The 56,432-nt window shown below is 72.4% G+C and carries 53 protein-coding genes and 1 pseudogene (1 of these 54 running past the window's edge); 29 read left to right on the plus strand and 25 right to left on the minus strand.

From position 1 onward, the window contains the following. Positions 1–180 precede the first annotated feature (180 nt). Positions 181–1,470, minus strand: coding sequence for a YncE family protein (locus SNR22_RS22695; protein ID WP_320068661.1), 1,290 nt, complete (start codon positions 1,468–1,470; stop codon positions 181–183). Positions 1,471–1,648: 178 nt separating this feature from the next. Here SNR22_RS22695 and SNR22_RS22700 point away from each other — a divergent pair, with 178 nt between their 5' ends. After that, positions 1,649–2,806 (plus strand): helix-turn-helix domain-containing protein, encoded by a 1,158-nt coding sequence (locus tag SNR22_RS22700; RefSeq protein WP_320068662.1) that lies wholly within the window; start codon positions 1,649–1,651, stop codon positions 2,804–2,806. Between the two features lie 45 nt (positions 2,807–2,851). Here the strand turns inward: SNR22_RS22700 and SNR22_RS22705 are convergent, their stop codons facing one another. The 3 genes from SNR22_RS22705 to SNR22_RS22715 form a co-directional block, all read right to left on the minus strand. Next, on the minus strand, positions 2,852–3,820 hold the full coding sequence (locus SNR22_RS22705; protein WP_320068663.1) for an N-acetylmuramoyl-L-alanine amidase: 969 nt from the start codon (positions 3,818–3,820) through the stop codon (positions 2,852–2,854). Next, positions 3,820–3,984 carry a hypothetical protein gene (locus SNR22_RS22710; RefSeq protein ID WP_320068664.1) on the minus strand — a complete coding sequence of 55 codons (165 nt, stop codon included), beginning with the start codon at positions 3,982–3,984 and terminating at the stop codon, positions 3,820–3,822. Before SNR22_RS22710 ends, SNR22_RS22705 begins: the two co-directional genes overlap by 1 nt. Positions 3,985–4,144: 160 nt before the next feature. Beyond that, positions 4,145–6,277 carry a penicillin acylase family protein gene (locus tag SNR22_RS22715; RefSeq protein ID WP_320068665.1) on the minus strand — a complete coding sequence of 711 codons (2,133 nt, stop codon included), beginning with the start codon at positions 6,275–6,277 and terminating at the stop codon, positions 4,145–4,147. A 103-nt stretch (positions 6,278–6,380) separates the two neighbouring features. Between SNR22_RS22715 and SNR22_RS22720 the strand changes: the two genes are divergently transcribed. From SNR22_RS22720 to SNR22_RS22745, 6 genes are all read left to right on the plus strand, one after another. After that, entirely contained in the window at positions 6,381–7,883 is a 1,503-nt protein-coding gene (locus SNR22_RS22720) for an MFS transporter (protein WP_320068666.1), read from the plus strand. A gap of 372 nt (positions 7,884–8,255) precedes the next feature. After that, complete coding sequence (locus SNR22_RS22725; RefSeq protein ID WP_320068667.1) at positions 8,256–10,463, plus strand: carbohydrate-binding module family 20 domain-containing protein; 2,208 nt, start codon at positions 8,256–8,258, stop codon at positions 10,461–10,463. Positions 10,464–10,585: 122 nt separating this feature from the next. Continuing rightward, on the plus strand, positions 10,586–11,548 hold the full coding sequence (locus SNR22_RS22730) for a superoxide dismutase (RefSeq protein WP_320068668.1): 963 nt from the start codon (positions 10,586–10,588) through the stop codon (positions 11,546–11,548). Positions 11,549–11,793: 245 nt separating this feature from the next. Continuing rightward, complete coding sequence (locus tag SNR22_RS22735) at positions 11,794–12,354, plus strand: GNAT family N-acetyltransferase (protein WP_320068669.1); 561 nt, start codon at positions 11,794–11,796, stop codon at positions 12,352–12,354. 109 nt (positions 12,355–12,463) lie between these two features. After that, positions 12,464–13,426 carry a siderophore-interacting protein gene (locus SNR22_RS22740; protein ID WP_320068771.1) on the plus strand — a complete coding sequence of 321 codons (963 nt, stop codon included), beginning with the start codon at positions 12,464–12,466 and terminating at the stop codon, positions 13,424–13,426. A gap of 341 nt (positions 13,427–13,767) precedes the next feature. Continuing rightward, positions 13,768–14,091 (plus strand): TraR/DksA family transcriptional regulator, encoded by a 324-nt coding sequence (locus SNR22_RS22745; RefSeq protein WP_320068670.1) that lies wholly within the window; start codon positions 13,768–13,770, stop codon positions 14,089–14,091. A 204-nt stretch (positions 14,092–14,295) separates the two neighbouring features. On the opposite strand, the gene SNR22_RS22750 is transcribed toward SNR22_RS22745, so the two are convergent. Next, on the minus strand, positions 14,296–14,760 hold the full coding sequence (locus SNR22_RS22750; protein ID WP_320068671.1) for a septum formation initiator: 465 nt from the start codon (positions 14,758–14,760) through the stop codon (positions 14,296–14,298). 102 nt (positions 14,761–14,862) lie between these two features. On the opposite strand from SNR22_RS22750, the gene SNR22_RS22755 reads away from it, so the two are divergent. The 3 genes from SNR22_RS22755 (at position 14,863) to SNR22_RS22765 (ending at position 17,439) form a co-directional block, all read left to right on the plus strand. Next, positions 14,863–15,555: a response regulator transcription factor gene (locus tag SNR22_RS22755; protein ID WP_320068672.1), complete on the plus strand. Its 693-nt coding sequence runs from the start codon at positions 14,863–14,865 to the stop codon at positions 15,553–15,555. Further along, positions 15,552–16,835 (plus strand): HAMP domain-containing sensor histidine kinase, encoded by a 1,284-nt coding sequence (locus SNR22_RS22760; protein WP_320068673.1) that lies wholly within the window; start codon positions 15,552–15,554, stop codon positions 16,833–16,835. The genes SNR22_RS22755 and SNR22_RS22760 overlap by 4 nt, the downstream gene beginning before the upstream one ends. 73 nt (positions 16,836–16,908) lie before the next feature. After that, entirely contained in the window at positions 16,909–17,439 is a 531-nt protein-coding gene (locus SNR22_RS22765; RefSeq protein ID WP_320068674.1) for a PepSY domain-containing protein, read from the plus strand. A 214-nt stretch (positions 17,440–17,653) separates the two neighbouring features. Here SNR22_RS22765 and SNR22_RS22770 read toward each other — a convergent pair whose 3' ends face one another. Next, positions 17,654–18,406 carry a zf-HC2 domain-containing protein gene (locus SNR22_RS22770; protein WP_320068675.1) on the minus strand — a complete coding sequence of 251 codons (753 nt, stop codon included), beginning with the start codon at positions 18,404–18,406 and terminating at the stop codon, positions 17,654–17,656. Positions 18,407–18,685: 279 nt separating this feature from the next. Between SNR22_RS22770 and SNR22_RS22775 the strand changes: the two genes are divergently transcribed. After that, positions 18,686–19,702 carry a methyltransferase gene (locus SNR22_RS22775; RefSeq protein ID WP_320068676.1) on the plus strand — a complete coding sequence of 339 codons (1,017 nt, stop codon included), beginning with the start codon at positions 18,686–18,688 and terminating at the stop codon, positions 19,700–19,702. Positions 19,703–19,864: 162 nt separating this feature from the next. Here SNR22_RS22775 and SNR22_RS22780 read toward each other — a convergent pair whose 3' ends face one another. The 4 genes from SNR22_RS22780 to SNR22_RS22795 all read right to left on the minus strand — a co-directional run bounded on the left by SNR22_RS22780 (position 19,865) and on the right by SNR22_RS22795 (position 24,130). After that, positions 19,865–20,896, minus strand: coding sequence for a methyltransferase (locus tag SNR22_RS22780; RefSeq protein WP_320068677.1), 1,032 nt, complete (start codon positions 20,894–20,896; stop codon positions 19,865–19,867). After that, positions 20,893–22,071 carry an aminotransferase class V-fold PLP-dependent enzyme gene (locus SNR22_RS22785; RefSeq protein ID WP_320068678.1) on the minus strand — a complete coding sequence of 393 codons (1,179 nt, stop codon included), beginning with the start codon at positions 22,069–22,071 and terminating at the stop codon, positions 20,893–20,895. The genes SNR22_RS22780 and SNR22_RS22785 overlap by 4 nt, the downstream gene beginning before the upstream one ends. Further along, positions 22,068–23,339, minus strand: a complete 1,272-nt coding sequence (locus tag SNR22_RS22790; protein ID WP_320068679.1) for a hypothetical protein — start codon at positions 23,337–23,339, stop codon at positions 22,068–22,070. Before SNR22_RS22790 ends, SNR22_RS22785 begins: the two co-directional genes overlap by 4 nt. A gap of 77 nt (positions 23,340–23,416) precedes the next feature. Next, positions 23,417–24,130 (minus strand): tryptophan 2,3-dioxygenase family protein, encoded by a 714-nt coding sequence (locus SNR22_RS22795; RefSeq protein ID WP_320068680.1) that lies wholly within the window; start codon positions 24,128–24,130, stop codon positions 23,417–23,419. Positions 24,131–24,429: 299 nt separating this feature from the next. On the opposite strand from SNR22_RS22795, the gene SNR22_RS22800 reads away from it, so the two are divergent. Continuing rightward, a complete protein-coding gene (locus tag SNR22_RS22800) occupies positions 24,430–25,371 on the plus strand; it encodes a diacylglycerol kinase family protein (protein ID WP_320068681.1) in 942 nt (313 codons plus the stop codon). 34 nt (positions 25,372–25,405) lie between these two features. Here the strand turns inward: SNR22_RS22800 and SNR22_RS22805 are convergent, their stop codons facing one another. Continuing rightward, positions 25,406–26,146, minus strand: coding sequence for an HAD-IA family hydrolase (locus SNR22_RS22805; RefSeq protein WP_320068772.1), 741 nt, complete (start codon positions 26,144–26,146; stop codon positions 25,406–25,408). A gap of 116 nt (positions 26,147–26,262) precedes the next feature. Here SNR22_RS22805 and SNR22_RS22810 point away from each other — a divergent pair, with 116 nt between their 5' ends. Further along, a complete protein-coding gene (locus SNR22_RS22810) occupies positions 26,263–29,058 on the plus strand; it encodes a DEAD/DEAH box helicase (protein WP_320068682.1) in 2,796 nt (931 codons plus the stop codon). A 36-nt stretch (positions 29,059–29,094) separates the two neighbouring features. On the opposite strand, the gene SNR22_RS22815 is transcribed toward SNR22_RS22810, so the two are convergent. The 8 genes and pseudogenes from SNR22_RS22815 to SNR22_RS22850 form a co-directional block, all read right to left on the minus strand. Next, positions 29,095–29,997, minus strand: coding sequence for a 5'-3' exonuclease (locus SNR22_RS22815; RefSeq protein WP_320068773.1), 903 nt, complete (start codon positions 29,995–29,997; stop codon positions 29,095–29,097). Between the two features lie 70 nt (positions 29,998–30,067). Continuing rightward, positions 30,068–30,295: a hypothetical protein gene (locus SNR22_RS22820; RefSeq protein WP_320068683.1), complete on the minus strand. Its 228-nt coding sequence runs from the start codon at positions 30,293–30,295 to the stop codon at positions 30,068–30,070. A gap of 60 nt (positions 30,296–30,355) precedes the next feature. Further along, positions 30,356–30,514, minus strand: a pseudogene (locus SNR22_RS22825) (LuxR C-terminal-related transcriptional regulator); the annotation flags it as partial. Between the two features lie 82 nt (positions 30,515–30,596). Beyond that, on the minus strand, positions 30,597–31,160 hold the full coding sequence (locus tag SNR22_RS22830) for an NADPH-dependent FMN reductase (protein ID WP_413775690.1): 564 nt from the start codon (positions 31,158–31,160) through the stop codon (positions 30,597–30,599). A 122-nt stretch (positions 31,161–31,282) separates the two neighbouring features. Beyond that, the gene (locus tag SNR22_RS22835; RefSeq protein ID WP_320068685.1) at positions 31,283–31,780 is read right to left on the minus strand and encodes a hypothetical protein; all 498 of its coding nucleotides are present in this window, start codon (positions 31,778–31,780) and stop codon (positions 31,283–31,285) included. A 136-nt stretch (positions 31,781–31,916) separates the two neighbouring features. Continuing rightward, a complete protein-coding gene (locus SNR22_RS22840; RefSeq protein WP_320068686.1) occupies positions 31,917–32,663 on the minus strand; it encodes an alpha/beta hydrolase in 747 nt (248 codons plus the stop codon). A 16-nt stretch (positions 32,664–32,679) separates the two neighbouring features. Then, positions 32,680–33,834 carry an NAD(P)/FAD-dependent oxidoreductase gene (locus SNR22_RS22845; RefSeq protein ID WP_320068687.1) on the minus strand — a complete coding sequence of 385 codons (1,155 nt, stop codon included), beginning with the start codon at positions 33,832–33,834 and terminating at the stop codon, positions 32,680–32,682. Between the two features lie 169 nt (positions 33,835–34,003). After that, positions 34,004–34,681: a TetR/AcrR family transcriptional regulator gene (locus tag SNR22_RS22850; protein ID WP_320068688.1), complete on the minus strand. Its 678-nt coding sequence runs from the start codon at positions 34,679–34,681 to the stop codon at positions 34,004–34,006. A gap of 189 nt (positions 34,682–34,870) precedes the next feature. On the opposite strand from SNR22_RS22850, the gene SNR22_RS22855 reads away from it, so the two are divergent. Both SNR22_RS22855 and SNR22_RS22860 read left to right on the plus strand, forming a co-directional pair. Beyond that, positions 34,871–35,986 (plus strand): Xaa-Pro peptidase family protein, encoded by a 1,116-nt coding sequence (locus tag SNR22_RS22855; protein WP_320068689.1) that lies wholly within the window; start codon positions 34,871–34,873, stop codon positions 35,984–35,986. Beyond that, complete coding sequence (locus SNR22_RS22860) at positions 35,983–37,125, plus strand: acyl-CoA dehydrogenase family protein (protein ID WP_320068690.1); 1,143 nt, start codon at positions 35,983–35,985, stop codon at positions 37,123–37,125. Before SNR22_RS22855 ends, SNR22_RS22860 begins: the two co-directional genes overlap by 4 nt. Before the next feature lie 234 nt (positions 37,126–37,359). Here the strand turns inward: SNR22_RS22860 and SNR22_RS22865 are convergent, their stop codons facing one another. After that, positions 37,360–38,247 (minus strand): peptidoglycan DD-metalloendopeptidase family protein, encoded by an 888-nt coding sequence (locus tag SNR22_RS22865; protein WP_320068691.1) that lies wholly within the window; start codon positions 38,245–38,247, stop codon positions 37,360–37,362. Between the two features lie 454 nt (positions 38,248–38,701). Here SNR22_RS22865 and SNR22_RS22870 point away from each other — a divergent pair, with 454 nt between their 5' ends. The 3 genes from SNR22_RS22870 to SNR22_RS22880 all read left to right on the plus strand — a co-directional run bounded on the left by SNR22_RS22870 (position 38,702) and on the right by SNR22_RS22880 (position 40,527). Beyond that, complete coding sequence (locus SNR22_RS22870; RefSeq protein WP_320068692.1) at positions 38,702–39,658, plus strand: glycoside hydrolase family 25 protein; 957 nt, start codon at positions 38,702–38,704, stop codon at positions 39,656–39,658. Positions 39,659–39,747: 89 nt separating this feature from the next. After that, positions 39,748–39,963, plus strand: coding sequence for a DUF433 domain-containing protein (locus tag SNR22_RS22875; RefSeq protein ID WP_320068693.1), 216 nt, complete (start codon positions 39,748–39,750; stop codon positions 39,961–39,963). 60 nt (positions 39,964–40,023) lie between these two features. Continuing rightward, entirely contained in the window at positions 40,024–40,527 is a 504-nt protein-coding gene (locus SNR22_RS22880; protein ID WP_320068694.1) for an Lrp/AsnC family transcriptional regulator, read from the plus strand. Here the strand turns inward: SNR22_RS22880 and SNR22_RS22885 are convergent. Next, the gene (locus SNR22_RS22885) at positions 40,460–41,068 is read right to left on the minus strand and encodes a histidine phosphatase family protein (protein WP_320068695.1); all 609 of its coding nucleotides are present in this window, start codon (positions 41,066–41,068) and stop codon (positions 40,460–40,462) included. The genes SNR22_RS22880 and SNR22_RS22885 overlap by 68 nt on opposite strands. 172 nt (positions 41,069–41,240) lie before the next feature. Between SNR22_RS22885 and SNR22_RS22890 the strand changes: the two genes are divergently transcribed. Together SNR22_RS22890 and SNR22_RS22895 are read left to right on the plus strand one after the other, a co-directional pair. Then, entirely contained in the window at positions 41,241–41,435 is a 195-nt protein-coding gene (locus SNR22_RS22890; RefSeq protein WP_320068696.1) for a CsbD family protein, read from the plus strand. 316 nt (positions 41,436–41,751) lie between these two features. Continuing rightward, positions 41,752–42,255 (plus strand): NUDIX domain-containing protein, encoded by a 504-nt coding sequence (locus tag SNR22_RS22895; RefSeq protein WP_320068697.1) that lies wholly within the window; start codon positions 41,752–41,754, stop codon positions 42,253–42,255. Between the two features lie 83 nt (positions 42,256–42,338). Here the strand turns inward: SNR22_RS22895 and SNR22_RS22900 are convergent, their stop codons facing one another. Next, entirely contained in the window at positions 42,339–43,745 is a 1,407-nt protein-coding gene (locus tag SNR22_RS22900) for a lysine 2,3-aminomutase (RefSeq protein ID WP_320068698.1), read from the minus strand. A 153-nt stretch (positions 43,746–43,898) separates the two neighbouring features. Here SNR22_RS22900 and SNR22_RS22905 point away from each other — a divergent pair, with 153 nt between their 5' ends. The 9 genes from SNR22_RS22905 (at position 43,899) to SNR22_RS22945 (ending at position 54,201) form a co-directional block, all read left to right on the plus strand. Beyond that, entirely contained in the window at positions 43,899–44,948 is a 1,050-nt protein-coding gene (locus tag SNR22_RS22905) for a zinc-binding alcohol dehydrogenase (protein WP_320068774.1), read from the plus strand. Positions 44,949–44,953: 5 nt separating this feature from the next. Further along, on the plus strand, positions 44,954–46,540 hold the full coding sequence (locus SNR22_RS22910) for an amidohydrolase (RefSeq protein ID WP_320068699.1): 1,587 nt from the start codon (positions 44,954–44,956) through the stop codon (positions 46,538–46,540). Positions 46,541–46,614: 74 nt separating this feature from the next. Then, entirely contained in the window at positions 46,615–48,174 is a 1,560-nt protein-coding gene (locus SNR22_RS22915; protein WP_320068775.1) for a lysine 5,6-aminomutase subunit alpha, read from the plus strand. Beyond that, positions 48,171–48,923 (plus strand): OAM dimerization domain-containing protein, encoded by a 753-nt coding sequence (locus tag SNR22_RS22920; RefSeq protein WP_320068700.1) that lies wholly within the window; start codon positions 48,171–48,173, stop codon positions 48,921–48,923. Before SNR22_RS22915 ends, SNR22_RS22920 begins: the two co-directional genes overlap by 4 nt. Next, complete coding sequence (locus SNR22_RS22925) at positions 48,920–49,312, plus strand: hotdog domain-containing protein (protein ID WP_320068701.1); 393 nt, start codon at positions 48,920–48,922, stop codon at positions 49,310–49,312. The genes SNR22_RS22920 and SNR22_RS22925 overlap by 4 nt, the downstream gene beginning before the upstream one ends. Continuing rightward, positions 49,309–50,646 carry a glutamate mutase L gene (locus SNR22_RS22930; protein WP_320068702.1) on the plus strand — a complete coding sequence of 446 codons (1,338 nt, stop codon included), beginning with the start codon at positions 49,309–49,311 and terminating at the stop codon, positions 50,644–50,646. The genes SNR22_RS22925 and SNR22_RS22930 overlap by 4 nt, the downstream gene beginning before the upstream one ends. Positions 50,647–51,099: 453 nt before the next feature. Further along, complete coding sequence (lnt, locus tag SNR22_RS22935; RefSeq protein WP_320068776.1) at positions 51,100–52,749, plus strand: apolipoprotein N-acyltransferase; 1,650 nt, start codon at positions 51,100–51,102, stop codon at positions 52,747–52,749. A 39-nt stretch (positions 52,750–52,788) separates the two neighbouring features. After that, positions 52,789–53,586, plus strand: coding sequence for a polyprenol monophosphomannose synthase (locus tag SNR22_RS22940; RefSeq protein ID WP_320068703.1), 798 nt, complete (start codon positions 52,789–52,791; stop codon positions 53,584–53,586). A gap of 57 nt (positions 53,587–53,643) precedes the next feature. After that, on the plus strand, positions 53,644–54,201 hold the full coding sequence (locus tag SNR22_RS22945; RefSeq protein WP_320068704.1) for an FxsA family protein: 558 nt from the start codon (positions 53,644–53,646) through the stop codon (positions 54,199–54,201). A gap of 82 nt (positions 54,202–54,283) precedes the next feature. Here SNR22_RS22945 and SNR22_RS22950 read toward each other — a convergent pair whose 3' ends face one another. From SNR22_RS22950 to SNR22_RS22960, 3 genes are all read right to left on the minus strand, one after another. Then, on the minus strand, positions 54,284–54,625 hold the full coding sequence (locus SNR22_RS22950; RefSeq protein WP_320068705.1) for an RNA polymerase-binding protein RbpA: 342 nt from the start codon (positions 54,623–54,625) through the stop codon (positions 54,284–54,286). A 298-nt stretch (positions 54,626–54,923) separates the two neighbouring features. Next, complete coding sequence (locus tag SNR22_RS22955) at positions 54,924–56,066, minus strand: hypothetical protein (RefSeq protein WP_320068706.1); 1,143 nt, start codon at positions 56,064–56,066, stop codon at positions 54,924–54,926. Between the two features lie 54 nt (positions 56,067–56,120). Continuing rightward, positions 56,121–56,432, minus strand: the 3' end of a protein-coding gene (locus tag SNR22_RS22960; RefSeq protein WP_320068707.1) for an MFS transporter. 1,038 nt of this gene lie beyond the right edge of the window; 312 of the gene's 1,350 nt are visible here — the last part of the coding sequence; its start codon lies off the right edge, out of view; its stop codon occupies positions 56,121–56,123.

Below are 56,432 nucleotides of genomic sequence, written 5' to 3' on the forward strand. Positions count from 1 at the left end.
GGTGTTGCCGGCGAACTCGATCTGGGCGCCGTACCCCTTGGTGGCGGCGACCTTCGGCAGCGGCGCGTTCACCGGCATGAAGACGGTGGCGTGGGTGCCGACCAGCCCGGGGGGGGGCCCCGCCCCCCCCCCGGGGGGCCCGGGGGGGGCCCCCGGCCGGGGCCGCGCCGTGCGCCGGGCCTACTGGGCGGCCGGCGGCGTCCAGCCGCTCGGCAGGTGCCCGATCCGGACCCGCTGCGGGTGGTCACCCACGGGCACGCTGACCACCTTCTGGCCGGTGGCGAAGCTGATCGCGGTGACCTGGTCCGCGCCCGACTCGGAGATGACGCAGTCGCGGCCGTCCCCGCTCACCGTCGCCCAGTACGGCTTGCTGGCGGTGACCAGCGGGCCGGGGGCGAGGGTGGCCCGGTCGACGACGGTGGCGTAGTCGTCCATGGTGCCGGCGACGCAGAGTTTCGCACCGCTGGGGCTGATCGACAGGCCGTGGTGCCGGGAGTCGTTGACCCAGGTGGTGCGGTCCTCGCTGGTGTTGGGGTTCTTCGGGAGGGTGGCGACCCGGGTGATCGCGTCGGTGGCCACGTCGTACTCGACGAAGCCGTTGAAGAACGACACCTGGAAGTAGAGCTTGCGCTCGTCGGGGGTGAAGACCGCGGGCCGGACGGCGTCGGAGAGGTCACTGCGGCCGACGGCGTCCAGCCGGGGCCGCATGTCGATCTCCTTCACCGTCTGCAGGGTGCCGGCGTCGGCGATCGTGATGTGCCGATCGCCCTTGGTCCAGTCCTGCGAGGGGTCGTCGAGGGAGGTGTTCACCTCGCCGATGGACATGTTCCAGATGTGCCGGCCGCCGCCGGTGAAGAGGTTCTCGTGCGGCTTGTCGCCGGTGCTGAACGAGCCGAGCTGCCGGCCGGTGTTGATGTCGAGGACGTGCACCTTGTTCGAGGTGGAGGCGGAGACCGCGACCCGGGTGCCGTCCGGCGAGACCGCCATGTGGTCCGAGCGGAACCCGGAGACCGGGAAGCGCCACCGCACCGCCCCGGTGCTCAGGTCGATCGAGACGACGTCGGCGAAGCTGGGCCGGGACGCCACCAGCGCGGTGCCGTCCGGGGTGGTGTACATGTCGTCGACGAGCTGGTCGTGCCCTTCGCCGGGGCCCTGCTGGATGCCCAGGTAGAAGGCGAGCTTGAGGGGATTGAGGTAGATCTCCCAGAGTCGCTTCTGCTTGTCCGGGACCACGTTGATCCGGCCACGGCGGGCGTAGTCGCCACGGGAGCGGATGACGTCGACGGTGCCCTCCCAGTTGTTGCCGACGAACATCACCTCGTCCAGGGCGGCGGGGGTGGGGGCGGCGGGGGCAGCGGCGGCCGGGATCGGCGCGAGGGCCGCGACGACGGCGAGGGTGGTGGCGAGGGCGCCGTACCCGCGGAATCGGCGACGGTGGGCGCGCGGGAGTTCGGGTGATGCTGTGGTCATGTACTGCTCCTGGGGGTGGGGCGGCCGGTGGAGGCGTTCCGCAGCACGGGACGCGGTGTTACTTTGCGGTAACAGAAGGAAACCAGTCGATGCCGGACTCCCGGTAGGTGACGGGAACCAAAAGCCGGCCGGAACGTTGTGGGCGGGCCACAGTGGCCGTCGCGAGGGGAGTGGGCCGATGGCGCTGGCCGAGCGGACCGGATCCCTCGGCGCGCTGCTGCGCGACCTGGCGGCGGACCGACGCGTCGTGGAGGAGATGGCCGAGGCGGCCCGCGTGCACTCCCCGGAGGTGGCGCGGCTGCCGCAGGCGGAGAACTGCCGGCACGTGGCGGCCCTGCTGACCGCCGGGGTGGCGTCCTTTCAGCGGCTGGAGGAGCCGAGCGAACGGGACTTCGCGGAGGCTCGGCGCCTCGGCGCCGACCGGGCCGCACAGGGCGTCTCCGTCGCGGGCCTGTTGCAAGGCGTGCAGGCGGGCCGGCAGCGGATGGTGGAGATCGCGTTGGACCGGGGCAGAGCGGCCGGGATCCCCGACACCGCGCTGCTGGAGGCCCTGCTGGAGCTCGGCCGGTACGCGAGCGCCCTGGAGCGGGCCCTCGTCGACGGGTACCACACGGCGGAGCGGGAACTGGTCCGCACCCGGCGGGACGCCCGCGACCGGCTGCTGCGGCGGCTGCTGCTCGACGAGCCGGGCGACGGCCGGCCGGACGACCCGGCCGGGTTCGGGCTGCGTCCGGACGGCCGGTACCACTGCGTGGTGACCGACCTGACCGATCCGACCCGGATTCCCATCGTGGAGCGGCAGCTGCGCGGCGGAGGGGGAGTCTTCGGCACGGTCGACGACCGGCTCGCCGGCCTGTGCCCACGGCTGCCGGCCGACCCGCTCGACCGGGCGATGCTCGTGGTGGCCGCGCCGGCCCGGCCCCTGGCCGAGGCCCCAGCCCTGCACCGGCTCTGCGTGGCCGCCCTGCGCGTCGCCGCCCGGGCCGGGCTACGCGGGCTGCACCCGGTGGTCGACCTGGCCGGCGAGACCGCGCTGGCCGCCCAGCCGGAGCTGGCCGAGCTGGTCAGCGGGGAACTGCTCGGCCACCTCGACCCGGCCGACGAGTTCCACCGGCAGCTCGCCTCGACCGCACTGACCTATCTGGATCACGGGCAGCGGCTGGACCGGACGGCCGCGGCCCTGCACCTGCACCCGAACACCGTCCGCTACCGGCTGCGCCGGTTGCAGGAGGTCGTCGGGTTGCCGCCGACCCTCGCGGAGCCGGGCGGCCGGTGGTCGGTGCCCCAGACCGTGCGCTGGTGGTGGGCGCTGCGGACCTGGCTGGAGCGGGGCTGAGGCGTGCCGCCCGCACGGCACGCGACCCACCCCCCTGCGGTGGCCTCAGACGACCCGGGTGAGCCGGATCGCGTCGGCGATGACCAGGCCGGTGCCGGTGGTCCACCGGCTGACGCCGACGCGGTTGGCGTCACCGGCCGGCAGGGCGAAGGTGCCGAGGGAACGCCACTGCCCACCGTTGGCACGCTGATCGACGGTGACCGTCTTGTTGCCGGTGGTGGTGGCCACGAGGTACGGCGTGGCGTTGTTGTAGCCGGAGGTCGCCGGCCACCAGGCGTCGACCCGGTAGTTTCCGGCCGCCGGGACGTTGACCTTGTACCAGGCGACGTCGCTGGAGAGCACCGGGTCGGCGTAGCGGTAGTCCGCGCCGTAGCGCTGCCCGGAGTACGAGGAGAGGCCCCACTGGGCGCTGGCGGTGAACCGCCCGGCGGTGGAGTTGTCCACGACCGCGCTCCACGCGGTGCCGCCGCCGGACATCTTGGCGGCGACGTCGGCGCGCATCACGTCGAGATCGATGAACGACGGGTCGATCTTCCCGCTGGTGCTGGTCTCCCGGTGCCCCCGGGCGTAGCTGGAGTCCCGGCCCAGGCGGGTGAGCACGGCGGCGGTGGCGGCGACGCAGGCGTTGTACTGGGCCGTGGTCATCTCCTGGTTGACGCCGTTGTAGTCGATCTCCCAGCCGATCATGAGGGTGTTGCCGTCGCCGGCCGGGATCGGGCCGCTGCCGCGACTGGCACCCGCGTGGTTGCTCCGGCCGGCGGAGATCAGGTGGAACACGCCGTTGTAGTCGACCAGGGCCTGGCAGAGCGGGCCGGCGAGGTCGGTGCGGCCGTTGATGCAGATGTTCAGTGCCGGGTGCGGGTTGGTCGCGCTGGAGGTGGACGCGGTGTGGTGCCACAGCACGCCGATCGGGGCGAAGTCACCCGGGCGCATCCGGTTGCGCCAGTCGCCCTCCTCGACGACCTGTACGCCCGCGGCCCGCAGCACGTCGGCGAGCCAGGTGACGGTGGCCATCAGGAGGTCTCGATCAGGTCGGCCAGGCACTCGGGCTGCGCGGCGGCGCGGGCCGGGGCGGGCCGGGCGGTGACGGCGGCGGTGGCGGTGAACGCGACCGCCAGCAGGGCCGACAGCCCGAGCAGGCGGCGGCGGCGCAGCTGGGGGGAGGACGAGGTGGCCACGGAACTCCTCGGTGACGGACGGGATTCCCGTCGATCGATCTCGATGACGGGCACGCTATACCGTGGTGAGCGTCGATGTCGATACCCTTCGCGCCCTGTTGCGCCCGTGAAAGTTTCCGACCGAAGTCACCCCTGCGGTCCCGGCGACCGGCTGTCGAGGTCAGTCGACCGCCGGCCCTGGGCGGTCGCCGGAACTCCTCGAGTCGGGCTCGGGGGTGAGCTGCCGCCAGTCGGTGACCACCGGGATCAGCTCGCCGGCGGCCCACCGGGGCAGTTGGTCGTCGAAGTGCGGGTCGCCGGGGCGGCCGGACGCGCCGAACGGCACCACCCACCGGCTCTTCGCCCGGTCGGTCAGATCCCACACGTAGCGGCCGACCGGGCCCCGCCAGCACGCGTCGGAGACCCCGGGGACGCTGGTCGTGGCCAGCACACAGTCGCTGTCGCCGGAGAGGGCGACCCGCGCGCGCATCGCCTCCGTCGCGGCGGCGACCTCCGGGGCCACCGACAGGTGGACCGGGTGCAGGACGTGCCGCCGCCCCCAGACGCCCGGGGGGTCGCCGTGCGCCACGTCCTCCAGCGCCCCGGCCGCAGCCGGGACGACATCGCCGCCGAGGCGACCCAGCCCGGCCACCACGGCGTCCAGGGCGTGGCCGATCCGGGCCAGGGGGTCGGTCCACGGCGCGAAGAGCGCGTCGTACGCGCTCGGGGCGCGCAGCGGGCGCAGCAGCGGGTCGTCGTGCAGGCGTCGGGCCAGCGCCGCCCGCCACGCGGCGAAGGCGCCGGCGTCGGCGCTGTCGGCGCGCATCCGCCCGTCCCACGCGGCCAGCCGGTTGCGCAGGGCCAACGCCGGCCCGCTGAGCCCGTAGGGGTCGATTTTGCCGAGCGTGTCGTGCAGCACGGCGGCGTCCAACCGGTCGTCGGTGTGCACGGCGGCCGGCTCGGCCCCGTCAGCCAGCAGCGTACGAATGCGGCGGGCACGGTGCGGCGGGGCGAAGTCGACGCCGAGCGCGGCCACGTCGGGGCGGCGGTCGTTGGCACAGACCGCCGGCCCGCTCACCGAGGCCCGGGGCATCGGGGCGTACTCGCCGGTCCAGCGGTAGCGCGGCTCCCAGCCGGGCACCGGCTCCCGCCGGCACCGCTCGTCGCGTAGCGGGACGAGGCCGGCGACGAGTTGGGTGACCGACCCCGACCGGTCGGCGACGAGCACGCTGTTGACCGGCTCGACCCAGCGGCTCAGCGCCGTGGCGACGTCGTCGACGGTCCGCGCCCGCAGCAGCGGCAGCAGGGCGTCGAAGCCGAGGCGCTGCTCCACCCGGGTGGGGGTGCGTAGGCTGATCGCCTCGCCGGTGCCCTCGTCGTGGTCGATGACGGGGCCGCGGGGCGTCTCGATCACCTCGACCGGCACGGGGTCGCCGCCGCGTACCCCGATGAGTTCGACGTGGCGGTGGGCCGGGGCCCAGCCGTCGGCCTCGCGGACCAGGACCCGGTCGCCGTCGTGGCGCAGCCGCTCGCGGTAGAGGTCCTGGTAGTCGGCCATCGCGTTGGTCACCGCCCAGGCCACCTCGCCGGCGTGGCCGAAGTGCGGCAGGCCGGGGACGCCGGGGAACGCGAACCCGACCACGTCGAACTCGGGGCAGGCCAGGCGCACCTGGTGGTAGATGCCGGGCAGTTCGAGGATCCGGTGGGGGTCGCCGGCGAGGACCGGGGCTCGGCCGGTGGCCGGGTCGGCGGGCACGGCCCAGGCGTTGCTTCCCGAGCCGGCGGGGGGCTCGGCGGCGAAGAGACCGGCCGCCGCAGGCCCGAGGGTGGCGGCGACGTGCGCGCGCCACAGCTTGTTGGGGAAGGTGGCGAAGAGCACGTGCTGCACCAGGAAGACCCCCAGCGGGGACCACGGCCGCCACCGGCCGGGGGCGCAGTCGGTGGCCGCGAACTCCGGCGCGTCGGCGGCCCCCTCGGCGAGCCCGTCGTTGACTCCCTGGGCGTACGCGGCGATCCAGCGCCGGGTGGCGGGGTCGAGCCGGGCGTAGCAGCGCCGGGCGGTGTCGTCGAGCCGGGCTCGGCGGGCGAATCGGTCCCACCCCACCTCGGCGAGGCCGACGTGCTGGGCGAGTCGGCCCTCGCAGCGCCACCGCTCCGTCTCGATCTGCCAGGCCCGGTCGATCGCGGCGGCCCGGCCCTGGAGCCGGGCCAGGTCGTCCACGGTGTCGGCCCACAGGTGCGGCACGCCCCAGGAGTCTCGATGGATGCCGGTCGTCCCGGCGTGCGGCGAGGTCGGCTTCCACGACGGCTTCACTTCAGGCTACCCTCCCCTAACTTAGGTAGACCTTACTGCGGGGGTGCGCCGAGCGGAACCGGGAAACTGACCGTCGTCCACCCCTGTACCGTCGAGGACCGCCATGAGCCTCTCCGACCCCGCCGTCCGCGCGCCGTCGCCCGTTCCCGCCCGTCCGCTGCCCACCCGGTGGCTGATCCTCGCCGTGCTCTGTCTCGCCCAGGTCACCGTGGTGCTCGACAACACCGTGCTGACCGTGGCGGTGCCCGTGCTCACCGCCGAGTTGGGCGCCAGCACCGCCGACGTGCAGTGGACCATCAACGCGTACGCGCTGGTCCAGTCCGGACTGTTGCTCACCGCCGGCAGCGCCGTCGACCGGTACGGGCGGCGCCGACTGCTCCTGGCCGGCCTGGTGCTGTTCGGAGTCGGCTCGCTGGCCGCCGCGCTGGCCCAGTCCACCGGGCAGCTCATCGCCGCCCGCGCGGGCATGGGGATCGGCGGCGCCCTGCTCGTCACCGCCACCCTCGCCGTGGCTATGCAGGTCTTCGACGTCGCCGAGCGGCCCCGGGCGATCGGCATCTGGGCGGCGGCCAGCGCGCTCGGTTTCGCCGCCGGACCGCCCGTGGGCGGGCTCATCCTGGCCCACTTCCCGTGGGAGGCGATCTTCCTGGTCAACGTTCCGATCGTGGTGGTCTGCCTGGCGGCGGCCGGTGTCCTGGTGCCGGAGTCCCGCGGGCCGGCCGGCGGACGCCTCGACCTCCCCGGGGTGGCGCTCTCCACGTCCGGCCTGACCGCCGTGGTGTACGCGATCATCGCCGGCCCCGACCGGGGCTGGGGCTCCGCCCCGGTGCTCGGCGCGGCGGTCGGGGGAGCGCTGCTGCTCGCCGCGTTCGTGTGGTGGGAGCGGCGGGTGGCCCATCCCATGTTGGAGATGGCTCTGTTCCGCAACCGCCGCTTCGTCGGCGCGGTCTCCGGCGTCGTCCTGATCACCTTCGGCGCCACCGGCGCGCTGTTCCTGCTGACCCAGCACCTTCAGTTCGTGCGCGGCTATCCGGCCTGGGAGGCGGGCCTGCGGATGGTGCCCTTCGCGCTGGCCATCGTCGTGCTCAACCTCGCCGGGATCGCCGCCCGGGTGATCCACCGGCTCGGTACCGCCGGTGCCATCGCGGTCGGCATGACCCTGCTCGCCGGCGGCCTGCTGCTGGTCACCCGCGCCCCCTCGGACGGCTACGGCGTGCTGCTGGCCGGCCTGCTCACCATGGGCACCGGCTGCGCTCTGGCCAACCCGGCGATCGTGGAGGCGGTGATGAGCGCGATCCCGCCGGAGAAGGCGGGTGCGGGCGCGGGTGTGGACGGCACCATGACGGAGGTCGGCAGCAGCCTCGGGGTCGCCGTCCTCGGGGCCGTCCTGAACGCCCGGTTCGCCGGGCTGCTGCCCGCCGCGCTGGCCGGTGCCGGCTCGTTCCCCGCCGCACTGGCCGCCGCCGGGGGTGAGACCGAGCGGGGGCTGGTCACGGACGCCTTCCGCGCCGCGTCGGAGGCCGGACAGACGGTGGGGGCGATCGCCGTTCTCGTCGGCGGGCTGCTGGCCGCGTGGCTGCTGCGTCGGGCGGAACGGGTCGGCTGAGCGGCGACCGGACCGATGGGTTCGCCCGCCGTCCACGGTGGTCAGGGTTCGACGCGCCGGTAGCTTTGCAGCAAAATGGCAGAAAGATTCTGGAAATTCTTGCTTGCCCGGTGCGGTGTCGATTCCGCCGCGAACGGAGGGGCCTCCCCGGTCCCGGGGGCGGTGTGGCGGGTGGGATGACGCTCCGGCGCTGACTCATGGCGTCCGATGTGGCGGCGAAGGGGTGCTGTGAACCCCAGGTTTCTGGCAGGTTTCGAAAATCTTGCCGCAAGGTCTTGCAAATCCTTTCAGGCATCCCGCATCGTCTTGCTACCCGGACGACCGTCCATTCCCGCCAGAGCCTCTTCGACCCCTGGAAGAAGGTCCCCTGTCATGCCATCTCTGAGGTCACCCCTAGCTGGCCGCGTCGGCCGAGCCCTGCTCGCCGCCGCGGTCGTCGTCTCCGGTGCGACCGCGGCCGTCGCCGCGGCCACCAACGCCACCTCCACTCCCGCCCGCGCCGCCGCCGCCCTCAACGACAGCGAGGTGACGGCCAACCTGTGGGAGTGGAACTGGACATCCGTCTCCGCCGCCTGCACCGACCACCTCGGTCCCGCCGGGTACGGCGCGGTCCAGGTCGCCCCGCCCCAGGAGTCGGTCAGCCTGCCCAACAGCATCGACGGCGTGCACCCCTGGTACGAGGTGTACCAGCCGGTGTCGTACAAGCTGGAGAGCCGCTTCGGCAGCCGGGCGCAGTTCGCCGGCATGGTCACCGCCTGCCACAACGCCGGCGTTCGGGTGTACGTCGACGCGGTCGTCAACCACATGGCCGGCGCGAACAACCCCGAGGAGGTCGTCGGCTACGCCGGCACGGACTTCTCCGGCCCCGGCTACAGCTTCCCGGCCGTGCCCTACGGCACCGGGGACTTCCACCGCCCCGGTGACAACTGCCCGACCTCCGGCGGTATCAACGACTGGAACAACGAGGCCCAGGTGACCAGCTGCGAGCTGCTGGCCCTGACCGACCTGTACACCGAGAAGGACAGCGTCCGCACGAAGATCGCCGGCTTCCTCAACGACATGATCGGCCTCGGCGTCGACGGCTTCCGGGTCGACGCGGTCAAGCACATCAAGAAAGACGACTTCGCGGCCATCCTCGGCAAGCTGAACAACACCGTCGCCGAGAACAAGCGTCCGTACGTCGCCCAGGAGATCTTCGACGGCGCCAGCAACGACGCCCTGAAGGCCCGCGCGTTCACCGGCAACGGCGACGTGCTCGACTTCGCGTACGCCAAGGGCCTCAGGTCCGCCTTCCAGGGCTCGATCTCCACCCTCGCCAACCTCCCGAGCTGGAACCTCGACGCCCCCAGCGCCAACGTCTTCGCCATGGTCACCAACCATGACCTGGAGCGCGACGGGGTCGTGCTGTCCTACAAGAACGGCACCGACTACACCCTGGCCAACTACTTCGCCCTGGCCTACCCGCACGGCAAGCCCTCGGTCTACGACAGCTTCTCCTGGAACGGCCGCAACCAGTCCCCGCCGGCCAACGGCAGCGGCTACGTCACCGACACCGCCTGCGGTGCCGCCTGGACCTGCCTGACCCAGTCCACCGGAGTCAAGGGCATGGTCGGTTGGGCCAACGCCGCCCGGTCCGTCAAGACCGTCTCCGACTTCACCGCCGTCAACAGCAACGTCATCGGTTTCCACCGCGGCGACCGCGCCTGGTTCGGCGTCAACGACTCCGGCAGCGCCACCACCGCCACGTTCACCACCGGCCTCGCCGACGGCCAGTACTGCGACGTCGTCTCCGGCCCCGCCACCGCCGCCGGCTGCGCCGGCACGACCGTCACCGTTTCCGGCGGCCGGGCCACCGTGGCGATCCCCGCCAACAACGCGGTCGCGATCCACGTCAACGCCCGGCCCGGCGGTGCCACGCCGTCGCCGACGGCCACCGCATCGCCGACGGCCACCGCATCGCCCACGGCCGGCCCCACCGACAAGGTCGCCACCACCTTCACCGTCAATGCGACCCCGGCCGCCGGCCAGGACGTCTACGTCGTCGGCAGCATCCCCGCCCTCGGCACCTGGGCCCCGGCCGACGCCGTCAGGCTGACCGCCCAGGGCGGCAACACGTACCGGGCGGTGGTCGACCTGCCCCGGTCCACCGCGGTGGAGTACAAGTTCCTCAAGAAGACCGCGGCCGGGGCCGTCACCTGGGAGTCCGGGGCCAACCGCACCTTCACCACCCCGGCGAGCGGCAGCTACGCGGTGACCGAGACCTTCCGCGGCGACACCGTTCCCGGCGGGCAGATCGCCACCTCGTTCCACGCCACCGTCACCACCAGCTACGGCCAGAACGTCTATGTCGTCGGCAATATCGTGGCCCTCGGCGGCTGGAGCCCGGCCAACGCCGTCGCGCTCTCCTCGGCCGACTACCCGCTCTGGCGGGCCACGCTGAACCTGCCCCCGAACACCGCCGTCGAGTACAAGTACCTCAAGAAGAACTCCGACGGCACCGTCACCTGGGAGTCCGGCGGCAACCGCACCTTCACCACCCCGGCCACCGGCACCCGGACCAACACCGACACCTGGCGGTAGCCGGGAGGCCACCGACACCGGTGGTGGCCGGCCCCGCGCGGCGGTAGCCGGGAGGCCACCACCGGTCGGGGCCACCCACGCCCGGGTGGACGAGCCGAGCGGGTTGGCCGATCATCGAAGACATGTCGGATACCGGAACCCACACCGTGCACCGTCGACTTCGGACCGTACTCGCCGTCGCCCTGGCCGCGACCGTCACCACCACCGTCGGCGTCGCCGGCCCGGCGTGGGCCCACGGCGGTCCCGCCCGGCCCGGCGTCGTCGCCCTGCCCGACGGGTTTCAGCCCGAGGGCATCGCCGCCGACGGCAGGTACGCCTACCTCGGTTCCCGCGCTACTGGAGCCATCTACCGCGCCGACCTCATCGACGGCACGGGCGAGCTGATCAGCCCGGCCACCGGTACCCCGTCGTTGGGCCTGAAGGTCGACCGCCGGGGCCGGCTCTTCGTCTCCGGCGGCACCGCCGGGGACGCCCGCGTCGTCGACACCCGCACCGGCGGGGTGCTGGCCACCTACCGGCTCGGCGCCGCGCCGACGTTCGTCAACGACGTGGTCCTCACCGACCGGGCCGCGTACTTCACCGACTCGTACCGGCCGGTGCTGTACCGGCTGCCGCTCGGCCGCCACGGGGGACTACCGCCGGCCGAGGCCGTCACCACGATCCCGCTGACCGGAGCGTTCCAACAGGTCGACGGCGTGATCAACCTCAACGGCATCGCGACCACCCCGGACGGGTCTGGGCTGATCGTGGTGCAGTCCAACACCGGCTCGCTGTTCCGCGTCGACCCGGCGACCGGTGCGACCACCACGGTCGACGTGCCGGGGCAGACGTTCACCACCGGCGACGGACTACTGCGGGACGGCCGCACCCTGTACGTGGTGCGTAACCGGCTGAACCAGGTCGCCGTGGTCACGCTGAACCGCGCCGGTACCGTCGGCACGCTCGCCAAGACGATCACTGACCCGAACTTCGACGTGCCGACCACGGTCGCCCGGTCCCTCGGCCGGCTCTACCTGCCCAATGCCCGGTTCACCACGCCGCCGACCCCGGCCACGCCGTACACGGTGGTCGCGGTCCGTCCGTGACCACCGGCCGTCGGGTACGTGCACGTGCCGCGCGCCGGTGCCGAGCAGAGGCCACAAGCTGTTCTGCGGGCGAAGCGCGGCTTCCTGGTACCGTGCCCACGGTGTCCCTACGTCTCGCGTGAGCGGTGTTGTCAGGGCACCGGTGGTATCTCCCAGTCCGTCATCCGAGCGGATCGCGGGCGGTGGACGATGGATAGCGCCGTGGGCCCGGTCCGGTTGAGCTAACAGTTCCCGATCGAGGAGACATGACGACAGCCGAGACCGGGTGGTCGCGTCACATCGACGGCTTCGGCGAGGTGGCCATCCGGCCCGTGCGGCCGGCCGAGGACATCGACGTGATCCACGACTGGGTCACCCGGGAGCGATCGCGGTTCTGGGGCATGCGCGAGGCCAGCCGCGAACGGGTGCTGGAAATCTACGAGTACCTGGACTCGCTCGACACCCATCACGCCTACCTGATCCACCGGGACGGCCGGCCGGCGGCGCTCTTTCAGACGTACGAGCCGGCGGCCGACCCGGTAGGGGACTGCTACGACGTGCGGCCCGGCGACTTCGGCATCCACCTGCTGATCGGGCCGCCGGACGGCGGCCCGGAGCCGGGCTTCACCGCCACCCTCCTCGACGCCTTCCTGGCCTTCGTGCTCGCCGACCCGGGTCGGCTGCGCATCGTCGCCGAACCGGACGCGCGCAACGATCGGGCGATCGCCCGGCTGATCCGGGCGGGCTTCGCGCCGGGGCTTCAGATCGACCTGCCGGAGAAGCGGGCCCAGTTGCTCTTCCTGGACCGGTCCGTCGCGCTCGGCTGAGGTTCGGGGCGCCACGAGACGGTCGCCCGATGGAGGAAAGATCGGAAGGCCTTGACAAGAGATCGTGAGGTTAGGCTAGCCTAACCGCGTGTCGAATGATCGAGTCCGGATGCCGCAGGAGGAGAACCTCCACGGCGGGGCCACCCAGACCCAGACCCTGCCCCTCGCTCCGTGGCGCCAGTTCGCCGTCGAGGTCCGCGCCGTACGTCGGCTCAGCCCCTCGTTCCTGCGGGTGACCTTCATCGGCCCCGACCTCGACCGGTTCGCCGACAACGGCTACGACCAGCGCATCAAGCTGGTGCTGCCGCTGCCCGGGGGGCGCGGGGCCCAGTTGCCCGACGGCGCCGACTGGCACGCCCGGTGGCGGGCTCTGCCCGAGGACCAGCGCTGCCCGGTGCGCACCTACACCGTCCGGGCGGTCCGGCCGCACCTGGCCGAGGTGGACATCGACCTTGTCCTGCACGGCGACGGCGGCCCGGCCAGTCGATGGGCCCACCGCGTCCGCCCCGGCGACGAGGCCGTCATCCTCGGCCCAGACGCCGGGTACCTCGGCGAGCACGGCGGCATCGAGTTCCGGCCACCGGCGACGGACCGGCTGCTGCTGGCCGGCGACGAGACGGCCGTGCCGGCGATCTGCGCCATCCTGGAACGGCTGCCGCTCGACGCCCGGGGGCGGGTGCTGCTGGAGGTGCCGGAGCCGGCCGACGCGCTCTCCGTCGTGACCCCGGCCGACGTCGAGGTCTCCTGGCTTCCCCGCGACGGCGCCCCCCACGGCAGCCGCCTGGTCCCGGCCGTCGCCGCGGCGACGGAGAAACTGTTGACCCGCCGTGCACCGGCGCCGGCGGGCCCGTCCGGCCGGGACTCCATCGCCGACGTGGACGTCGACCGGGACTTCCTCTGGGAGGTGCCCAACCCGGCGGTGCCGGCGCCGGGTTCGCTCTACGCGTGGCTGGCCGGCGAGGCCGGCATGATCCGTACGCTGCGCCGGCACCTCGTCGCCGAGCGGGGAGTGGACCGGCGAGCGGTGGCGTTCATGGGTTACTGGCGACTGGGCCGTGCCGACCCGGTCTGACCGTGACACCGCTGCGGAGAACCCGGTGGGGTTCCGCGGCGGGGCGGACTATGGTGGCCGGATGCTTCCGGCCGCGCCGTTCGTCCGCGACGCCGTCACCGTCGTGACGGCGTCGACGGCTGCCGCCGTCCGGGACCACGCCGCTGCCACCACGCACGCCGCCGCGATCACCGCGCGGGCCGCGATCACGCCTTCGCTCGGCGCCGACTGCGTCCACGGGCTGCCAAGTCCGATCCCCACCGGGCGTGGCCCGCCCGCGGATCAGTGCATCCGCAGGTACGGCCACCAGGGCGAAGCTCTTCAGCTTCGGCCCTTTTTCTTTTCCCCGGAAGGGACGCGACATGAGCACGGACATCCAGGGCACGAGCGACCGGCGGTGGCTCGCCGACCTGCGCGTGACGCTGACCGACGAGCACGCGGCGCAGACGGCGAGATTGACCGAGTTGACCGCGGACACCGGTGACCCGGGTGAGGCGCACACCCGTGGCGCGCTGATCGCCGCGACCCGGCTGAGTCAGGATCGTATCGCCGCCGCCCTGCGCCGCATCGCCGACGGCCGTTACGGCACCTGCGACACGTGTGGGGCGCAGATCCCGCCGGAGCGGCTGGAGGTCGTTCCGCACGCCCGCTTCTGCGTGCCCTGCCAGCGTAAGCACGACGGCTGACGGTCGACCGCGAGGCACCGGGCTGGCCCCTGCGCCGGGCAGCACGCAGTGATCGCCGGTGTCTTCCGTCGACACCAACCACGGGCCGCCCTTGCGTATCCACGGAGGGCGGCCCGTTCCGGCCCCGGTAACCCGGGTGCGTTCTGCCGCTGCCGTTGCGCGGGCCCGAAGAGGGCCGACGGCCAGCCGATGGTCGTCGCCGGGTCAGTCGTCGGCGACGGCCATCGGCTGGCCGGCCACGCACCGCAGCCGCAACTCGTGCTCGCCGCCCGGCCCGACGAAGGTGACCTCGACGTCGTCGTCCGGGCCCCGGTCGGCGTCGCCGACCCGGTAGCCCTGCGCGGGCGCCCAGGAGACCAGCCGTACCCCGCCCGGGGTGCACTCGGCCACCGCGCTGCCGCCGACGCTCACGAAGGCCCGGGGCGCGCCACCACCCGGGGACGCCATCGGCGACGACGCGCCGGGGCCGGTGGACGGCGTCCCACCCGGTGTCGTCGGGGTCGCCTCCGGCGAGGCCAGCACCCGTTCGACGTCATCCTGGCTGTGCACCCCGCCCGGGGTGCCGGTGATGCTCTCCCCGACCAGCCGGATCGCGGCCACCCCGACCAGGGTGGCGAGCACGGCGGTGGCCAGCCACCCGGCGAAGGCGAGGAGACGACGACGGCGCATCCCCCGACTATCCCCGATCGGAGGTTGGCGGGAACGCTGGACGACGCTAAGGGAGGGTTAAGCAGCGGGCCGACGGCGGCCGGGGCCGCTAGCCTGCATCGTGTGCCCCGCCTGCTGCTCATCGAGGACGACCTGACCATCCGGGCACCGCTGGCGCGGGCGCTGCGGGACCGGGGTCACGCCGTGGCCGCCGCGTCCACCGCGATGGCGGGACTGCGCGACGCCCTCGACGACCGGCCGGACCTCGTCGTGCTCGACCTGGGCCTGCCCGACCTCGACGGGCGGGAGCTGCTGCGGATGCTACGGGCGGTCAGCGCGGTGCCGGTCATCGTGGCCACCGCCCGCGACGACGAGGCCGAGATCGTCCGGGTCCTCGACGCCGGCGCCGACGACTACGTGGTCAAGCCGTTCACCGCCGCCCAACTGGACGCGCGGATCCGCGCCGTGCTCCGGCGCGGGTCCGGCTCGGCGGCGGAGGATCCGACGCTCGTGGTGGGCGGGCTGCGCATCGACCCGCGCTCACGGCAGGTAAGCCTCGACGGCGGGCCGGTCGAGCTGACCCCGCGCGAGTTTGATCTGCTGCACCACCTCGCCGCCCGGCCCGGCGAGGTGGTCACCAAGCGGGAGCTGCTCACCGAGGTCTGGCAGATCCCGTACGGGGGTGCGGACAAGACCGTCGACGTGCACCTGTCGTGGCTGCGCCGCAAGCTGGGCGAGAGCGCCCAGCAGCCCCGCTACCTGCACACCGTGCGGGGGGTGGGGGTCCGGCTGGACTTCCCGGGCGGCGACGGGTGAGGGCGCGGCTGGCGCTGCTGGCCGCTGCGGTCAGCGTGCTCACCCTGGTGGCCTTCCTCGTACCGCTGGCCCTGCTGGTGCGCGACGTGGCCGAGGACCGGGCCACGGTCCGGGCGACCGCGGACGCGCAGAGCCTGGTGCCGGTGGTGGGCACGGCCGACGTCGCGACCATCCGGCTGACCGCCGAGCAGCTCGCCGCGGAGTCGGGCCGGCCGGTCAGCGTCTTCCTGCCCGGCGACACGGTGCTGGGCACACCCGTCCCGCGGACCCCCGCGGTGGCCCTGGCCGAACGGGGGCGCAGCCTCACGGTCGAGTCGGACGAGGGACGCGAGGTGGTCATCGCCGTGCAGGGCCGCCACGACGGCACCGGGGTCATCCGCACGGTGGTCCCCAGCGCCGAGCTGACCGCCGGGGTGACCCGGGCCTGGTTGGTGCTGGCCCTGCTCGGTCTGTTGCTGGTGCTGGTCGGGCTGGTGGTGGCCGACCGGTTGGCCCGCGCCCTGCTCCGGCCGATCGCGGAGCTCTCGACGGTGTCGCACCGGCTGGCCAACGCCGAGCTGGATGCCCGGGTGACGCCCGCCGGGCCGGCCGAACTGCGCGAGGTCGCCGGCGCGCTCAACCACCTGGCGGCCCGGATCCAGGTCCTGCTCGGCCAGGAGCGCGAGCAGGTGGCCGACCTGTCCCACCGCCTACGCACCCCGCTGACGGCGCTGCGGCTGGAGGCAGAGTCGCTGCGCGAGCCGCAGGACGCGGCGCGGATCGCCGCCGCCGTGGACGGGTTGGAGCGGGCGGTGACCGGTCTGATTCGCCAGGCTCGCCGCGACCGGTCGTCGGCCGCCACCGGCGGCGACGCGTCGGCGGTGGTCGCCGACCGGGTGGCGTTCTGGTCGGTGCTGGCCGAGGACACCGGGCGGGAGATCCGCTGTGAGCTGGAGTCCGGGCCGCTGCCGGTCGGGGTGCCCGCCGACGAGCTGGCCGCGGCGCTCGACGCGCTGCTCGGCAACGTGTTCGCGCACACCCCGGACGGCACCGCGTTCACTGTCCGCCTCGCCCAGGAGGCCGACCAGGTGGTCCTCATCGTGGCCGACGAGGGCTCCGGCATGCCGTCCGCCACGGTCCGCCGGGGAGCCAGCCCGGCCGGGTCGACCGGGCTGGGTCTGGACATCGCCCGCCGGGCGGCGGAGGCGGGCGGGGGCCGGCTGGAGTTGCGCGCGACCGAGGGCGGCGGGGCGGAGGTGCGGCTGTGGCTGGGACCGCCGGCGACCTTAACCGGGTCTTAGCGTCGGTGCAGCGCGCCGCTATCCCGCGCCGGCGGATCCTCGATGCCAGCAACCGAGGAGAGGTGTAACGGAGATGAAGCGCAATTCCCTGATCATGGCGTCCGTCGGCGGCGCGGCGATGCTGGCGGTGGCCGGGGTCGCCCTCGGCACCACGGCCTCCGACGAGCGCGCCGGACGTACCACCCTGGCCGCCGCCACCGTGGCCCCGGCGGCGACCGGCGGCCCGGACGGCGGCGTCACCGCCGCCCCCACGTCGGCGCCGGTGACCGGCATGCCCACCACCGGTACGCCCAGCGGCGCGGCCTCGCCGTCCGGAGCCGGCCCGGCGGCCGGCGGGGCCGTCGACGAGCGGCGGGCGGGCGAGATCGCGCTGGCGCGCGCCGGGGGCGGTCGGATCGTCGAGGTCGAGGCCGAGGAGGAGGACGGCCGCCAGGTCTGGAGCGTCGAGATCGTCAACGGGCAGACCGAGCACGAGGTCGACGTGGACCGCAACGACGGCGCCGTGGTCAAGGCCGAGCAGGAGCCGGTCGACGACGACACCGACGACACCGACGACGACACCGACGACGACGATGATGACGATGATGACGACAGCGACGACTGATTTCCCGGCGGGGATCGCCCCCTGATGGTGTGGCTGATCTGACCACCTGAGGTTGGCTGGTTCGACGGTTGTCGGTGGGAAGGTCGCCTCGCCTGTCGGCGCTTCGTGCGTCTGACCTGACGTGTCCCGCGAGGACTCGGCGAGGGGCCTTCCCCGCCTTCGTGGCGAGGATCCGCGGGGCCTGCCCCGCCGACGTTGCGTCCGTGCAGGGGGATCAGGCGGCCCGGCGGTCGCCGGCCTGCGCGGAGTACGGCTGCGGTGGCACCAGGCGCAGCGGCGTCGGCGGTGCGGCCTGGTCCAACTCGACCCGCCACCGGGAGGTCCGTGACCGGCCCTGCCGTGGCGACGGGCCGCCCGGCCGCATCCGGGGCCACGACAGCAGCACGGTGATCACCCAGCCGACCACCAGGAAACCGTGGCTGACCAGTCGGGACACGGCCACCTGGCCGGTCATCAGGTCGTTCACCGACAGCAGTACCAGGGTCGCGACGAAGGCGCTGAGCATCGGCAGCAGGCCGGTGGGTGGGAACCGTCGCGCCGCCACGAAGAGGAACCCGGCGCCGACGGCGACGTTCCACGCCGCCGACTCGTGCCACAGGTGCTGGCCGGCCGCGTGGGCGTGGGCGACGACCGAGCCCCGCCCGATCTGTGCCAGCCCGAGCACCATCTGCACGCCGCCCACCAGGCCCAGCAGGGTCCGCAACCCGGCCACCAGCCGGCCCCGCCAGTCGTGCGCCCGCCGACGGGGGGCCCGGGCGGGCACGGCGGCGAGGATCGCCTCGGTCAGGTCGGGCACCGGCGGCACCACCCGGGTCCGCGCCCGCCGGGTGACCGCCGTCACCGCGTCGAACCAGGCCCGGCAGTCACTGCACGTGTCCAGGTGCCCCTCGGCCGCGACCCGTTCGGCCGGGGTCTCCTCCCCGTCCAGTTGGGCCGACAGCATCTCCCGCCACTGCTCACACCGCATGTACCGATAGTCGCTCGCCGGCGGCGCGTGGTTCCCGGCCACCGGCACGGGACGTGACCGTCGGTCCGGCCAGCCGCCGTCTGCCCCCGGCCGCGGGTGCGATCGGCGGTGACCGCCGTCGATCGGAGGAGGCCCGGGGAGGCCACCGTCGTCGGCTCCGACCGGGTGTCACCGGCGGGTCCGCGCACCCTCGCGCCGCCGCCGGTAGGTCGCCAGCCGACGGCCGACACGCCGACGGACCACTGTGGACGAAGGTGTGAGATGTGATCTTATTTTCCGATGATCACTCCCATTCCTCTCATGCGACTCGTCTCTGGTGTCTGGGGGTTCAAGACCCTCGCCGTCGGCGTCGAGTTCGGCCTGTTCACCCGCCTGGCCGGCGGTCGGAGCATCACCGTCGCCGAGGCGGCCGACGAGTTCGGCCTCGACGAGCGCCCGGCAGACCTGCTGCTCGCCGCGAGCGCGTCGCTGGGGCTGCTGGAGAGGGCCGGCGACGGTTACCGCAACTCCGAACTCGCCGAGCAGTTCCTGGTCGAGGGCCGCCCGTACTACTTCGGCGCGCAGGTCCGTTACTCCGACCTGCGCACCTACCTGCCCTGGCACCGAGTGGGGGAGGCCCTGCGGACCAACCGGCCCCTCACCTGGGACCCGCAGACCCAGCAGTCGATGTTCGACACCACCGACCCGGACATGGTCGCCCAGTTCTGGGACGCCATGGTCTCCACCTCCAGCTTCACCGCCCGCGCCCTGGCCGACGTGTACGACTTCGGCGCGCACACCCGGCTGCTCGATGTCGGCGGCGGGGCGGGTGCCTTCCCCGTCGAGTTCTGCCGCCGCCTGCCCGATCTGCGCGCGACGATCTTCGACCTGCCGCACGTCTGCGCGAAGGCCGAGCAGCAGATCGCGGCGGCGGGCCTGACCGGGCGGATCGGGACCGTCGGCGGCGACTTCCTGGCCGAGCCGGCGTTGCCGGGCGGGCACGACGTCATCCTGCTCAGCATGATCCTGCACGACTGGGACGAGCCGACGAACCGGGCGCTGCTGGCCAAGTGCCACGCCGCGCTGCCCTCGGGCGGAGCGGTCGTCGTCTGCGAGCTGCTGCTCAACGACGAGCGCACCGGCCCCTCGGACGCGGCCCTGATGGGCATGAACATGCTGATCGAGACCGAGGGCGGGAGGAACTACTCCCGCGCCGAGTACGCGGACTGGCTCGTCGACGCCGGCTTCGTCGACGTCCGTACGGCGTGGTTCGACGCCCCGGGCGCCAACGGCGCGGTGGTGGCCCGCCGCCCCTGACCCACGGGCCGCCGCGGCTGTCCCGCGGCCCGCCCGGCTCCGGCCGCCCGCCCCGAGCCGGGCGGCGGGAAACGTCGGGACGCCCGCGGCGGCGGGCAGGAGCGCACCTCACCGCCCTGCCCGCCGTGGTCGGCCGGCCCGACCCGTCGGCCACCGGCCGGCTTACGCCCCGGTCTCCGGCTTGTACGCGGTCACCAGCTCCCAACCGCCGGGCAGCACCTGCACCCGCGTGAAGCCGACCTCCTTCAGTAGGCCGGTGTAGAACTCCACCTCCCGCAGCCGGCTGACGCAGCTGTCGACGCCGATGAGGAAGTAGCTCCAGAAGAACTGCATCGCCAGCCGGTCCGGGGTGCGGAACTCCTCGCAGATCAGCAGCAGGCCGCCCGGGGGGAGGGCGGCGTAGGCCTTCTCGACCAGCCGGCGGGCCACCTCGTTCGGCCAGTCGTGCAGCACCCGGACGAAGGCCAGCGCGTCGTAGCCGTGGGGCAGCGGCTCGGCGAGGAAGTCACCGCCCACGAAACCGAGCCGGTCCGGGTGGCCGGAGCGGGCCCGCGTCGCCTGCACCAGCGGCGCCACCGCCGGCAGGTTGTAGACGTCGGCCCGCAGCCACGCAGCGTCGTCGAGCACCCGCGCCGCGAGGGTGCCGTCGCCGCCGCCGACGTCGAGCAGGCGGCACCGGTCCGACCAGAGTCGGTCCGCGTGCCGGTGGACCGTCTCGGTCACCGGGCCGAGTCCGACGGCCATGCTGCGTTCGAAGTCGGCGGTCTGCTCGTCGTCGCGCGGCGGCCACGCGAAGTCGTCGTCGGTCATGCTGACCTCGCCGCGCAGGCTCTGTGCCAGCCGGCCGTGCAGCCGCCGCCAGGGGTACCGGTCCCGGTCCCGCTCGATGGCGTCCGGTCCGGCGACCGCCGCCACGGCGTCGCGCAGCCCGGCAACGGCCCGGTACGTGGCGGTGGTGATCTCATCGCCGGATTCGTTCCGCTCGACGAATCCGAGGCTCTCCAGGCAGTCCAGGAACTTGTACAGCCGTAGCGGCCGGAACCCGAACCGCTCGGCGAGCTCGCCGAGGGCGACCGGCCCCGGCTCCAGCGCGTCGAGCAGGCCCATGGTGAGCGCGGTCTCCAGTACGTCCATGGCCTTGGGCCCGTTGGCGAGCAGGCTCATCAGCGCCCGCGGCGACAGCGTGACGTTCACCGGCCCAGCTCCTCTTCGAGGGCGTCCATGAACGCGTCGACCTCGTCGAGGGTGTTGTAGACGTGCGGCCCGACCCGCAGGTAGCCCCGCCAACTGCAGATCATGTCCCGCGCGGCCAGCCGCCGCTTGACCGCCTCACCGTCTTCGACGTCCAGGCAGACGACGCCGCCGCGCCGCTGCGGCGAGGTCGGGCTGACCACCGAGACACCTGCGGCCTCGGCGCGGGCCAGGATCCGGGACGTGCACGCCAGGGAGTGTTCCCGGATCGCGGTGATGCCCACCCCGGCCAGCAGGTCCAGGCCGACCTGGGAGACCAGTGAGGTGAGCGGGAACGGGGTCCCGCCGGCGAACCGCTGGGCGCCGTCGGCCCAGCCGGTCGACGGCCGGAAGGTCAGCGCCCGATCACCGGCCTGCCAGCCGGTGGCCGTCGGTTCCAGAGTGGGTGCCAGGCCCGGGCGGACGTACAGGAAGCCGGTGGCGATCCCGCAGAGCCACTTGTGCGCGCCGCCGAGGACGATGTCGACGCCGAGCGCGGTCACGTCCAGCGGCATGATCCCGACGCTCTGGAAGGCGTCCACCACCACCAGCGCACCCACCTCGTGGGCGCGTGCGACCAGGCGCGACAGGTCGATGGTGGCACCGGAGGAGAAGCTGGCGTGCGGCACGCACACCAGCAGCGTCCGCTCGTCGACGCGCCGCACGAGCGCGTCCTCGTCGAACGTCGGGCCGCCGGTGCCGACCACGTCGACGCGGGCGCCGTGGCGGCGCAACGCGTTCCACACGAACGGCACGGTCGGGAACTCCAGGTCGGTGATGATGACCCGGTCGCGCGGCGCGCGGTAGTCGAAGCAGGAGGCGACCCGGCTGAGCAGGGTGCTCAGGTTCGCGTCGGTGATCACGCTGCCCGGCGGTGCGCCGATGAACGCGGCCAACCCGTCGGCGTACCGGTCGAGGCCCTCGTGCCAGCCCTGCCACACGTCGTCCCGCCAGGTGCGCAGCGTCTCCCAGTATCCGGTGAGCACTCGCTCGGCGTCCCGGGGCACCGCGCCGGTCGAGTTGTTGTTCAGGTAGACGCAGGTGCTCAGCAGGGGAAACTGGGCGCGCAGGGCGGCGTGCGCGGTGGCGTCGAGGCACCTCGGTCCGCCGCTCGCCGATGCCGGTACGGGTGTGCTCACTCGGGACAGCCTCCAGTCGGTTCGGGCGGGAGCAGGTCCGGATCGGGCGCGACGGCGGTGAAGACCGGAATCGCGCGGACCTCGGCCAGGTAGGGCGTGCCCTCGGTATATCCGGTGCCGGGCCGCTCGCCGAGCAACCGGGTCGCCAGCCGGTGATGGGTGCGGCGCCACTGGAGCACCGCCTCGGCGAACTCGCCCATCCGCCGCTCCACCAGGGCCCGGTCCGGCCCGTCCAGCCGGCCGTCGCGGGTCGCCGCCCGGAAGGCCGTGTCGACCGACGGCCGCCCGGCGAGCACCCGGTCGCGCACCTCGGGCACCGAGCGGTAGGCGGCAGAGTCCAGCCGGGGCCCCTCGGGCGTACGGCACAGCGACTCCATCACCTTGTAGGAGCGGGACTGGATGGCGCTGGCCCCCTCGGTGTACGCCCGGAACGTCCGGAACGACTCCGGCTGCATGCTCGCCAGCAGCGAGAACAGCGGCGCGGCGGTGCCGAGCCGGTCCCGGGCGGCCCCCAGCCGCTCGGCCGCCGCCCGCCCCCGCCCGTCGGCGAGGGCCGCGATCGTGTCGCGCAGCTCATCGACGAGCGCCGCGAAGGTGCACTCGTATGCCTGGAGCACCCGGATGAACAGGTACTCGTCGTGCGCCACGTACACCGGCAGCATGCTCAGCCGCAGGGCCCGCTCCTCGGTGGCGCTGCGGTCGGCGACGACGTGGGCATGCAGGGCGGCGGCTGCCACCGCCGGATGGTCGACGGTCGCGGCCAGGCCCAGGCGGGACAGCGCGGGGGAGACGGCGCGGATCCCCAGCCGGTGACGCTTCGCCCCGAGCGCCGGCGTCGGGCGCTGCTCGGGGAGCAGGTCGGTGGTGCCGGCGGCGGCGGCCGATTCGAACGCCAGCGCGTCGGCGACCAGTCGGACGAAAAGCCGGTCGCGATCTCGGCGGGCGGTGGCGAGATCCCGTCCCGACCCGATGTCGCCGTCGTCGTGGCAGGGCAGCCCGAGCAGGCTCAGTGCCAGGTAGCTGCGGTAGTCGTACCGGCCGTCCCACTTGTCCAGCGCCACGTCGAGGAAGTCGCGCAGCAGCCGTGCGGAAGCGGAGCCTTCGTCAATCGCCGGCGCGCGGGAGCGCGCCCGGATCTCGTCGAGGAGGGCGAGCAGTTCCTTTCCGACGAAGTGTTTGCCGCTGCGCTGGAACTCGGCCGTCACCGGAAGGTAGGGAAAACTGTCGGGGTCGGCTCGACCGGACAGCCAGTTTGTCAACTCGCGCACGAAATCGCACCTCGACGTCACGATTCTGGTAAACACGGACGGGGATGTTCCGGCGATTTTCGGGCCGGCGGGACCGGTCAGGAAGCCGGCGGGTGGGTCACGTCGCCGGCCGGCCCGGCGGTGGTGACGCGTAGCTGCCACAACTCCGGGAAGAATCGGTGTTCGATCAGCCGGACCAGTACGTTCGCCGGGCTGCCCTCGGTGCCGGCGGCCCCGTGACCGCCGACCCGGATCGCGGCCTGGTAGTGCCGCACCCGCCACAGCGCGACCCGTTCGTCCCACTCCAGCATCGCCTCGGCCAGCCGGCGGACCGGGTCCGTCGGGTTCCCGTCGCGCAGCGTCGGCAGGTCGATCTGCTGTTCCGCCAGGTGGTCGGCGAAGGCCCGGCCGAGCGTGCGGCTCGCACCCTGGACGCGGCGCCAGCCGGGCGACTCGGCGCCGGATCCGTTGCCGAGCGCCGGTTGCATCGCCTGGAAGTCCACCGGGGACAGATACCGGAACATCTCCAGTTGGTCGGTGACCAGCCGGATCCCGAGCGCCGCCCGGGCGAGCAGCGGTTCGGCCGCCGCCGGATCGCCGGCGGTCAGACGGGTGGTCGCCTCGGTCAGCTCGGCCGCCGCCAGCTTGAGCCACAGCTCCGTGGACTGGTGCACCACTTGGAAGAGCAGCTCGTCGCGGTGGACCATCTGCTCCGGGCGGCGCTGCAGGTCCAGCAGCGTCTCCGTGCGCATGTATCGCGCGTAGTCCGTGGCGCCGTCGCCGGTCAGCACAGGTGCATGGTCCCGCTTCACCGAATGGATCCCTTCGATCGGTGCCGGCGATTGCAACCGACCCGCAGCGAATCATTGCGGCGGCCATTATGCAACGACGGACAGTAATATGTCACGTCCCGGTCGTGGACTACCCGCCGCGCCGCTGAATGGTCCCGTCTCCGCTGCTTTAGCGGCATTTTCCGAGCCATTTATCATGGCCGCTCATAGCAGTCAATCCCCGCGGGTCGTCGCGCGCCCGGCCCTGCCGACCGCGGCAGAGTGCGCCGGCGGGTTTTCGACCGGCAGGACGATGATCGCGACGTCCGGCAGGCGGTACGGTGCTCGCCGTGACCGCCGCTGACCACGCCGCCCCGGGCCCGCGTCCCGAGGGCCCCGTCGCCGTGCTCGCCAACCCGAGCGCCGGCCGCGGGCGGCACCGGGGGCTGCTGCCCGGGGTGCTGGAGCGGCTGACCCGGGTGGACCGCCCGGTGCGCCTGCTGGCGGCGGAGACCGCCGACCGGGCAGAGCAGGTGTGCCGGGCGGCCGTGGCCGACGGGATCGCGGCCCTGGTGACCGTCGGCGGCGACGGTACGGTGCACCGCGGCCTGCAGGCGGTCGCCGGCACGACGGTGCCGTTCGGCGTGGTGTCGACCGGTACCGGCAACGACTTCGCCCTCGACACCGGCCTGCCCGCCGACCCGCTCGTCGCCGCCGAGGCGGTCGCCGGGGCCCTGCGTGCCGGCCGGACCCACCCGGTCGACCTGGCCCGGATGACCGGCCCGGCCGGCGCGACGCGATGGTACGCAACGGTGCTCGCCGCCGGGTTCGACGCGATCGTCAACGAGCGGGCCAACCGGATGCGCTACCCGCGTGGCCCCCGCCGGTACGACCTGGCGATCCTGGTGGAGCTGGCCCGGCTGCGCCCCCGCCGGTACACGCTGCGGCTGGACGGCGAGCCGCTGGAACTCGACGCGGTGCTGGTGGCCGTCGGCAACTGCGCCAGCTACGGCGGCGGGATGCGGATCTGCCCGGACGCGGATCAGACCGACGGGCTGCTCGACGTGGTGGTCGGCGGTCGGTTCGACCGGCGCACCCTGGTCCGGGTCAAGCCGAGCATCTACCGGGGCACCCACGTCCGGCATCCGCTGGTGAGCAGCCACCGGGCCCGGACGGTGGAACTGGCTGCCGAGGGCATCACCACCTACGCCGACGGGGAACGTGCCCTTGACCTGCCGTTGACGGTCACGGCGGTGCCGGGCGCGCTCCGGCTGCTGCGCTGACCAGGGGCGGTCCGCTGCGCCGGCCGCCGGCGGCTCAGCCGGGCAGCGTCAGACCGAGCACCGAGCCCAGCCCGTTGGGTCGGCCCGGCTCCGCCTCGGGCAGCACCAGCACCGCGCAGCCGGCCCGCACCGCCCCGGCGTCGGCCGCGGTGTCGCCCACCATCAGCGTCCGTTCCGCGTCCACCCCGAGCATCCCGCAGGCCCGCCAGAAGATCCCCGGGTCCGGCTTGCAGCGCCCCACCTCGTACGACAGAGCGTACGCATCGATCAGCCCGTCGAGACCCCAGGCGGCGAAGAACGGCCGGATGTCGAAGCCGATGTTGCTGACCACCGCCACTTTCACCCCGGCGGAGCGCAGCGCCGTCAGGGTCGGCGCGGTGTCCGGGTACGGCACCCAGCCTTCGGGCACCAGCGCCCGCTCGTAGAGCGCGTCGGCGAGGCCGTCGATCCCGGCGTCGACCGTCGCCGCCAGCCCCGTGTACGCGTCCCGGTGGGCGTGCGGGTAGAGGTCCCGGTCGGCCCACAGCTCGGCCAGCCCCGGCGGCACCCGGGCCGGCAGTGGTCCGCCCGCCCGGCCCGCCGTGAGCAGCCGGTCGGCCAGCCCGGTGGCCCGCGCCCGGTCCAGGGTCACCCCACACGCCGCCGCCGCGGCCAGCACCCAGTCGCAGGGCTCCTCCACCTGGGCGAGGGTGCCGTGGAAGTCGAACAGCACCGCCTCCACAGGCCGACGGGACGCCCGGGCGCTGGTGGCGGCATCGACCACGCTCGGGTGGATCGGACGGGTCGGTTCGGCATGGTCCGGCACGCCGTGCACCCTACCGACCGCCCCGGGACCCGGTGTCGGACGGCCTTGGCGGGTGCTCCCGACAGGCACGCATTAATCTTGGGGGCATGTCGAGCCCCGCCGAGCGGTACGTCGCGGCGCGCCGCCGGACCGCGCAGGCCTCACAGTTCCCGGCGCTGGACGAGTTCGCCCTTGACCTGGGGTTCGATCTCGATGACTTTCAACGGGAGGCGTGTCAGGCCCTGGAACGGGGCAGCGGGGTGCTGGTCTGCGCCCCCACCGGCGCCGGCAAGACGGCGGTCGGGGAGTTCGCCGTACACCTGGCCCTGCGCGGTGTCCCCGGTCAGCCGGCGGCGGCCGACGCGCCGCAGCCCGCCCGGCGCAAGTGCTTCTACACCACCCCGATCAAGGCGCTGTCCAACCAGAAGTACCACGACCTGGTGGACCGCTACGGCGTCGAGCAGGTCGGCCTGCTCACCGGCGACAACGCGATCAACGGCGACGCCCCGGTGGTGGTGATGACCACCGAGGTGCTGCGCAACATGCTCTACGCCGGCTCGGCCACCCTCGAGGGCCTGGCGTACGTGGTCATGGACGAGGTGCACTACCTCGCCGACCGGTTCCGCGGCGGCGTGTGGGAAGAGGTGATCATCCACCTGCCCGCCTCGGTGACCCTGGTCTCCCTCTCCGCGACCGTCTCCAACGCCGAGGAGTTCGCCGACTGGCTGGTCACCGTGCGCGGCGAGACGACCGTGGTGGTCAGCGAGCACCGGCCGGTGCCGCTGTGGCAGCACATGCTGGTCGGCAAGCGGATGTTCGACCTCTTCCACGACGCCGACGCCGCCCGCAAGCACGACGTGCACCCCGAGCTGCTGCGCTACACCCGCGACACCGTGCGCCGCCTCGAGCTGGGGGAGGGGCGTAGCGCCGGTCCCGGTAGCGGTCGGCGCGGCCCCCGCTGGCGTGGCCCGCTGCGCCCGGACATCGTCGACCGGCTCGACCGGGAGGGGCTGCTCCCGGCGATCCTGTTCATCTTCAGCCGGGCCGGTTGTGCCGCCGCCGTGCAGCAGTGCCTCGCCGCCGGCCTGCGGCTCACCTCGGCGGAGGAGCGGACGGAGATCCGCCGGGTCGTCGAGTCGCGGGTCACCGCCATCCCCGGTGAGGACCTGACCGTTCTCGGCTACTGGGAGTGGCTCGACGGGCTGGAACGCGGCCTGGCCGCACACCACGCCGGCATGCTCCCGGTGTTCAAGGAGATCGTCGAGGAGTTGTTCGTCCGCGGCCTGGTCAAGGCGGTCTTCGCCACCGAGACCCTGGCCCTGGGCATCAACATGCCGGCCCGCTGCGTCGTGCTCGAACGCCTGGTCAAGTTCAACGGCGAAGCCCACGTCGACCTCACCCCGGGGGAATACACCCAGCTCACCGGCCGCGCCGGCCGTCGGGGCATCGACGTCGAGGGGCACGCCGTCGTCGTCTGGTCCCCGGAGACCGACCCCCGGCACGTGGCCGGGCTGGCCTCCACCCGTACCTACCCGCTGCGCTCCAGCTTCCGTCCGTCGTACAACATGGCTGTCAACCTCGTCGGCACCGTCGGCGCGGAGCCGGCCCGGGAGCTGCTGGAGTCCTCGTTCGCGCAGTTCCAGGCGGACCGCTCGGTGGTCGGACTGGCCCGGCAGGTGCAGCGCAACACCGAGACCATCGACGCGTACGGCGCGGAGGCCGGCTGCCACCACGGCGACTTCGAGGGGTACTTCGCCCTCCGGGTGTCCATCGCCGACCGGGAACGCGCCGTCGCCCGGCAGGGCCAGCAGCAGCGTAAGGCCGCAGCCGTGGCATCGTTGGAGCGGCTGCGTGTCGGCGATGTCATCCGGGTGCCGTCCGGCCGCCGTGCCGGTCTCGCGGTTGTGCTCGACCCGGCCGCCGGGGGTTTCGGCGAGCCCCGCCCGCTGGTGCTCACCCAGGACCGCTGGGCCGGCCGGGTCAGCCCCGGCGACTTCACCAGCCCGGCCGAGGTGCTCGCCCGCATCCGGGTGCCCAAGCACTTCAACCACCGTTCCCCGGGGGCCCGCCGCGACCTCGCCGCCGAGGTCAGCGGCACCGGCCTGGATCGGCACGCCGGCCGACGTGGCGGCCGGTCCCGCCAGGACGCCGGCGAGGACCACGCGATCAGTCAGCTCCGCACCGAGCTGCGCCGGCACCCCTGCCACGCCTGTCCGGAGCGGGAGGAGCACGCCCGCTGGGCGGAGCGGAGCCGCCGGCTCGAACGCGACACCGAGGAGCTGCGTCAGCGGGTCGCGGGCCGCACCGGTTCCCTCGCCCGCACGTTCGACCGGATTGTGGCGCTGCTCACCGCGCGCGGTTATCTGTCGGCAGGCGGCGCCGTCACCGACGCCGGGCGGATGCTCGGCCGGATCTGGACCGAGGCCGACCTGCTGGTCGCCGAGTGCCTGCGCCGGGGTGTCTGGGACGGGCTGTCCCCGGCGGAGCTGGCCGCCGCCGTGTCGGTGGTGGTCTTCGAGGCCCGCCGGGACGTCGACGAGCGGGCGTCGCTGCCACGCGGGCCGGTCGCCGAGGCCGTCGACGAGACCCTGAAGCTCTGGGGCGAGATCGAGGCCGACGAGGCCGGCCGGGGCCTCACGGTCACCCGCGAGCCGGACCTCGGCTTCGCCTGGCCGATCTACCGGTGGGCGCGGGGCGAGGCCCTGGCCATGGTGTTGGCCAGCGGCCACCAGATCGAGGGGGAGATGCCGGCCGGCGACTTCGTCCGCTGGGCCAGGCAGGTGGTCGACCTGCTCGGCCAGCTCGCCGACTCCGGCGGAGCGAGCACCGAGCTTCGGGCCACCGCCCGGCAGGCCATCTCCGCCGTGAACCGGGGCGTCCTCGCCTACCACGCCACCGCCTGATCGTCGGGGCGGGAACCGACGCACCGGACGGCCGGGTCAGCCCCGCGTGGCCAGGGCGTCGACGAGGCGCCGGCAGGAGCCGGCCAGGTTCCACCGCTCGGCCAACTCCAGCAGCCGGTCGGGGGCCGCCGGCGCCAGTGGCAGCGCGGTCGGCAGCTCCGGCAGCGGCACGTCCAGTGCCACCCGCACCACCTTCGGCGCGACGGCCAGGTAGTCGCGGGAGTCCCTGAGCTTAAACAACAGGCTGGGGCCGAAGTTGGAGCGCGGGTTGTCGAGGGCGGCGATGACGCCGTCGAGGTCACCGAACCGGGCGATCAACCGGGCGGCGGTCTTCTCCCCGACGCCCGGCACCCCGGGCAGCCCGTCGCTCGGGTCGCCGCGCAGGGCCGCGAAGTCGACGTACCGGTTCGCGGGCACCTCGTAGCGGTACCGCACCGCCGCGTCGTCGCAGTCCTCCAGCTTCGCCACGCCCCGCGCCCCCACGTAGAGCAGCCGCACCCCGCGGTCGTCGTCGATGAGCTGGAACAGGTCGCGGTCGCCGGAGACCACCTCCACCGGGGCCTGCTGGGTGACCGACAGCGTGCCCAGCACATCGTCGGCCTCGTATCCGGCGGCGCCGACAACGGTGATGCCGATCGCGGCCAGCACATCCAGGATCACCGGCACCTGCGGGACGAGGGTGTCCGGCACGGCCTCGCCGCCGGTCGGCGCGAGCCGGTGCGCCTTGTACGACGGCAGCAGCGCCACCCGCCAGTCCGGCCGCCAGTCGTAATCCATCGCGCAGACCATCCGGTCGGGGCGGCGGGTGCGGATCAGTGTGGCGAGCATGTCGAGAAAGCCGCGCACCGCGTTGACCGGGGTGCCGTCGGAGGTTTTCGCCGCGGACTCGGGGACGCCGAAGTAGGCCCGGAAGTAGAGGCTGGGAGCGTCGATCAGCATGATCGGGGGTCGGTGTGTCACGCCGGACAGCGTGGCACAACCGTCCGACGATCCGGGCACGCCGCGACGGTCAGCGCGGCTCGTCGTGCCGGTACACGGTCTCCCGACGGGCCAGGCGTTGCAGGGCGTAACTCACCACCAGCAGGACGATCGCGACGATCGCCTCCAGCCAGGCGACGGCCCCGTCGGCGACGGTCAGTCCCACGGCCAGCAGCACCAGGCCGGCGACGGCGAGTATGCCGGCCCAGAGCAGCCGACTCCGCCGCGCCCCGTTCTTCTTCTCCTCCTCGGCTGCCACCCGCGTCGCCGCCCTTCGCCCGCTTGTGCCCCGCCGAACCGGCGTCGGCGCAGGTCCAGGCTATCGACGCCACCACCCATTCCGGGCGGCTTCGCCGGGACGCCGACCGGCGCTGCGGAGGTTGTCGCGATGCCCGTTGACGTTCTGCTCGGCGACGACGAGATCCTGCGCGATTTCCCGGTTGGACAGCCCACGCGCGATCAGGGGCAGCACCTCGACCTCCCGCGGCCGTAGCCGTTATGGATCGAAACAGTGGTGGTGGCCCCGCAGGCGCAGCGGGCCACCACCACGGGGGATGGCGTCAGGCTGCCGGTCTGCGCAGCGTGGCGAGGGCGGTGGACCAGGTGACGACCTGGTCGAGGGTGGTGGTAAGCGCCGCAGCCTGGTGCGGGGCGGGGGTGAATTGCGTGAAGCCGGTGAAGTCGTGGTGCATGCTGAGCGCGACCTGGGCGGAGACGTCGGCCATCTGCAGGGCGCCCACGACGGGACGGAGTGCTTCGACAGCGCGGACGCCGCCGTCGAATCCGTAGGAGACGAACGCGGCCGCCTTGTTGTGCCATTCAGCGTGGACACGGTCGAGAGCGTTTTTGAGTACTCCCGGGTACGAGTGGTTGTACTCGGGGGTCACGAAGACGAAGCCGTCGTGCTTGGCGACGGTGGCGGCCCAGTCGAGGGTGTGCGGGAGGGTGTAACGGCCCATGGCCGGCGGCATGGGCTCATCGAGCTGCGGCAGGTCGACGGCCGCCAGGTCAAGGAGTTCGAACGCGGCATCGTCACGCTGGCCGGCGTGCTCGAGCACCCAGTTGGCGACGGCCTCGCCGCGGCGGCCGGGACGGGTGCTGGCCAGTACGACAGCGATGGTGATCACGGATAGCTCCTCATCTGAATTTTGTGACTGGGGTCCCGGGCGCCATGAGGTCTGCCGGGGGGAATCTCACGGCCGGTTCCAGGGCCGGTGTGGCGGCAAGGGCTTTTGTTGCCGGGTTGTTAGTGGGCCGCGTTGGTGGGCTGTGGTTGCGGTGTAGTCGGTGCCGGGGCGGCAGGCTTGGTACGCAGCGGGACTTCCTTGATGGCCAGGGCAGCGGGGATGGCGAGGGCGCACAGGGCGCAGGCGGTCCAAAAGATGTGCTGGGTGCCGGTGGTCACGGCCTGCTCGTAGGCCGGTCCGCTGACAGTGGTGGTGGTGGCGGTCAGGGCGCGGGTGAGTAGGGCGCCGAAGATTGCGACGGCAAGGGAGCCGCCGAGCGTGCGGAACAGGGTGACCGCTCCGGTGGCGGCCCCGAGGTCGCGCATTTCGGCACTGTTCTGGGCGATGGTGGTGGTCATCTGCATGGTGAAGCCGAGGCCGGCGCCGACGATCGCCATGAACGCGGCCGTGGTGATGCGGCTGGTGGTGGTGTCCATGGTGGCCAGCAGCGCGGTGCCGCTGGTGAGCAGGATCGTGCCGAGCACCGGGAAGATCTTGTAGCGGCCGGTGCGGGTCATGACCCGCACCGGAGATCTGAGCGAACGCCATGCTGCCGAGCCAGCGCACGTGTTTGTCGCTGAGGGTCTCGGTGTACGTCAATGGCCACCTTCTTTCATCACTGCCGGATTCGTCGTATGCCACTGGACGACGCGGTTACTGCCCGGCGGTGTCGGTGAGGAATTCGTCGACGGCGGCGAACGTCGCCTCCGGTGCCTCGCGCATCGGCAGATGCCCACCGCCGGGGATCAGCGTGAACCGGGCGCCGGGGATCGCGTCGGCGTAAAGGCGGCCGAACTCGGCGGTGACGACCGGATCGTTCTCACCCCAGACCAACAGGGCGGGAATCGCCAGGGTTTGGAATCTGTCGAGCAGGGTCGGGTCTTCCAGGCCGTCCGAGGTGTAGGCACGGAACGCGGCCATGTTCCCTGGCGGTGGTCCCTGCCGGGGCGCGTCCGCGGCGGGCTGGGCGGACGGCGGCGGGCCGCTGGGCATGGTCGGCGCGTGCCCGGGGACCTGTGGGCCGACGGAGTCGACGAGCACCAGCCGGCCTATGCGCTTCGTGCTGTCGGACACGGCCATCTCGGCGGCGATCCAGCCGCCGAACGACACACCGATCACGGTGACCCTACTCAGTTCCTGCTGTGACAGTAGATCGAGGTAGGTGGCGGCGAGGCCGGTGACGCTGTCCAGGTCGTCGGGGCGCACGGTGCCGTCCCAGCCTGGGTGGGTCGGGGCGAGCACGTGATGCCGATCGGCGAGGTGGCCGAGCAGGGAGTTCATGCTGTCCGGGCCGGCGGCGCCGTGCAGCAGCAGAACGGGGTGGCCGTGGCCGGCCTCGCGCGCGGTCAGCGCGAGACCGGGCCGCGGCTGTAGCACCGTGGACGTGGGGTACGCGGTCATGATGCGGGGCCTCTCTTCAGTGACCTTCGGCGGTGGGGACGTCGAGGGCGGCGAACATGTCGAGCAGGCTCTGGGGTGCGTTGTCGTCGAAGGTCACGCCCAGGTTGTCGGCGGATTCCTTGGCGACTTCCTCGCTGCGGGCGAACAGGTCCCTCTCGTACGCGGCCAAGGCTGCTTCGACGTCGCCCGGGTTGGCGGCGATGGCCTTGCCGAGTTCGGAACCGTCGAACATGGCCAGATTCGCGCCCTCGCCGGCGAACGGTGACATCACGTGCGCGGCGTCGCCCAGCAGGGTCACCCCGGGGATCCGGTCCCAGCGGTGCCCGACCGGCAGGGCGTTGATGGTGCGCGGGATCAGTGGGCTGTCCGCCTCGGTGATCAGGGCCTGCAGTTGCGGCGCCCAATCGGCGAACTGCTCCAGCAGGACAGCCTTGGCCTTGTCGGTGTCGGTCCAGTCGACGCCGTCGATCCAGTCCTTCGCGGTCTTGAGCGCGATGTAGACGTGCAGGCTGCCATCCGGTTCGCGGTGGGCGAGGAAGCCACTGCCCGGAGCGAGGGCGAACAGCATGCCGCCACCGACGACCGAGGCCGGGACGGGGTGACGCTTGTCCGCCTCGTACAGGTCGACCTCGATGAACGACACCCCCGTGTACACGGGGGTGTCGTCGGACAGCAATGGCCGGATCCGCGACCACGCGCCGTCCGCGCCGATGAGCACGTCAGTGGTGACGGTCTCACCGTCGGCAAAGGTCAGCTCATGCCGGCCGTCGCCGAGGGGGCGTACGCCGGTGACCTTCTTGCCCCACGTGATGGCGCCTTCGGGCAGCGAGTCGAGCAGGATCTGCCGCAGTCGGGGCCGGTCGACCTCCGGCCGGCGGGCGGCACCCTTGTCCTGCTCCTCGCGCAGCACGATGTTGTCCCTGTCCAGGATCCGCATCGCTTCGCCGCCGGAGTGGATGATTGCCTGGAATTCGTCGAACAGGCCGGCGTCGCGCAGCGCGACCTGCCCGTTGTAGTCGTGGATGTCGAGCATCCCGCCCTGGGTCCGCGCGGCTGGGGATTCGTCCAGCTCGTAGATAGTCGCGGGGATACCGTGAACGTGCAGGACCCGGGCCAGGGTCAGTCCGCCCAGGCCTGCTCCCACGATGGTGATCGTCGGCGTACTACTCATGGCTCCTCCTGAAGGTCGGTTATCCGGCGTAGCTCGCCAGACTCGATGCGGAACACGGTCGCGACGAACGCGTTCGTCACGGATACGCGTCAACCTCATACGACGGAAGTTGTTTCAGTGCGTGCCGTTCACAAGGCGTTTTTGCTGGCGAACAGCCACGGGCCGCACGTCAGACAGTGGTGCGGAGTCCGTCAATGAGCGTGCCGAACGACCAACGCATGCGTTGGTCGTAGGTACCGGAGAGGATTTCGTGGCGAACCCGGACGATGTTGGGATAGGCATCGGGCTTTGCCTCGGCCACGGCCCGGGCGAGGTCCTCCTCTTCGCCGTCAGCCTCCACGGACTCCTCCCGGCTGCCCTGCTCGGCTGCGGTGGCGGTCGCGTGCTGCAGCAGGATGTCGACACCCCAGGCGGCCTGCCGATCCGGCACGCCGCCAGCCAGCAGCAGACCCAGAATCGTGTCGATCAAACGCAGATAATGCGGCCCCGACGGGCGCAGCATCAGCACCGAGCGAGCCAGGCTCGGATAGGAGAACAGCAGCTCGGTGTGGGCGCACAGCACGCTGATCAGCTGCTCACGCCAACCCTCGGTTCCCGGTGTGCCGGACTGCTCCAGTTCGGCCACCAGCTCATCCAGCAAGGCGCCGTGCAGCTCGGCGGTGTTGCGAACGTAGACATACAGCGAAGCCGGGCCGGTGTCGAGCTCGGCCGCGAGCCGCCTCATCGTCACCCGATCCAGGCCCTCCGTGCGCATGATCTGCAAGGCAGCCGCCACCATGCCATCACGACTCAACGGCGGCTTGGCGGGACGGTCACGACGGCTGACCGGAACTCGACGCGGGCTCATAACGCGATCGTAGCGAACATGTTCGTAGATCGCCAGTTTGGCACCGTGAGGTGGCCGCCAGGGGCACCAACCGGCCGTACGACCCGCTGAGCGGCCCGTGGGCGCCTGGCCACGTCCGACGCGCCGCCCGGCCTGCCTCGGCGCCGCACCGGCTCCCGGGGTCGACCAAACGACCGTTAAGCTGACCGGGTGGGAACCGACGAGCTGTACCCGGCCGACCGGCTGGCCGCCGCGCAGCGCGCCACCACCGCGGCCGGCCTCGACGCGCTGCTGCTCACCCCCGGCTCGGACCTGCGCTACCTCACCGGCTACAACGCCCACGCCGGGGAGCGGCTGACCTGCCTGGTGCTGCCCGCCCGGGGCGAGCCGACGCTGATCGTGCCCACCCTGGAACGCCCCGCCGCCGAGTCGTCCCCCGCCCCGGCCACCGGCGTCCGGGTCGTCGACCACGCCGACGGCACCGACCCGTACCCCCTCGTGGCCGCCGCCCTCGACGGGCCGGTCGCGGCCGTCGGCCTGGCCGACCGGATGTGGGCCGAGCAGGTCCTCGCCCTGCGCGCCCTGCTCCCCGACACCACCCAACGCCTCGCCGGCGACGTGCTGCGCGAGCTGCGCATCCGCAAGTCCCCGGCCGAGGTCGCCGCGCTCGCCGAGGCCGGCGCCGCCATCGACGCCGTGCACGCCCGGATGGGGCAGTGGCTGCGCCCCGGCCGCACCGAGGCCGAGGTCGCCACGGACATCGCCGCCGCGATCCGCGCCGCCGGTCACGTCACCGTCGACTTCGTCATCGTCGCCGCCGGTCCCAACGGGGCCAGCCCACACCACGGCACCTCCGACCGGCCGATCGGTGCGGGCGAGCCCGTGGTCGTCGACATCGGTGGCACGATGCCGTCCGGGTACCGCTCCGACTGCACCCGCACGTACGTCGCCGGCGGCCGGCCCACGGCGGAGTTCACCGACTACTACCTGGTGCTGCACGCCGCCCAGGCGGCGGCCGTCGCCGCGGTCCGCCCCGGGGTGACCGCCGAGGCGATCGACGCCGCCGCCCGCGCCCCGATCACCGCCGCCGGGTATGGACCGGCGTTCCTGCACCGCACCGGCCACGGCATCGGCCTGGACGGCCACGAGGACCCGTACGTGGTCGCCGGCAACCCCCGGCCGCTGGAGCCCGGCATGGCGTTCTCCGTCGAGCCGGGCATCTACCTCGCGGGCCGACATGGCGCCCGCATCGAGGACATCGTCGTCTGCACGAGCGACGGCGTGGCCCGGCTCAACACCACCCCCACGGAGCTCATCGCGCTATGACTGTCGACCGGATCCTGCCCACCGACGAGGCCCACGACCTGCTCGACCTCGCCACCGAGCTCGCCGACCGGGAGCTCGCCCCGAAGGCCGTCGAGTTCGAGCAGCGTGCCGAGTTCCCCCGAGAGGTGCTGCGGACCCTCGGCCGGGCCGGCCTGCTCGGCCTGCCGTACCCGGAGGAGCACGGGGGTGCCGCCCAGCCGTACGAGGTCTACCTCCAGGTGCTGGAGATCCTCGCCGGCCGGTGGCTCGCCGTCGCCGAGGCGGTCAGCGTGCACACCCTGTCCTGCTACCCGCTCGCCCAGTTCGGCACCGACGCGCAGCGCACGCTGCTGCCCGACATGCTCGGCGGTGAACTGCTCGGCGCGTACTGCCTGTCGGAGCCCCAGGGCGGCTCCGACGCCGCCTCGCTGACCACCCGCGCCATCCGCGACGGCGACTCGTACGTCGTGACCGGCACCAAGGCGTGGATCACTCACGCCCGGGTCGCGGACTTCTACAACATCTTCTGCCGTACCGGCGGCGCCGGCCCAAAGGGCATCTCCTGCCTGCTCGCCGACTGCGACACCCCCGGGATCACCCCGCAGGCCGCCGAGCGGACCATGGGCCTGCACGCCTCGCCGGTGGCCCAGATCGCCTTCGACGACGCCCGTGTCCCGGCCGACCGGCTGATCGGCGGGGAGGGGGCCGGCTTCACCATCGCCATGTCCGCGCTGGACTCCGGCCGGCTCGGCATCGCCGCCTGCGCCGTCGGCCTGGCCCAGGCCGCCCTCGACTACGCGGTCGGCTACGCCCGCGAGCGGCAGCAGTTCGGTCGGGCGATCGTCGACTTCCAGGGCCTCGGCTTCATGCTGGCCGACGCGGCCACCCAGATCTCCGCCGCGCGGGCGCTCACCCTGCACGCGGCCCGGCTGCGCGACGCCGGCCGCCCGTACTCGATCGAGGCGGCCAAGGCGAAGCTGTTCGCCACCGACGCGGCGATGCGGGTTACCACCGACGCGGTGCAGGTGCTCGGCGGCGCCGGGTATGTGGCCGACCACCCGGTCGAACGGTACCTGCGGGAGGCGAAGGTGCTCCAGATCGTGGAGGGCACCAACCAGATCCAGCGCCTGGTCATCTCCCGCGACCTGGCAAGGGGCTAGCCAGGGGAGGAAGCCGCGTCCCGCCACACCGACAGGTCCGGTCGTCGCGGACGCCCGCCTGGTGTTCGGTGGCACGGATGCCACCGCCGGCCAGGCGGTGGTGGCCGACGGCGGCGACGAGATCAACCTCTCGTGATCTGATCCCGTACGGGCCGGTGGGGCCGGGCAGCGTCGTCCGGCCCCACCGTCACCGCTGCGGGGCCTGATGCTGAAACGGCTTCCGCCGGGGGAGGGTCAGTTCCACCGGTCCTGGTTGAGGAATCGGGCGAAGCCGCGCCAGGAGTTCGGCCCCATCGCCCCGTCGATCGGGCCGGTGTAGCCGTAGCCGGAGGCGAGTCGCTGGACGGCCTTCCAGGAGTTCGTTCCCATCACGCCGTCGATCGGGCCGGTGTAGCCGTAGCCGCGCATGGCCCGCTGCAGGGCGGAGTAGGTGTTAGCACCGGGCGCCCCGTCGATCGGACCGGTATAACCCGACGTGATCCGCAGCCAGTTCTGCATTCGCTTGTAGAAGATGGTGCCCGGAATGCCGTCCTGCTCGGTCGAGGTCTTCGGCAGGCCACCGCCACCCGGGTTCTGGCCGATGTAGGTCAGCGGGTTGATCCGCACCCCGCTCGGATTGATCATGTGCCAGTGCAGGTGGGGGCCGGTGGAACTGCCGGAACCGGGGGCGCCGACAGCACCGCCCGACCGTCCCACGATCGCACCGGCGCCGACAGCGGTGCCGTTGGCCAGCAGGAACTGCGACAGGTGCATGTACTGGCTGCGGTATCCGTCCGCGTGGTTGATCGTGACGGTGTGCCCGCCGGTGCCGTTGTTGGGGATGTTCTGGATCGTTCCGGCACCGCAGGCCGGCAGGTTGGTGCCGACGCCCATCCCGAAGTCGATGCCGCCCAGCGAGCCGCTGTTGAGGTGGTCCTGCCAGCTGCCGGTGATCGCGTAGCCGGCGAACGGGTTGTAGATCGAGGGCGCGGCGTGGGCGATCCCGGGCAGGCCGACGACACCACCGACAGCAAGGGCGCCGGTGGTCAGCACGGTGCCGCGCAGCAGCGTACGGCGGCTGAGCCCGACCTGAGGCTGCTCTGCTCCGCCGCTGCAGCAGCCGGCCAGGTATTCGGTGTTCATAATCGGTCCTCCGTGCGGTCGTAGGTGACCATGGGCGAGCAGAGGATAGCCCCTCCAGTGGCATGTATCAATGCAAAAGATAGGGGTTGGTCGAACTCAACCAGGAGTGTTCAATGAGGCCGGCGCCGCCACCCGCGGTCAACGTAGTCGCAGATGCCTTCCGTGAGCGCCCTCCTCACCTCCTCACCTGCGCACCTGGGCGGTGGAGCCGCCGGGGCGAGCGTGTCGTGAGCCACCCGGCGACCCTCTTTTGTAGATCGACAGTCAACAATGCCAATGCAGGGTCTGGTTCGCTATGCTGCGGCAAAGGATCTTCAAGAGGGGATTTGATATGACTGCTTTCCTCAGGCGGTTTGCGGTGGCGGCCGCAGTCGCCTTCGTGTTGCCGGTAACCCTCGCGTCGGCACCCGCCGCCGCCGCGGCGGTTCCTTCCGGCACGGTGTCCGGTATTGACGTGGCTACCTGGCAGGCCGGTATCGACTTCGCCGACGTCCGTGCCGACGGCTACCAGTTCGTGATCGTGAAGGCCGGCGGCTCCCAGCTCTCAGCGGGCCCGTACATCGGCTCGCAGTACGCGACCCAGGTGAACGGCGCGCGGGCGGCGGGGCTCAGGGTCGGCCACTACTGGCTGGCCGGAGACTTCCAGTCCCCCGTGCAGGCCGCCGACTACTTCGCCAGCCACCTGCACGGCTACCGGTCCGGTGACGTGATTGCGCTGGACAACGAGGTGCTGGACGACTCGACGAGGCTGTGGAACGACACCGAGGTCGCGACGTTCTTCCAGCGGATGCACGCCCGGATCGGCAACCACGTGCCCTGGCTGTACATGGGTGCGGGGGATCTGCGCTCCGCAACGTGGTCACGAACGATCGCAGCTGGTGTGAAGCTCTGGGTGGCGATGTGGGGTGCCAACAACGGCAGCTACCCCGGCGAGCCGAACCTGGGGGGCGCCTACCCGACCTGGAGTGCGCACCAGTACAGCTCGAAGGGATCGACCGGCGGTATCGCATCGGTGGACGTGAACGTGGCCAAGTCGGAAGCGTTCCAGATCGTGGCCGGCACCCCGACCGACCCGCCTTCGAACGACCCGCTGCCCAAGAGCACCACCCCCCAGGACGGTGTTCCCGGGCCCGTCATGTGGATGCGTACCCAGAACTGGCTGCGGATCACGTCGGGTTATACCGGTCCGATCGACGGGGCGCCCGGTGCTAACACCTACTCCGCCCTGCAGCGGGCCATGCGCGGCTACGGCTACACCGGCCCGATCGACGGCGTGATGGGAACGAACTCCTGGAAGGCCGTCCAGCGACTCGCCTCCGGCTACGGCTACACCGGCCCGATCGACGGGGCGATGGGGCCGAACTCCTGGCGCGGCTTCGCCCGATTCCTCAACCAGGACCAGTGGGACTGACCGTCTCCCGGCGGACAGGGTGCGTCGGCTAACCCCGGCGTGCCCTGTCCGCACGGCACGGCCCAGAAAGGACCGCCTACCCTGGCCCGATGGACTTCGAGCGGATCACCGTCGCCCCCGACGTCATGGGCGGCGCGCCCTGCGTGCGCCAGTCCAGGGTGCCGGTCGCCACGATCCTGGCCATGATGGCCGACGGGATGAGCACCACCGACATCCTCACCGACCTGCCGTTCCTCGACGAGGAGGACATGGCCGAGGTGCTGCACTACGCGGCGGACGCGGTGCGCGGCCGGGCGGCCCGCTGAGCGTCTCGCCCGGCGGGTCCGTCGTCGCGGGCGAGCGCGTTTACGGGTAGGTTGCACGCCGTGGAGGACATCGACCGGGCCATCGTCGCGGCGCTGACCGCCGACGGGCGGCTGTCGTACACGGATCTGGCGGAGAAGGTGGGCCTGTCGGTGTCCGCGGTGCACCAGCGCGTCCGCCGGCTGGAGCAACGTGACGTGATCAAGGGGTACGCCGCCCGGGTCTCCTTCGAGGCGCTGGACCTGCCGTTGACGGCGTTCGTGGCGATCCGGCCGTTCGACCCGTCGCAGCCCGACGACGCCCCGGATCGGCTGGCGCACCTGCCGGAGATCGACTCCTGCTACTCGGTGGCGGGGGAGGACTTCTACCTGCTGCTGGTGCGGGTGGCCAGCCCGGCGCACCTGGAGCGGGTGCTCCAGGAGATCCGCACGGCCGCGAGCGTCACCACCCGCACCACTGTCGTCCTGTCCACCCCATACGAGAACCGGCCGCCGAAGATCAGTGGCCCGCTGTCGAAGCGGCGGTCCCGGGGGGCGGGGGAGCCGACTGGTTCCACCGCCGGATGACCTGCCGCCCGTGTTCGTGACCGAGCACGCTGACCGTGGCGGTGTCCAGCCGTAGCAGCCCGCCGGCCGCCGGTGGCAGCCCGATCCACCGGGCGCCGAGCACCCGCAGGCTGTGCGCGTGGCCGACCAGGGCGACGTCGCCGGAGTCGAGCAGGAGCGCGACCCGGTCGAGCACCCGGTCCAGCCGCCGGCCGATTTCGGCGGGGGACTCTCCGCCGGGCGAGCCGTCGGTCCAGATGTTCCAGGCCGGGCGGTCGCCGTGGATGTCGGCGGTGGTCCGGCCCTCGTACTCGCCGTAGTTCCATTCGGCCAGGTCGGGGTCGGTGCCGTCGACGGTCAGCCCGGCCAGCCGCGCGGTGCGCAGTGCCCGCGCACGGGGACTGGCCAGCACCCGGGTGAACCGCCGGCCGGCGAGGAACGTCTTCAGCGCGCGGGCCTGCCGCTCGCCGTCGGCCGTGAGGTCCAGGTCGGTGTACGAGGTGTGCTGGCGGTTGGCGCTCCACTCGGTCTCACCGTGGCGGATGAGCATGATCTCTCCCATCCGCCCAGTCAACCAGGCCCACCGTCCACCGCGTCTTAGCTAGCCTCCTAGGACGCCCTTAGCGGGAGTGGTGGGCCAGTACGCGAGGTTTCCCGCGCCCGCCGTACGGGCATCTCCAGGGGACAGGGCCGGGCCGTACGGCCCCGCAACGCCGCAGCAGAGGGAGTACCACATGAGCTTCACCGACAAGGCGAAGAACAAGGCCCAGGAGCTGACCGGCGCCGCCAAGGAGCGCCTCGGCACCGCCACGAACAACGAGCGGCTGCGCGCCGAGGGCGCCACTCAGCAGACCGAGGCGCGGACTCGGCAGGCGGGCGAGCACGTCAAGGACGCCGGCCAGGACGTGCGCGACGCGTTCAAGAAGTAATCTGACCGCAACGGCGGGCCCGGAGGGACTCCCTCCGGGCCCGCCGTTGCGTCTGCCGTACGCCGCTCGCGAAGTTGCGGTAACCAGCACGTCTGCTGCGCGTAGGCGGGCCCGATCCTCCAACTAGTGTCCTAGGACGGCTTACCGGAAGTGGGCCACGCCCACAGCATCCACTCAAAAGTGAGGGAACCCGTGCTGACAGTCCAGGCGAGGTCTCAGCTGAGACCTCTCATTTCAGAGTCAGCGCTCGATTTCTCGGTTGATAGTCTGCGGCGGTGCCGATCGTCATCCGCCTCGCTGCCGCGTCCGACATGCCATGACGCCGAACCTGCGTGCCTCCGTCCGCGCGATCATCCTTGATGAGGACGACCGCATCCTGCTCTGCCGGTTCGTCTTTCCTCACCCGGTGGTGCCGGAGCAGGCGAAGGCCGTTTGGGCGGCCCCAGGCGGCGGTGTCGAGCCCGGTGAGGACCGGCTGACGGCTTTGCGCCGTGAGCTGCGTGAGGAGACCGGTCTGGCGATCACCGCCGATCCGCCGCACGTCTGGCACCAGGAAGTCGTCGCCGCTGACCATGCGCCGGGCTTCGACGGCATCGTCAACGACTACTTCCTCGTCCGCGCGAACCACTTCCAGCCCCGCGGCGAGCTGACAGACGGCCAACTCGCTGCGGAGAACCTGGACGCGTTCCGGTGGTGGCAGCTTTCGGAGATCGCTGGTTATACGGGACCTGAGCTGTTCTCGCCCCGCGACCTCACAACACCCTTGACAGCGCTTCTTACAGCGGGGACGCCGGGCCAGCCGGTCCAACTCGGCCTCTAGCAAGTTCCGGCCGTCGGGGAGCATCGGAACGAAAACGTGGGCCCCGGTCAACACCCGGGGCCCACGAGGCTCTACGAGAAGGGTCAGTCGTCGCGGTGGTCGTGCCACCACTGCTGACCGGCTGCGGGGAGCGTGTCGATCGGGTCGTAGTAGGCGTAGCGCTTGTTGAGCGCCTCCAGGTCGGCCGACTCGATGGAGGTGCGGTAGTTCTTCGTCCAGTACGAGATGCCGTGGTCGCGGTCGTACTCGGTGAGCATGTGCACCCAACGCTTGCCGACGAAGGGGACATCGCAGACGATCCGCGGGGTGGCGTAGCCGGGCAGGTAGCCCATGATGTCGTGCTGGAGCTGCTGGGCGTGCCAGACCGGGACCCGCCAGTGTTCGGCGTTGGGGATCATGTCGCACATGTAGAAGTAGTACGGCAGGATGCCTGCCTCACCCTGGAGCGCGAAGCACAGGTCCAGCAGGTCGGGGGTGGTGGCGTTGACGCCGCGCATGAGCACGCCCTGGTTACGCACGTCCCGGACGCCGACGTCGAGGGCGGTCTGGGTGGCCTTCGCGACCAGCGGGGTGATCGACTGGGCGTGGTTGACGTGGGTGTGGATGGCGAGGTTGACGCCGCGCCGGCCGGCGGTGCGGGCGACGCGCTCCAGGCCCTCGACGACGTCGGGCTGGAGCCAGTGCTGGGGCAGGCCCATGAGGGCCTTGGTGGCGAGCCGGATGTCGCGGACGGTTTCCAGTTCGAGCAGCCGCATGAGGTACGACTCGAGGTTGCGCCACGGGACGTTGGCGACGTCGCCGCCGGAGACAACGACGTCGCGGACGCCGGGGTGGGCCTTGAGGTAGGCGATGTGGGCGTCGTACCGGTCGACGGGCTTGAGGCTGAGCTTGAGCTTGTCGACGGCGGGGGTGGAGTTGCCGACGAGGTCCATCCGGGTGCAGTGCCCGCAGTACTGGGGGCAGGTGGAGAGCAGTTCGGCGAGGACTTTGGTGGGGTAGCGGTGGGTGAGTCCCTCAGCGACCCACATGTCGTGTTCGTGGAGCGAGTCGCGGCTGGCGTAGGGGTGGGAGGGCCAGTCGGTGCGCCGGTCGGAGGCGACGGGGATCATGTAGCGCCGGATCGGGTCGGCGAGGAACGCCTCGGTGGTCATCGTCGCGTGCGGGACCATGGTGTTGATCATCTGCGGGGGCACCAGCATCGACATGGTGGCCAGGGCCTTCTGATCGGCCTCGAGGTCGTCGTAGAAGGACTCGTCGACACCGTCACCGAGGACGGTGCGTAGCTGCTTGATGTTCTTGACGCAGTTGACGCGTTGCCACTGGGCGTTTTCCCACTGTTCGCGGGTGATGTGGCGCCAGCCGGGAAAGCGGGTCCAGTCGGGTTCGACCAGGGGGGTACGGCGGTATTCGTAGGGCTGCCCGGCGGTCGGTACGGCGACTGGGGCGTGCCGGGGTTGAGGGATGGTCTCAACCGGTTGGGTCTGGGTCAAGGCCCCTCCTCGGTGTGTGGTACGGATGGTCAGCGACCCGTAGGCTACTGGAAAATATCCGGTAGAGAAACTAGTCTGCCGTAAGTTTTCCCGCGACGCGAGTCCTGGCCAGGGCTTCGGGCGGTGTGGTGGGGAGGTTGCGTGACGTCACCGGTGGGTCTGCACCGCGTTGTCGAGCCGGCGGGGGTATTGCCGCAGGGGGCATGGCGGTTGGACGGGAGCCCGGAGATCGCGCCGAACGAGGTGCGGATCCGGGTGGAGCGGCTGAACCTGGATGCGGCGAGTTTCCGGCAGTTGTGGGAGAAGCACGGCGGGGACGGTGACCGGGTCCGCGCCGAGGTGCTGGAGATCGTCTCGACGCGGGGCAAGATGCAGAACCCGGTGACGGGGTCGGGCGGGATGCTGATCGGCACCGTCGACGAGGCGGGGCAGCGTTCCCCGCTGGGGCTGAAGGCGGGCGAGCGGGTGGCGACGCTGGTGTCGTTGACGCTGACCCCGCTGGTGATCACCGACGGGTTGGCCCGCTGGGACGGGCGCAGCGAGCAGGTGCCCTGCGACGGGTACGCGATCTTGTTCGCCCGGTCGATCGCGGCGGTGTTGCCGGCGGATCTGCACCCGGAGTTGTCTCTGGCGGTGCTGGACGTGTGTGGGGCGCCGGCGTTGACCGCGCGGGTGGTTGCCGGGTATGTGGACCAGCGGCGGCGGGTGGGTGATCCGAGGCCGGTTAACGTGGCGGTGATCGGTGGGGCCGGCAAGAGCGGGTCGTTGTCGTTGGCGGCGGCGCGGCGGGCGGGTGCGGGTCGTACGGTCGGGGTGGTGCCGGTGGTGGCGGAGCGGGACGCGCTGGTGGCGGCGGGGTTGGCCACGGAGGTGGCGTTGGCCGACGCGCGGGATCCGGTGGCGTTGTCGGTGGCGGTGACGACGGCGTTGGGGATGCCGGCGGACGTGACGGTGGTGTGCGTGGACGTGCCGGGTTGTGAGCACGGCGCGGTGCTGGCCACGGAGGACGGCGGGACGGTGATCTTTTTCTCGATGGCGACGAGCTTCGCGGCGGCGGCGTTGGGTGCGGAGGGTCTGGCGGCGGACGTGACGATGCTGGTGGGCAACGGTTATGTGCCGGGGCACGCGGAGTTGGCGTTGGGGTTGTTGCGTTCCGAGCCGGGGGTGCGTGCTCTGTTCGAGGCGCGGTTGACGGCAGACTGAGTGTCATGACGAATCCCTCGACGACGCGCCCGGTGACGTTGTACCGCGGTGGTGTGCTGCATTGTCCGGCGGATCCGGGTGCGACCGCGTTGTTGGTGCGGGACGGGCGGATCGCCTGGTTGGGCGTGGACGCGGATGCGCCGGCGGCGGATCGGGTGGTGGATCTGGGTGGTGCGTTGGTGACGCCGGCGTTCGTGGACGCGCATGTGCATGCCACTGACACGGGGTTGGTGTTGTCGGGGCTGGATCTGTCGGGGGTGCGGTCGGCGGGTGAGTTGTTGGACGCGGTGGCCGGGTTCGCGGCGGCGTTGCCGTCGGACGCGGTGGTGTTGGGGCATGGGTGGGACGAGTCGGGGTGGGCGGACGGGTCGTTGCCGGACGCGGCCGGGTTGGGTCGGGCGGCCGGTGGGCGGCGGGTGTATCTGTCGCAGGCGTCGATCCATTCGGCGTTGGTGTCGCAGGCGATGGTGGCGGCGTGTCCGGAGGTGGCGGGGCTGGCGGGTTTCGACGCGTCGGGGTGGTTGCGGCGGGACGCGCATCATGTGGTGCGGTCGGCGGCGTTGGGGTCGGTGACGCGGGCGCAGCGGGTGGGGGCGCAGCGGGTGGCGTTGGGGCGGGCGGCGTCGTTGGGGATCGCGGCGGTGCACGAGTGTGGTGGGCCGCGGATCTCCGACGAGGAGGATTTCACGGGGTTGTTGGCGTTGTCGGGTGCGGGGTTGCCGGAGGTGTTCGGGTACTGGGGTGAGTTGGGTGGTGCGGTGCGGGCGCGGGAGTTGGGTGCGGTGGGTGCGGGTGGGGATTTGTTCGCCGATGGGGCGTTGGGGGCGCGGACGGCGCATGTGTCGCAGGCGTACCGGGATGGGGAGCCGGGGGCGTGTGGGCATGGGTATCTGAGTGCGGAGCAGGTTCGTGATCATTTGTTGGACTGTGCGGCGCAGGGGATGCAGGGCGGGTTCCACGCGATCGGGGATGCGGCGATCTCGACGGTGTTGGAGGGGTTCGCGGGGGCGGCGGAGCGGGTGGGGGTGGATCGGGTGCGGGCGGCGCGGCACCGGGTGGAGCATGCGGAGATCATGAGTAAGCGGTTGATCGCGGGGTTTGTGGAGTTCGGGATCGTGGCGAGTGTGCAGCCGGCGTTCGACCGGTTGTGGGGTGGTGCGGGGCGGATGTACGAGTCGCGGTTGGGGTTGGCCCGGTCGTTGGAGTCGAATCCGGTGGGGGCGATGCATGCGGTGGGTGTGGCGTTGGCGTTCGGGTCGGATTCGCCGGTGACGGCGTTGGATCCGTGGGGGTCGGTGCGGGCGGCGGCGGCGCATCACAGTCCGGCGCAGCGGATGAGCGTGCGGGCGGCGTTCGCGGCGCATACCCGGGGTGGGTGGCGGGCGGTGCACCGTGACGGTGAGGGTGTGTTGGCGTTGGGGGCGGCGGCGACGTTCGCGGTGTGGTCGACGCCGGCGGGGGTGGAGCGGGGTCTGCCGGTGTTGCAGGCGTCGGATCCGGAGGCGCGGGGTGTGGGTGATGTGACGCCGTTGCCGGTGTGTCGGCGCACGGTGTTGCGCGGTGAGGCGATCTATGAGGAAGGGTCTGCGTGAGCGAGCGGAGCGAGCGAACCATCGATGTGGTGCAGGCGCATGTCGCGTCGTCGCCGAGGGGATCGGGGGACGGTGTGGTGGGGAAGCTTGACCTGGATCCGGTGTTGGTGGGGCGGGCGCGGGAGTTGGCGCGTCGGGCCGGCCGGCCGGTGGTGGAGTTGGCGCGTAGCCACACGACGGTGTCGGTGGAGCGTGCGGTGTTGCGGTTGGCGGGGGTGACGGGTGCTGATCCGGATGGTATTCCGTGGGTGAATCGTCTGGTGGATGCGGTTGTTGCTGATGTGGGGTTGGGTCACGGGGTGGCGTTGCCGGTGTTCGACGCCCTGGTCCGGGAGCAGAGCGTCGATGTGACGTTGTTGGCGCAGAAGGCGGCGGCGGGGTCGGTGCGGTTCGTCCTGCCGGTGGGGAAGTCGGCCACGGCGGCGCGGCGGGCTGCGCGGAAGGCGGTCGCGGCGGGGGTGCGGCAGATCGACCGGCGGCGGGCGGAGCGGGACCGCCTGGTGAAGCGGTACGGGGATCCGGTGCAGCGGCCGTGGATCTATCTGATCGTGGCGACGGGTGACATCTATGAGGACATTCCGCAGGCGCAGGCGGCGGCGCGGGCGGGCGCGGATGTGATCGCGGTGATTCGGTCGACGGGTCAGTCGTTGTTGGACTATGTGCCGGAGGGTGCGACGCGGGAGGGGTTCGCGGGGACGTATGCCACGCAGGAGAATTTCCGGTTGATGCGGGCGGCGTTGGACGAGTCGTCGAGGGAGTTGGGCCGGTATGTGCGGTTGACGAACTACGCGTCGGGGCTGTGTATGCCGGAGATGGCGACGTTGGCGGGGTTGGAACGCCTCGACATGATGTTGAACGACTCGATGTACGGGATTTTGTTCCGCGACATCAACCCGATCCGCACCTTCGTCGACCAGCGGTTCTCCCGGCAGGTGCACGCCCGGGCGGGGATCATCATCAACACCGGTGAGGACAACTATCTGACCACTGCGGACGCGGTGGACGAGGCGCACACGGTGACGGTGTCGCAGCTGTTGAACGAGTATTTCGCGCATGAGGCCGGGTTGGCGGACTGGCAGTTGGGGTTGGGGCACGCGTTCGAGATCAACCCGGATGTGCCGGAGTCGTTGCGGTTGGAGTTGGCGCATGCGTTGTTGGCGCGGGAGTTGTTCCCGGATGCGCCGTTGAAGTGGATGCCGCCGACGAAGCACATGACCGGGGATGTGTTCCGGGGGAATCTGCTGGACGGGTTCTTCAATCTGGTGGGTGCGATGACGGGGCAGGGGATCCTGCTGGTGGGGATGATGACGGAGGCGGTGGTGACGCCGTGGTTGTCGGATCGGGACATCGCCCTGCAGAACGTGCGGTACGTGTTGGGTGCGGCGGGTGGGTTGCATGAGGATTTCGTGCCGGCGCCGGGTGGGTTCATCCAGCAGCGGGCGAACCGGGTGCTCGGTGAGGCGGTCGATCTGTTGGAGCGCATCGGGGAGCAGTCGTTGTTGACGGCGATCGCCGAGGGCACGTTCGGGATCATGAAGCGGCCGGCGGACCGGGGTAAGGGTCTGGCGGGGGTGGCGGGGCACGAGGCGGACTACTACAACCCGGTCACGGAGATCCTGGAGCAGCCGGTATGACGGAGAAGCAGATCGTGCGGCCGTACGGGGACACCACCGGTGACGGGATGGTGCAGGTGTCGTTCACGTTGCCGGTGACGCATGACAAGCGGGCCGAGGGTGCGGCGGTGCAGTTGGCCAATCGGATGGGTATCGACCCGGCGATGGTGGTGCACGCGAAGCCGATGACTGACGGGTTCACGTTTTTCGTGGTGTATGGGCGGGTGAACCATCTGGTGGACCTGGCGGCGGTGCGGGTGGTGGAGCGGGACTTTGCGCTGTTGTCGGCCAAGGAGGTCAACGCGGTGGTGAAGCAGCGGTTGCGGCGGAAGTTGTCGGTGGTGGGGGCGTGTATCGGCACGGACGCGCACACGGTGGGTATCGACGCGATCCTGAATGTGAAGGGCATCGCGGGTGAGAAGGGGTTGGAGTACTACCGGGAGTTGAAGGTGACGAACCTGGGTGCGCAGGTGAGTGTGCCGGAGTTGGTGGAGGCGGCGCGGGTGGAGAAGGCCGATGCGGTGTTGGTGTCGCAGGTGGTGACGCAGCGGGATGCGCATCTGCACAACACGCGGGAGATGTCGGCGGCGTTCCGGGAGGCGATGCCGGCGGGGAGGCGTCCGTTGTTGATCGTGGGTGGGCCGCGGTTCGACGAGGCGATGACCGTGGAGTTGGGGGTGGATCGGATTTTCGGGCGGGGGACCACGCCGGGTGAGGTGGCGTCGTATCTGGTGCACGCGTTGGTGACGAGCAGGGAGGCGAAGGTATGAGTGACGCACGGCAGGGTGTGACGGTGACCCACCGGCGGTATGTGCCGTATTCCCACGCCCATTACGCGGGGAACCTGGTGGATGGGGCGTACGCGTTGGGGTTGTTCGGTGATGTGGCGACGGAGGTGTGTATTCGCACCGACGGTGATGAGGGGTTGTTCGCGTCGTACGCGGATGTGCAGTTCCGGGCGCCGATGAAGGCCGGGGATGTGGTGGAGGTGACGGCGACGGTGACGCGGGTGGGTACTCGCAGCCGCACCATCGACTTCGAGGCGCGGGTGGTGTGTCGGGGGCGTCCTGATGTGGGGGAGTCGTCCGCCGAGGTGTTGGAGACGCCGATCGTGGCGGTCACGGCGACGGGCACGGTGGTTGTGCCGGCGCGGGCGTGAGGGTCGCGGTCTGCGCCGACGTCGGGTCGACGTACACGAAGGCGGCGGTGGTCGACCTGGATGACGGTGCGTTGGTGGCGGTGGGGTCGGCACCGACGACGGTGGGCACCGACGTGTTGCGCGGCTTGGACGCGGCGGTCGCGGTGGCCTGCGCGGGGCTGGGTGTGGGTGAGGTGCCGTGGTACGTGTGTTCGTCGGCGGGGGGTGGGTTGCGGCTGGCGGTGGTCGGCTACGAGCCTCTGGTGACGGCGCAGGCGGGCCGGCGGGTCGGGTTGTCGGCGGGGGCGAATGTGGTGCATGTGGCGGCTGGCCGGTTGGGTGCGGCGCAGCTGGCGGGGTTGCGGGCGGCCCGCCCGGATGTGGTTCTGCTGGTGGGGGGCACCGACGGTGGGGATGCGGAGACGTTGACGCACAACGCGACCCGGTTGGCGAGGGCGCGGTGGCGGGTGCCGGTGGTGCTGGCGGGCAACGTCGACGTCCGTGACGAGTTGGGTGCGGTGCTGGTGGGGGCGGGGGTGCCGGTGACGGTGGCGGACAATGTGTTGCCCCGTATCGGGGTGTTGGCTCCGGCGTCGGCGCGGGCGGCTATCCGGGAGGTGTTTCTGCGTCATGTCATCGGCGGTAAGGGGTTGTCGCGGGGGCCGCGGTTCGGCCGGTTGGTGCGGGCGGCGACTCCGGACGCGGTGTTGACGGGGGTGGAGGTTCTCGCCGACGGGGTGGGCGGTGATCTGGTGGTGGTGGATGTGGGTGGGGCGACCACGGACGTGTATTCGGTGTTGACTCCGGACGAGCGGGCCAGCGGCCCGGGTCGGGAGGTGGCGGGGTCGTTGTGGCGGGCCCGCACGGTGGAGGGGGACCTGGGGATGCGGTGGAGCGCCCCGGGGGTGGTGCGGGCGGCGGCGGAGGAGCGGTTGCTGGCCGATGGTGAGGGGGACGCGTTGGCGGTGGCGGCGGGGGCGCGGGCGGATGATCCGGGGTTCCTGCCGGTCGGTGACGCGCAGCGGGCGGTGGATGCGCGGTTGGCGGCGTTGGCGGCGACGGTGGCGGTGCGGCGGCATGCCCGGGGTGCGGCGACGGGGGAGCGTTCGGGGCGGGATCTGCGGGATGTGCGGCTGTTGGTGGGGTCGGGGGGTGTGCTGCGTCACTGTCCGCCGGTGGTGTCGTCGGGGGTGCTCGGCGCGGTGTTGGGTGATCATGCGGGTGGGTGGGCGGTGCCGCGGGATGCTCGTTCGGTGGTGGATGTCGATTATGTGCTGGCGGCTGGTGGGTTGTTGGCTGCCGAGCATCCGGTGGCGGCGGGGGCGTTGGTGCGCCGTCATCTCGCGGGGGATTGAGACACGCCGACGCGACACGCGTGGTGAACGGCACGACTGGCCGGTGGTGGGTTGACAGGTGCCGGGGTGTTGCACGTACCGTCTTTGAGTCCTACTACGGGAAGCGGCTGTTGTTCGCTTCGTCCCTTCGCCCGCTGGCCGAGTGACCTTCGGGTCGCGGCGGCCAGGTCCAGCGGGCGGGGGTTGGCGGGGCGGCGCGAACCGGTCGCGGTTACCGGTGTACGGGCAGGGTGAGGTGCACGGCCAGTAGACAACGGCCAGGCGGGGGCAGCCAGTCCACCGTCGGGTCGGTCCGAAGGTCGGCGTGCCTGATTCTCGCCCCACCGGCCGGGAAGGGCCTGGGAGCATCGGGGTGCGGCTCACGCCGCACCCCGATTTCTGTTTCCGCCCTGCGGTGGTGGGCCGGCGGTGGGGCCGGGGCGGGTAGCCTTCGGCGGTGTGATCGCAGGTGAGATGCCGGTGACGGCTGTCGCGCAGAACCCGTCGCGTTCCGCCGCCGCCGCGGCGCAGGTCGGGCCGCGGCCGGTGCCGTTGTGGGTGGCCGTGCTGTTGGCCGTGGCGGCGGGGTTGGCGATGCTGGTGGCGTTCCCCCCGTACGGGTGGTGGCCGGCCGCGCCGGTGGGGGTGGCGGCGTTGGCCGCCGCGGTGCACCGGCGGCGGCTGTGGGCGGCGGCGGGGTTGGGTTTCCTGGCGGGGCTGGCGTTGTTCGCGCCACTGCTGGGGTGGACGAATCTGCACACCGGTCTGCTGCCGTGGGTGCTGCTGTCGCTGTCGCAGGCCGGTTTCGTGGCGCTGGTGGGCGTCGCCGCAGCGGTGACGTCGCCGCTGGTGGACCGGTGGCGGTGGGCGTGGCCGGTGGTGACCGGGGTGCTGTGGGTGGGGCAGGAGGCGTTGCGTTCGCGTGCCCCGTTCGGGGGGTTCCCGTGGGGCCGGTTGGCGTTCAGTCAGGACGACTCACCGGCGCTGCGGTGGGCTGCTGTGGGTGGGGCGCCGCTGGTGACGTTCGCGGTGGCCGTCGCCGGTGGGTTGTTGGTGGCGGCGGTGTGGCGGCCGTGGCGCGCTCGGCGCCCACCCGTCGGCGACGTGTCCTGTCCAGGCGGCGGTGGGCGGAGCCGGTGGGCGGTGGCGGCGGGGTGTGTGGTGGGTGCGGTCGCGGTGGTGGCGGTGGGGTTGCTGGTGCCGGTGGGGGTGGCCGGTGGGGGGCGCACGGTGACCGTTGCGGTGGTGCAGGGCAATGTGCCGCGCCTCGGGTTGGACTTCAACGCCCAGCGGCAGGCGGTGCTGAACAACCACGTGCAGGCCACCATCGACCTGGCCGCGCAGGTCGACGCGGGGCAGCGTCCCCGCCCGGATCTGGTGGTGTGGCCGGAGAACGCCAGCGACATCGACCCGTTGCGCAGCGAGGAGGCGGGGCGGCGGATCACGGTCGCCGCGGACGCGGTGCGGGCTCCGATCCTGGTGGGGGCGGTCCTCGTGGGCCCCGGTGAGGGGCAGAGTCGTAACGCGGGGATTCTGTGGCGGCCGGGCACGGGCCCGGATCTGGCGCAGATGTACACGAAGCGGCATCCGGTGCCGTTCGCCGAGTACGTGCCGTTGCGGGAGGTGGCGCGGCTGGTCAGCAAGGAGGTCGACCGGGTTCGCAGCGACATGGTGCCCGGTGACCGGGCCGGGGTCGTCGATGCCGGCGCTGCGGTGCTCGGTGACGTGATTTGCTTCGAGGTCGCCTACGACGGCCTGGTGCGGGACACGGTGACCGGTGGGGCGCAGTTGCTGGTGGTGCAGACCAACAATGCGACCTTCGACGTGGCGGAGGCCCGCCAGCAGTTGGCGATGGTGCGGCTGCGGGCGGTGGAACACGGCCGTGCGTCGTTGATGGCCTCCACGGTCGGGGTGTCCGGGTTCGTCGCCCCCGACGGGCGGGTATCCGATGCCACCGGGTTCAACACCCGTGCGGTGGTGGTGCGGCAGTTGCGCCTCGGTGACGGGCGCACCCTGGCCACCCGGGTGGGGGTGTGGCCGGAGGCGGCCTTGGCAGCTGCGGCGGTGGCCGTGTTGGTCGCCGCGGTGGTGCTGCGGCGGCGACGCCCGGTGATCTCCGGGTAGCGGACATGTCGGTGCGACGCCGGCGGGGGCGGAGGAGCGGTGAGTAGAGCGGTGGGTGTGCGACCCGGCGCGGCGCTGGGGCGGGTGTTGGTGGTCATTCCCACCTACAACGAGGCCGACAATGTCGCGCCGATCGTGGGGCGGGTCCGCGCTGCCGCCCCGGATGTGGACGTGTTGGTCGCCGACGACAACAGCCCCGACGGCACGGGGGTCCTCGCCGACGCTCTGGCCGCCGCTGACGGGCGGGTGCATGTGCTGCACCGGCCCGGTAAGCAGGGTCTCGGGGCGGCGTACCTGGCCGGGTTCGGGTGGGCGCGGGAGCGCGGTTACGACGCGGTGGTGGAGATGGACGCCGACGGTTCCCACGCCCCGGAGGATCTGCCGCGGTTGTTGGCCGCCGCCGGTGACGCCGACGTGGTGATCGGGTCCCGGTGGTGTCGGGGCGCGAAGGTGGTGGACTGGCCGTTGCGGCGGTTGTTGCTGTCGCGGTGCGGGAACCTGTACGCGCGCCTGGCGTTGGGGGTGCCGGTGGCCGACGCCACGGGCGGGTACCGGGTGTACCGGTTGGCGGCGTTGGATGCGGTGGACCTGGGGTCGGTGTGTTCGCAGGGGTACTCGTTCCAGGTGGAGCTGTCCCGGCTGACGCACCGGGCGGGGGCGCGGATCGTGGAGGTGCCGATCACGTTCGCGGAGCGCCAGCGGGGGGCGAGCAAGATGAGCGCGATGATCGTCGCGGAGGCGTTGTGGCGGATCAGTGTGTGGGCGGTGCAGGACCGGCGTGCGGCGCGGCGCCGTGGTGTGCGCGGTGCCGGTGACGCTCGGGTGCGGTGGCCGTGAGGGACGGCGTGTCATGCTGGATGAGGTGGGACGACTTGACGGCCTTTGGGGGGTGACATGCGCCGAGGACTGAGGTTCGTGCCGGTGGCCGCGCTGGTGGCGGCGGCGGTGGAGTTGGCGGTGTTCGTCGGCGTCGGCCGGGCGATCGGGTTCGGGTCGGCGGTGCTGCTGGTGTTCGCGGCGTCGCTGTTGGGCCTGGTGCTGCTGCGCCGGGAGGGCATGCGGGCGTGGCGGGGTTTCCGGGCCGCCGCACAGGCCGCTCAGCCGCCGGGTCCGCAGGTCACCGACGGGTTGGTGGGGTTGCTGGGGGCGTTGCTGCTGGCGACACCGGGGCTGGTCAGTGGTGTGGTGGGGGCGTTGTTGCTGGTGCCGCCGGTGCGCCGGTTGGCCCGCGGCGGGGTGCGCCGGGCCACGGAGCGGCGGGTGTCGTCGATGGTCGCGGGTGACCTGTTCGGGCCGCGGGTGGTGCGGGTGCGCCGCGGCACGGCCGAGTCCACCTCCGCTTCCGCCTCGGCGACGACGCCGTCGTCGGGTGTCCGTGGCACGGTGGTGGAGCCGATGGTGGTCGACGGCGGGCGTGCCATCGATGGTGAGATCGTCGAACCGGGTCGGTGACGGCGCACACACAAACACGCAAACACGAAACGCCCCCGGGAGGGAAATCCCCGGGGGCGTTTCGTGTTTGGTGTTGTGGCGCTCAGCCGCGGCCGCGGCGGGTGCGGACCTCCTGCAGCCGCTCGGCGAGGATGTCCTCCAACTCGGCGATGGAACGGCGCTCCAGCAGCATGTCCCAGTGGGTGCGTGGCGGCTTGGCCTTCTTCTGCTCCGGCTCGTTGCCGTCGACCAGGCGGGCGACGCTGCCGTCGAACTTGCATTCCCAGGTGCTGGGGACCTCGGCGTCGACGGCGAACGGCACCTCGAACTGGTGGCCCTTGGCGCAGAGGTACTCGCGGGTCTGACGCGGCGCGAGCTCCGTGTTGCGGTCGGATTCGTAGCTGACCGCGCCCAGACGGCTTCCGCGCAGCATACGCTCGCCCATGATCGACTTCCCCTCGCTCGTGGTGCTGGTCTACTCGTGTAACGGTTCGTGCCGGCCGGGCCATTCCCGCCCGCCCCGAAGGGGCACCCGGCACGGCCGTCGCCCTGCAAGGGTAGCCGGGCAGGTCCCGCATCCGGCGGGGTCGACCCGGCCGGGTCGGTGGGAGTGTTTCGGCGGTTCACCGGGATGGTACCCAACTCCGCCGGGCAGGTCCCGCCGCCCGATGGCATGCCGGCGCCCCTCTGCGCAGCCCACGCCCACTGCCCGCCGCGTTCGGCGGCAGCGGGGCGGCGGGGTGTCAGCGGGGTGGGGAGCCCAGCCGGGCCAGCGCGGCGGCCAGGTCGCTGACCTGGTCGACCAGCTGCGCCGAGCGCCGCTGCGCGGCGTCCCGCTCCGCCTCGGCCGCGCGCAGGCGTGCCTCCAGCTCACCGGCGCGGCCCTCGACGGCGGCCGCGCCCTGTTGGGCCTCGGCCACCTGACCGGCGACGGCGTCCCGGGCGGCGCTGACCTCGGCGAGCTGCGCCGACAGCGCCGCCAACTCCTCCCGGGCGGCCTGCGCCGCAGCCTGCCCGGCCTCGGCGTCTCGCCGCGCGTCCTGCGTCTCGACGCGCAGCCGGTCGGCGTGCTCGCGGGCCTGGGTGGCCTCGGTGCGGGCGGCGTCGGCCCGCTCGGCGGCCCGGCGGCCCTCCGCGTGGGCCCGCTCGGCGTCGGCCTCGGCCGCCCCGGCCCGCCGCCGCGCCTCGTCGGTGGCGTCGGCGGCGCGGCGCGCGTCGGCACGGGCGACGTCGCGTTCGGCGGCCACGTCGGCGGCCCGTTGCCGGTCGGCGTCGCGTTCCTCGCGCACCGTGCGCAGCTCGTGGCGGGCGGCGTCGCGGTCCCGTTCCGCCTGCACCCGCAGCGCCTGCGCCGCCCCCGCGTCGCGGCGCGCCACGTCACGGGCCGTCTCGGCGGCGTCGGCCCGCTGTCGGTCCCGGGTCGCGTCAGCGTCGGCGGCGACGGCCCGGTCCCGGGCGGTGTCGGCGGCGGCGGCGGACGCGCGGGCCTCCTGGCGGGCCCGGGCGGCGTCGGCCGCCGCGTCCTCGGTGTCGCGGCGGGCCTCGTCGCGTTCGGTGTGCGCCTGCGCCAGCTCCGCGGCGGTCTCCGCGCGTAACTGCGTCAGCTGCCGCTCCACCCCGGCCGGGGAGAGCTCGGCGTGCAGCGCCTCGGTGAGGGTCTCCACGATCTGGTCGAGCCGGTCCACGGCCTCCCATGTGCGGGCCACCTGACCGGGTAGGCCCGGTGCCGTGCGGTGGCGCATCCGGCTGTTGCGCGAGGCCCGCTGGCAGGTGCCGTCGTTGTCCCGGCAGTAGCGAAACGGCCGGCCCGCGCCGGCGCGTTGCGGTACGTCGCGCCCGCAGTGCACGCAGGGGCGGGTTTCGGTGGGGGAGGGCTGGGCGTCCATCGAGGCGGAAGTCTAGTCACCCGGGGTCGACGGTCGACGCCTGCGCCGGGCGGGTCAGCCTGCGGCGCGGGCCGCGCCGTCAAGGGTGTAGCGGCGCTGCAGCAGCAGTGCGGCGAGCATCAGCGCGGCCGGCAGCAGTCCGAAGCCCCAGCGGATCGCGGTCAGCGCCGCGTCCGGCTGGGCGACCGGTTCACCGCCGGCCGAGGCGACGAACCCACCCACGGTCAGGCAGAGTGCGTACGCGTACGGGCCCAGCGCCGCGCCGGTGGCCTCGGTGGCCGTCCACACCCCCGTGTAGGTGCCCGCGGCGGGGTCGCCGGCGGCGCGGATGACGTCGGGCACCATCGCGAACGGCAGCAGCTGCAT

Origin of the sequence: Micromonospora sp. RTGN7 (assembly GCF_033804645.1) — a bacterium.
GTDB lineage: Bacteria > Actinomycetota > Actinomycetes > Mycobacteriales > Micromonosporaceae > Micromonospora.

Excerpts from the sequence above, each read along its gene's own strand:
- SNR22_RS22860 (WP_320068690.1), top strand. The coding sequence starts at position 35,983 with ATGACTGTCGACCGGATCCTGCCCACCGACGAGGCCCACGACCTGCTC.
- SNR22_RS22895 (WP_320068697.1), top strand. The coding sequence starts at position 41,752 with ATGACGCCGAACCTGCGTGCCTCCGTCCGCGCGATCATCCTTGATGAG.
- SNR22_RS22765 (WP_320068674.1), top strand. The coding sequence starts at position 16,909 with ATGAAGCGCAATTCCCTGATCATGGCGTCCGTCGGCGGCGCGGCGATG.
- SNR22_RS22910 (WP_320068699.1), top strand. The coding sequence starts at position 44,954 with ATGACGAATCCCTCGACGACGCGCCCGGTGACGTTGTACCGCGGTGGT.
- SNR22_RS22950 (WP_320068705.1), bottom strand. The coding sequence starts at position 54,625 with ATGGGCGAGCGTATGCTGCGCGGAAGCCGTCTGGGCGCGGTCAGCTAC.
- SNR22_RS22770 (WP_320068675.1), bottom strand. The coding sequence starts at position 18,406 with ATGCGGTGTGAGCAGTGGCGGGAGATGCTGTCGGCCCAACTGGACGGG.
- SNR22_RS22740 (WP_320068771.1), top strand. The coding sequence starts at position 12,464 with ATGCCGCAGGAGGAGAACCTCCACGGCGGGGCCACCCAGACCCAGACC.
- SNR22_RS22725 (WP_320068667.1), top strand. The coding sequence starts at position 8,256 with ATGCCATCTCTGAGGTCACCCCTAGCTGGCCGCGTCGGCCGAGCCCTG.
- SNR22_RS22925 (WP_320068701.1), top strand. The coding sequence starts at position 48,920 with ATGAGTGACGCACGGCAGGGTGTGACGGTGACCCACCGGCGGTATGTG.
- SNR22_RS22955 (WP_320068706.1), bottom strand. The coding sequence starts at position 56,066 with ATGGACGCCCAGCCCTCCCCCACCGAAACCCGCCCCTGCGTGCACTGC.
- SNR22_RS22920 (WP_320068700.1), top strand. The coding sequence starts at position 48,171 with ATGACGGAGAAGCAGATCGTGCGGCCGTACGGGGACACCACCGGTGAC.
- SNR22_RS22945 (WP_320068704.1), top strand. The coding sequence starts at position 53,644 with ATGCGCCGAGGACTGAGGTTCGTGCCGGTGGCCGCGCTGGTGGCGGCG.
- SNR22_RS22835 (WP_320068685.1), bottom strand. The coding sequence starts at position 31,780 with ATGACCCGCACCGGCCGCTACAAGATCTTCCCGGTGCTCGGCACGATC.
- SNR22_RS22720 (WP_320068666.1), top strand. The coding sequence starts at position 6,381 with ATGAGCCTCTCCGACCCCGCCGTCCGCGCGCCGTCGCCCGTTCCCGCC.
- SNR22_RS22775 (WP_320068676.1), top strand. The coding sequence starts at position 18,686 with ATGATCACTCCCATTCCTCTCATGCGACTCGTCTCTGGTGTCTGGGGG.
- SNR22_RS22890 (WP_320068696.1), top strand. The coding sequence starts at position 41,241 with ATGAGCTTCACCGACAAGGCGAAGAACAAGGCCCAGGAGCTGACCGGC.
- SNR22_RS22730 (WP_320068668.1), top strand. The coding sequence starts at position 10,586 with ATGTCGGATACCGGAACCCACACCGTGCACCGTCGACTTCGGACCGTA.
- SNR22_RS22750 (WP_320068671.1), bottom strand. The coding sequence starts at position 14,760 with ATGCGCCGTCGTCGTCTCCTCGCCTTCGCCGGGTGGCTGGCCACCGCC.
- SNR22_RS22850 (WP_320068688.1), bottom strand. The coding sequence starts at position 34,681 with ATGAGCCCGCGTCGAGTTCCGGTCAGCCGTCGTGACCGTCCCGCCAAG.
- SNR22_RS22695 (WP_320068661.1), bottom strand. The coding sequence starts at position 1,470 with ATGACCACAGCATCACCCGAACTCCCGCGCGCCCACCGTCGCCGATTC.
- lnt (WP_320068776.1), top strand. The coding sequence starts at position 51,100 with ATGCCGGTGACGGCTGTCGCGCAGAACCCGTCGCGTTCCGCCGCCGCC.
- SNR22_RS22735 (WP_320068669.1), top strand. The coding sequence starts at position 11,794 with ATGACGACAGCCGAGACCGGGTGGTCGCGTCACATCGACGGCTTCGGC.
- SNR22_RS22875 (WP_320068693.1), top strand. The coding sequence starts at position 39,748 with ATGGACTTCGAGCGGATCACCGTCGCCCCCGACGTCATGGGCGGCGCG.
- SNR22_RS22810 (WP_320068682.1), top strand. The coding sequence starts at position 26,263 with ATGTCGAGCCCCGCCGAGCGGTACGTCGCGGCGCGCCGCCGGACCGCG.
- SNR22_RS22705 (WP_320068663.1), bottom strand. The coding sequence starts at position 3,820 with ATGGCCACCGTCACCTGGCTCGCCGACGTGCTGCGGGCCGCGGGCGTA.
- SNR22_RS22840 (WP_320068686.1), bottom strand. The coding sequence starts at position 32,663 with ATGACCGCGTACCCCACGTCCACGGTGCTACAGCCGCGGCCCGGTCTC.
- SNR22_RS22865 (WP_320068691.1), bottom strand. The coding sequence starts at position 38,247 with ATGAACACCGAATACCTGGCCGGCTGCTGCAGCGGCGGAGCAGAGCAG.
- SNR22_RS22745 (WP_320068670.1), top strand. The coding sequence starts at position 13,768 with ATGAGCACGGACATCCAGGGCACGAGCGACCGGCGGTGGCTCGCCGAC.
- SNR22_RS22815 (WP_320068773.1), bottom strand. The coding sequence starts at position 29,997 with ATGCTGATCGACGCTCCCAGCCTCTACTTCCGGGCCTACTTCGGCGTC.
- SNR22_RS22885 (WP_320068695.1), bottom strand. The coding sequence starts at position 41,068 with ATGGGAGAGATCATGCTCATCCGCCACGGTGAGACCGAGTGGAGCGCC.
- SNR22_RS22700 (WP_320068662.1), top strand. The coding sequence starts at position 1,649 with ATGGCGCTGGCCGAGCGGACCGGATCCCTCGGCGCGCTGCTGCGCGAC.
- SNR22_RS22845 (WP_320068687.1), bottom strand. The coding sequence starts at position 33,834 with ATGAGTAGTACGCCGACGATCACCATCGTGGGAGCAGGCCTGGGCGGA.